This window comes from Pseudomonas sp. 1L-B-1-E-C1 (assembly GCF_057291835.1).
The window spans coordinates 111,816-167,735 of record NZ_JBXAWN010000005.1 but is presented as its reverse complement, the minus strand read 5'-3'; the positions used below and the strand labels follow the sequence as shown (position 1 = coordinate 167,735).

General features: G+C 60.4%; 56 protein-coding genes and 1 pseudogene (1 of these 57 cut by a window edge). 39 read left to right on the top strand and 18 right to left on the bottom strand.

All coding sequences use genetic code 11. The features are described from left to right. Positions 1-23: 23 nt before the first annotated feature. The 3 genes from AC0Z4S_RS10845 (at position 24) to ccoM (ending at position 880) form a co-directional block, all read left to right on the top strand. On the top strand, positions 24-365 hold the full coding sequence (locus AC0Z4S_RS10845) for a hypothetical protein (protein WP_024011931.1): 342 nt from the start codon (positions 24-26) through the stop codon (positions 363-365). Between the two features lie 95 nt (positions 366-460). Beyond that, positions 461-622, top strand: coding sequence for a hypothetical protein (locus AC0Z4S_RS10840; RefSeq protein ID WP_172828188.1), 162 nt, complete (start codon positions 461-463; stop codon positions 620-622). Between the two features lie 144 nt (positions 623-766). Further along, on the top strand, positions 767-880 hold the full coding sequence (gene ccoM, locus AC0Z4S_RS10835; protein ID WP_016771346.1) for a cytochrome c oxidase subunit CcoM: 114 nt from the start codon (positions 767-769) through the stop codon (positions 878-880). Positions 881-1,808: 928 nt separating this feature from the next. Here ccoM and AC0Z4S_RS10830 read toward each other — a convergent pair. Further along, a complete protein-coding gene (locus AC0Z4S_RS10830) occupies positions 1,809-3,284 on the bottom strand; it encodes an inorganic phosphate transporter (RefSeq protein WP_471880266.1) in 1,476 nt (491 codons plus the stop codon). A gap of 371 nt (positions 3,285-3,655) precedes the next feature. Continuing rightward, complete coding sequence (locus AC0Z4S_RS10825) at positions 3,656-3,856, bottom strand: hypothetical protein (RefSeq protein WP_485622974.1); 201 nt, start codon at positions 3,854-3,856, stop codon at positions 3,656-3,658. A gap of 631 nt (positions 3,857-4,487) precedes the next feature. Here AC0Z4S_RS10825 and pcaR point away from each other — a divergent pair. The 11 genes from pcaR (at position 4,488) to pcaC (ending at position 15,484) form a co-directional block, all read left to right on the top strand. After that, entirely contained in the window at positions 4,488-5,330 is an 843-nt protein-coding gene (pcaR, locus tag AC0Z4S_RS10820) for a pca regulon transcriptional regulator PcaR (RefSeq protein WP_016771343.1), read from the top strand. Between the two features lie 293 nt (positions 5,331-5,623). Beyond that, the gene (pcaK, locus tag AC0Z4S_RS10815; RefSeq protein ID WP_073475852.1) at positions 5,624-6,970 is read left to right on the top strand and encodes a 4-hydroxybenzoate transporter PcaK; all 1,347 of its coding nucleotides are present in this window, start codon (positions 5,624-5,626) and stop codon (positions 6,968-6,970) included. Between the two features lie 263 nt (positions 6,971-7,233). Further along, positions 7,234-8,091, top strand: coding sequence for a CoA transferase subunit A (locus AC0Z4S_RS10810; RefSeq protein ID WP_024011937.1), 858 nt, complete (start codon positions 7,234-7,236; stop codon positions 8,089-8,091). Then, positions 8,091-8,870 carry a CoA-transferase subunit beta gene (locus AC0Z4S_RS10805; RefSeq protein WP_485622972.1) on the top strand — a complete coding sequence of 260 codons (780 nt, stop codon included), beginning with the start codon at positions 8,091-8,093 and terminating at the stop codon, positions 8,868-8,870. The genes AC0Z4S_RS10810 and AC0Z4S_RS10805 overlap by 1 nt, the downstream gene beginning before the upstream one ends. Next, positions 8,867-10,072 carry a 3-oxoadipyl-CoA thiolase gene (gene pcaF / locus AC0Z4S_RS10800; protein ID WP_485622971.1) on the top strand — a complete coding sequence of 402 codons (1,206 nt, stop codon included), beginning with the start codon at positions 8,867-8,869 and terminating at the stop codon, positions 10,070-10,072. Before AC0Z4S_RS10805 ends, pcaF begins: the two co-directional genes overlap by 4 nt. A 36-nt stretch (positions 10,073-10,108) precedes the next feature. Continuing rightward, complete coding sequence (gene pcaH, locus AC0Z4S_RS10795) at positions 10,109-10,813, top strand: protocatechuate 3,4-dioxygenase subunit beta (protein WP_253499909.1); 705 nt, start codon at positions 10,109-10,111, stop codon at positions 10,811-10,813. 1 nt (position 10,814) lies between these two features. After that, positions 10,815-11,381: a protocatechuate 3,4-dioxygenase subunit alpha gene (gene pcaG, locus AC0Z4S_RS10790; RefSeq protein WP_485622969.1), complete on the top strand. Its 567-nt coding sequence runs from the start codon at positions 10,815-10,817 to the stop codon at positions 11,379-11,381. Positions 11,382-11,572: 191 nt separating this feature from the next. Next, a complete protein-coding gene (locus tag AC0Z4S_RS10785) occupies positions 11,573-12,868 on the top strand; it encodes an MFS family transporter (protein ID WP_039762664.1) in 1,296 nt (431 codons plus the stop codon). A 45-nt stretch (positions 12,869-12,913) separates the two neighbouring features. Then, complete coding sequence (locus tag AC0Z4S_RS10780; protein WP_485622968.1) at positions 12,914-14,278, top strand: 3-carboxy-cis,cis-muconate cycloisomerase; 1,365 nt, start codon at positions 12,914-12,916, stop codon at positions 14,276-14,278. A gap of 11 nt (positions 14,279-14,289) precedes the next feature. After that, positions 14,290-15,081: a 3-oxoadipate enol-lactonase gene (pcaD, locus tag AC0Z4S_RS10775; protein ID WP_485622967.1), complete on the top strand. Its 792-nt coding sequence runs from the start codon at positions 14,290-14,292 to the stop codon at positions 15,079-15,081. Between the two features lie 10 nt (positions 15,082-15,091). Continuing rightward, positions 15,092-15,484 carry a 4-carboxymuconolactone decarboxylase gene (gene pcaC / locus AC0Z4S_RS10770; protein WP_024011942.1) on the top strand — a complete coding sequence of 131 codons (393 nt, stop codon included), beginning with the start codon at positions 15,092-15,094 and terminating at the stop codon, positions 15,482-15,484. A 157-nt stretch (positions 15,485-15,641) separates the two neighbouring features. Here pcaC and AC0Z4S_RS10765 read toward each other — a convergent pair whose 3' ends face one another. Further along, positions 15,642-16,901, bottom strand: a complete 1,260-nt coding sequence (locus AC0Z4S_RS10765; RefSeq protein WP_485622966.1) for an OprD family porin — start codon at positions 16,899-16,901, stop codon at positions 15,642-15,644. Between AC0Z4S_RS10765 and AC0Z4S_RS10760 the strand changes: the two genes are divergently transcribed. Further along, positions 16,900-17,250 (top strand): hypothetical protein, encoded by a 351-nt coding sequence (locus AC0Z4S_RS10760; protein WP_485622965.1) that lies wholly within the window; start codon positions 16,900-16,902, stop codon positions 17,248-17,250. The genes AC0Z4S_RS10765 and AC0Z4S_RS10760 overlap by 2 nt on opposite strands. Before the next feature lie 27 nt (positions 17,251-17,277). On the opposite strand, the gene emhC is transcribed toward AC0Z4S_RS10760, so the two are convergent. From emhC to emhA, 3 genes are read right to left on the bottom strand one after another with little or no spacing between them, the layout of a single operon-like run. Next, the gene (gene emhC, locus AC0Z4S_RS10755; RefSeq protein ID WP_485622964.1) at positions 17,278-18,738 is read right to left on the bottom strand and encodes an efflux RND transporter outer membrane subunit EmhC; all 1,461 of its coding nucleotides are present in this window, start codon (positions 18,736-18,738) and stop codon (positions 17,278-17,280) included. Next, positions 18,735-21,899 carry an efflux RND transporter permease subunit EmhB gene (emhB, locus tag AC0Z4S_RS10750; RefSeq protein WP_024011946.1) on the bottom strand — a complete coding sequence of 1,055 codons (3,165 nt, stop codon included), beginning with the start codon at positions 21,897-21,899 and terminating at the stop codon, positions 18,735-18,737. The genes emhC and emhB overlap by 4 nt, the downstream gene beginning before the upstream one ends. A 3-nt stretch (positions 21,900-21,902) precedes the next feature. Next, positions 21,903-23,060 carry an efflux RND transporter periplasmic adaptor subunit EmhA gene (gene emhA, locus AC0Z4S_RS10745; protein WP_253499935.1) on the bottom strand — a complete coding sequence of 386 codons (1,158 nt, stop codon included), beginning with the start codon at positions 23,058-23,060 and terminating at the stop codon, positions 21,903-21,905. Positions 23,061-23,326: 266 nt separating this feature from the next. Here emhA and emhR point away from each other — a divergent pair, with 266 nt between their 5' ends. Then, positions 23,327-23,959: an efflux system transcriptional repressor EmhR gene (gene emhR, locus AC0Z4S_RS10740; protein ID WP_016771330.1), complete on the top strand. Its 633-nt coding sequence runs from the start codon at positions 23,327-23,329 to the stop codon at positions 23,957-23,959. Between the two features lie 383 nt (positions 23,960-24,342). Here the strand turns inward: emhR and AC0Z4S_RS10735 are convergent, their stop codons facing one another. The 3 genes from AC0Z4S_RS10735 to AC0Z4S_RS10725 are packed head-to-tail and all read right to left on the bottom strand — an operon-like array spanning position 24,343 to position 26,928. Continuing rightward, entirely contained in the window at positions 24,343-25,392 is a 1,050-nt protein-coding gene (locus AC0Z4S_RS10735) for an alkene reductase (protein WP_485622962.1), read from the bottom strand. 32 nt (positions 25,393-25,424) lie between these two features. Then, positions 25,425-26,591, bottom strand: coding sequence for an MFS transporter (locus AC0Z4S_RS10730; RefSeq protein ID WP_485622961.1), 1,167 nt, complete (start codon positions 26,589-26,591; stop codon positions 25,425-25,427). A 34-nt stretch (positions 26,592-26,625) separates the two neighbouring features. After that, positions 26,626-26,928 (bottom strand): ArsR/SmtB family transcription factor, encoded by a 303-nt coding sequence (locus AC0Z4S_RS10725; protein ID WP_016771327.1) that lies wholly within the window; start codon positions 26,926-26,928, stop codon positions 26,626-26,628. Positions 26,929-27,096: 168 nt separating this feature from the next. Here AC0Z4S_RS10725 and AC0Z4S_RS10720 point away from each other — a divergent pair, with 168 nt between their 5' ends. Continuing rightward, the gene (locus tag AC0Z4S_RS10720) at positions 27,097-27,681 is read left to right on the top strand and encodes an acyl carrier protein phosphodiesterase (protein ID WP_485622960.1); all 585 of its coding nucleotides are present in this window, start codon (positions 27,097-27,099) and stop codon (positions 27,679-27,681) included. 107 nt (positions 27,682-27,788) lie between these two features. On the opposite strand, the gene AC0Z4S_RS10715 is transcribed toward AC0Z4S_RS10720, so the two are convergent. Continuing rightward, positions 27,789-28,583 (bottom strand): lysophospholipid acyltransferase family protein, encoded by a 795-nt coding sequence (locus tag AC0Z4S_RS10715; protein ID WP_485622959.1) that lies wholly within the window; start codon positions 28,581-28,583, stop codon positions 27,789-27,791. After that, complete coding sequence (olsB, locus tag AC0Z4S_RS10710; protein ID WP_485622958.1) at positions 28,583-29,338, bottom strand: L-ornithine N(alpha)-acyltransferase; 756 nt, start codon at positions 29,336-29,338, stop codon at positions 28,583-28,585. Before olsB ends, AC0Z4S_RS10715 begins: the two co-directional genes overlap by 1 nt. A gap of 324 nt (positions 29,339-29,662) precedes the next feature. Here olsB and AC0Z4S_RS10705 point away from each other — a divergent pair, with 324 nt between their 5' ends. The 4 genes from AC0Z4S_RS10705 (at position 29,663) to AC0Z4S_RS10690 (ending at position 32,928) form a co-directional block, all read left to right on the top strand. Further along, entirely contained in the window at positions 29,663-30,742 is a 1,080-nt protein-coding gene (locus tag AC0Z4S_RS10705; RefSeq protein ID WP_485622957.1) for a serine hydrolase domain-containing protein, read from the top strand. Continuing rightward, positions 30,739-31,035 carry an amidase gene (locus AC0Z4S_RS10700; RefSeq protein ID WP_485622956.1) on the top strand — a complete coding sequence of 99 codons (297 nt, stop codon included), beginning with the start codon at positions 30,739-30,741 and terminating at the stop codon, positions 31,033-31,035. Before AC0Z4S_RS10705 ends, AC0Z4S_RS10700 begins: the two co-directional genes overlap by 4 nt. A 143-nt stretch (positions 31,036-31,178) precedes the next feature. Then, on the top strand, positions 31,179-31,769 hold the full coding sequence (locus AC0Z4S_RS10695; RefSeq protein ID WP_485622955.1) for a YceI family protein: 591 nt from the start codon (positions 31,179-31,181) through the stop codon (positions 31,767-31,769). Position 31,770: 1 nt separating this feature from the next. After that, a complete protein-coding gene (locus AC0Z4S_RS10690; protein ID WP_485622954.1) occupies positions 31,771-32,928 on the top strand; it encodes a phospholipase D-like domain-containing protein in 1,158 nt (385 codons plus the stop codon). 98 nt (positions 32,929-33,026) lie between these two features. Here AC0Z4S_RS10690 and bglX read toward each other — a convergent pair whose 3' ends face one another. Beyond that, positions 33,027-35,318, bottom strand: a complete 2,292-nt coding sequence (bglX, locus tag AC0Z4S_RS10685) for a beta-glucosidase BglX (protein WP_485622953.1) — start codon at positions 35,316-35,318, stop codon at positions 33,027-33,029. 256 nt (positions 35,319-35,574) lie between these two features. Between bglX and AC0Z4S_RS10680 the strand changes: the two genes are divergently transcribed. The 5 genes from AC0Z4S_RS10680 (at position 35,575) to AC0Z4S_RS10660 (ending at position 39,595) form a co-directional block, all read left to right on the top strand. After that, the gene (locus AC0Z4S_RS10680) at positions 35,575-36,183 is read left to right on the top strand and encodes a LemA family protein (RefSeq protein ID WP_253499964.1); all 609 of its coding nucleotides are present in this window, start codon (positions 35,575-35,577) and stop codon (positions 36,181-36,183) included. Between the two features lie 13 nt (positions 36,184-36,196). Next, complete coding sequence (locus tag AC0Z4S_RS10675) at positions 36,197-36,952, top strand: TPM domain-containing protein (protein WP_123418028.1); 756 nt, start codon at positions 36,197-36,199, stop codon at positions 36,950-36,952. Positions 36,953-36,985: 33 nt separating this feature from the next. Next, positions 36,986-37,603 carry a TPM domain-containing protein gene (locus AC0Z4S_RS10670; RefSeq protein ID WP_485622952.1) on the top strand — a complete coding sequence of 206 codons (618 nt, stop codon included), beginning with the start codon at positions 36,986-36,988 and terminating at the stop codon, positions 37,601-37,603. A 311-nt stretch (positions 37,604-37,914) separates the two neighbouring features. Further along, positions 37,915-39,141: a class I SAM-dependent methyltransferase gene (locus tag AC0Z4S_RS10665; RefSeq protein ID WP_485622951.1), complete on the top strand. Its 1,227-nt coding sequence runs from the start codon at positions 37,915-37,917 to the stop codon at positions 39,139-39,141. Positions 39,142-39,250: 109 nt separating this feature from the next. Next, a complete protein-coding gene (locus AC0Z4S_RS10660) occupies positions 39,251-39,595 on the top strand; it encodes a YegP family protein (protein WP_252879576.1) in 345 nt (114 codons plus the stop codon). 111 nt (positions 39,596-39,706) lie between these two features. Here the strand turns inward: AC0Z4S_RS10660 and AC0Z4S_RS10655 are convergent, their stop codons facing one another. Then, positions 39,707-40,726, bottom strand: coding sequence for a DUF4917 family protein (locus AC0Z4S_RS10655; RefSeq protein ID WP_485622950.1), 1,020 nt, complete (start codon positions 40,724-40,726; stop codon positions 39,707-39,709). 153 nt (positions 40,727-40,879) lie between these two features. Here AC0Z4S_RS10655 and yiaY point away from each other — a divergent pair, with 153 nt between their 5' ends. From yiaY to AC0Z4S_RS10605, 10 genes are all read left to right on the top strand, one after another. After that, the gene (yiaY, locus tag AC0Z4S_RS10650; RefSeq protein WP_485622949.1) at positions 40,880-42,028 is read left to right on the top strand and encodes an L-threonine dehydrogenase; all 1,149 of its coding nucleotides are present in this window, start codon (positions 40,880-40,882) and stop codon (positions 42,026-42,028) included. 67 nt (positions 42,029-42,095) lie between these two features. Next, positions 42,096-43,001: a LysR family transcriptional regulator gene (locus tag AC0Z4S_RS10645; protein WP_485622948.1), complete on the top strand. Its 906-nt coding sequence runs from the start codon at positions 42,096-42,098 to the stop codon at positions 42,999-43,001. A gap of 255 nt (positions 43,002-43,256) precedes the next feature. After that, entirely contained in the window at positions 43,257-44,450 is a 1,194-nt protein-coding gene (locus AC0Z4S_RS10640; protein WP_485622946.1) for a CaiB/BaiF CoA transferase family protein, read from the top strand. Then, positions 44,447-45,373 (top strand): hydroxymethylglutaryl-CoA lyase, encoded by a 927-nt coding sequence (locus AC0Z4S_RS10635; protein WP_485622945.1) that lies wholly within the window; start codon positions 44,447-44,449, stop codon positions 45,371-45,373. The genes AC0Z4S_RS10640 and AC0Z4S_RS10635 overlap by 4 nt, the downstream gene beginning before the upstream one ends. 204 nt (positions 45,374-45,577) lie before the next feature. Continuing rightward, on the top strand, positions 45,578-46,909 hold the full coding sequence (locus AC0Z4S_RS10630; RefSeq protein WP_253499992.1) for an MFS transporter: 1,332 nt from the start codon (positions 45,578-45,580) through the stop codon (positions 46,907-46,909). A 194-nt stretch (positions 46,910-47,103) separates the two neighbouring features. Beyond that, a complete protein-coding gene (locus AC0Z4S_RS10625) occupies positions 47,104-47,838 on the top strand; it encodes a PA3715 family protein (protein ID WP_485622944.1) in 735 nt (244 codons plus the stop codon). A 36-nt stretch (positions 47,839-47,874) separates the two neighbouring features. Then, complete coding sequence (locus AC0Z4S_RS10620) at positions 47,875-48,594, top strand: PA3715 family protein (protein WP_485622943.1); 720 nt, start codon at positions 47,875-47,877, stop codon at positions 48,592-48,594. Between the two features lie 4 nt (positions 48,595-48,598). After that, the gene (gene fos, locus AC0Z4S_RS10615) at positions 48,599-49,015 is read left to right on the top strand and encodes a fosfomycin resistance glutathione transferase (protein WP_471879109.1); all 417 of its coding nucleotides are present in this window, start codon (positions 48,599-48,601) and stop codon (positions 49,013-49,015) included. A gap of 60 nt (positions 49,016-49,075) precedes the next feature. Beyond that, the gene (locus AC0Z4S_RS10610; protein ID WP_485622942.1) at positions 49,076-49,714 is read left to right on the top strand and encodes a LysE family translocator; all 639 of its coding nucleotides are present in this window, start codon (positions 49,076-49,078) and stop codon (positions 49,712-49,714) included. 156 nt (positions 49,715-49,870) lie between these two features. Beyond that, positions 49,871-50,374, top strand: coding sequence for a DUF4142 domain-containing protein (locus AC0Z4S_RS10605; protein WP_042608160.1), 504 nt, complete (start codon positions 49,871-49,873; stop codon positions 50,372-50,374). Between the two features lie 161 nt (positions 50,375-50,535). Here the strand turns inward: AC0Z4S_RS10605 and AC0Z4S_RS10600 are convergent, their stop codons facing one another. Then, positions 50,536-50,946, bottom strand: a complete 411-nt coding sequence (locus AC0Z4S_RS10600; RefSeq protein WP_016771301.1) for a low affinity iron permease family protein — start codon at positions 50,944-50,946, stop codon at positions 50,536-50,538. Between the two features lie 219 nt (positions 50,947-51,165). Here AC0Z4S_RS10600 and AC0Z4S_RS10595 point away from each other — a divergent pair, with 219 nt between their 5' ends. From AC0Z4S_RS10595 to AC0Z4S_RS10585, 3 genes are all read left to right on the top strand, one after another. Next, entirely contained in the window at positions 51,166-52,251 is a 1,086-nt protein-coding gene (locus AC0Z4S_RS10595; RefSeq protein WP_485622941.1) for a type I restriction endonuclease, read from the top strand. Between the two features lie 109 nt (positions 52,252-52,360). Then, positions 52,361-53,131, top strand: coding sequence for a trans-aconitate 2-methyltransferase (gene tam / locus AC0Z4S_RS10590; protein ID WP_485622940.1), 771 nt, complete (start codon positions 52,361-52,363; stop codon positions 53,129-53,131). 634 nt (positions 53,132-53,765) lie between these two features. Continuing rightward, positions 53,766-54,125 carry a DUF6124 family protein gene (locus AC0Z4S_RS10585; protein WP_485622938.1) on the top strand — a complete coding sequence of 120 codons (360 nt, stop codon included), beginning with the start codon at positions 53,766-53,768 and terminating at the stop codon, positions 54,123-54,125. Between the two features lie 64 nt (positions 54,126-54,189). Here the strand turns inward: AC0Z4S_RS10585 and AC0Z4S_RS10580 are convergent. The 4 genes and pseudogenes from AC0Z4S_RS10580 to AC0Z4S_RS10565 form a co-directional block, all read right to left on the bottom strand. Continuing rightward, positions 54,190-54,546: pseudogene (locus tag AC0Z4S_RS10580) on the bottom strand (helix-turn-helix domain-containing protein). Positions 54,547-54,711: 165 nt separating this feature from the next. Then, a complete protein-coding gene (locus AC0Z4S_RS10575; RefSeq protein ID WP_485622937.1) occupies positions 54,712-55,119 on the bottom strand; it encodes a type II toxin-antitoxin system HicB family antitoxin in 408 nt (135 codons plus the stop codon). A 35-nt stretch (positions 55,120-55,154) separates the two neighbouring features. Further along, the gene (locus AC0Z4S_RS10570) at positions 55,155-55,334 is read right to left on the bottom strand and encodes a type II toxin-antitoxin system HicA family toxin (RefSeq protein ID WP_082367752.1); all 180 of its coding nucleotides are present in this window, start codon (positions 55,332-55,334) and stop codon (positions 55,155-55,157) included. Between the two features lie 239 nt (positions 55,335-55,573). After that, a protein-coding gene (locus tag AC0Z4S_RS10565; protein WP_485622936.1) for a type II toxin-antitoxin system HipA family toxin crosses the window boundary here: on the bottom strand, positions 55,574-55,920 show its 3' end. Its footprint extends 913 nt past the window's final position; the window shows 347 of its 1,260 coding nt (coding positions 914-1,260); its start codon lies off the right edge, out of view; it ends in the stop codon at positions 55,574-55,576.

The following is a 55,920-nucleotide window of genomic DNA, read 5'->3' as shown; positions in this document are numbered from 1 at the left end:
GCCTGCAGACAGGAGACCTTTATATGTTGCCACCGATGCTCCCCTTGAGCGCTGTGCCGATCACTTCCCAGCAGGATCCGATCCGCCAGCGGCCGGACATTCCGCCGGTGGTGCCGGTGCAGGAGAGCTCCAACGAAAGCACGATCGACCTGCAGAAGCGTGATCCGGAAGAGGATCGGCTGCTGGCGCGAGAAGAACAGCGCCGCCAGCAGGAACGTGATCGTCGGCGCCGCGAGGCGGATGAGGATCCTGAAGAGCATCTGGCCGTGCCGGGCACTGAACTGAACGCCGACAACACCGTGCCGGTTGTGCCGCTGATTGACGATCAGCCGCGTCAGGGCTTGTGGGTCGACATCGAGATTTGAGCTGTGACTGGTCAGCGCGTGCGCCAGGCGGCATGATTGGCGCAATCCTGCCGGTGATCGGCAGCTGTGATCTCTTTTGCGATGTGCCGAACGCCATGAGCCAAGACGACAAACTGATCGACCTCAGCACCGAACGCGCCAAGCGTGTGCATGACCTCAACGAAAAGCGCCTGAACGAAGTGCGCCAGGCTTTCGAGCAGGCGATGCCGTTGGGAAAAACCAGGAAAAAGTCGAAGAACAAACCGAAAAAGCGTTGATCTCCCGCTGCATTCGTTGATGCAGGTCAGTTATTTCCCCTCCTTTATTTTCCTTCGTTGCGGATATTGATCCTGGTCAATGTGCGCGTCTGTGTGTTTGTTAATTTGAATCCATCGCAGCAAAGCAGGGCCAGGAGGCCAGTCATGTTTTTCGATAACGTGGTGTTTGCCGGGGTTCTGACGGTGGGGCTCATGGTGCTGTTTTTTGCAGGGTTTGGATTTTTTATCTGGAAGGATGCGCATAAGCGGCGCAAGTGAGTTCTTCTGGATTGATGGGCACGCAAGGCATTTTGGGGCGACTTCGGTTGCCCCTTTTTTTTGTGTCTTGGCGGCCTTTGGGCCGACCAGGCTCTTGGGGGTTTGGGTGTATATCCGTTGCTTCGGGTGTGGCGGCTGGCGGTTTCGCCCTTACGGCGAGTCACCTTTTTCAAACGCCAAAAAGGTAACCCAAAAGGCTTGCTCCTGCGTTCGGCCCTCGCAGGCTCGGGTTCCTTCGCTGCGGGATCGATCCGGGCGCAGCGGCTCCGGTTTGCTTCGCTGCACCTCCTTCCGCTGTGTACGACTGCGTCGTACGGTCGCTGCGCTCCCACCCCCGGATGAATCCCTCCGCTCAGCCTTCCGAAGTCGCCCGTGGATCAAAAGCACTCGAGCTAACGCTCATTGTTGAGTGGGGCGGCTTCGCCGCGGGCAGCTGCGCTGCCTTGCTTTTGCTTTTGTGGGAGCGAGCCTGCTCGCGAAGGCGGCCTGTTAGCCGACCTGGTCTTGAGGTAGCACGTGATCCAACTGTAGGAGCTGCCGAAGGCTGCGATCTTTTGATCTGGCTTGTGCTTTTGCTCTTGATCTTTGGCCCCTTCGGCAGGCTTCGTTACGGGATTGATCCGGGAGTGGGAGCGCAGCGACCGTACGACGCAGTCGTACACAGCGAGTGTAGGTGCAGCGAAGCCAACCGGAGCCGCTGCGCCCGGATCGATCCCGTAACGAAGGAACCCAGAGCCCCAGCGAGCGGGCCGTACGCCGGGGCGAAGCCTTTTGGGTTACCTTTTTGGCGTCTGAAAAAGGTGACTCGCTGTAAGAGCGAAACCGCCAGCGGCAGCACCCGCAGCAACGGATATGCCCCCAATCCCAATCCCAAAACGAAAAAGGCGCGATTCCAAAGAATCGCGCCTCCTTCACAAGCAGCAATCGATCAACTACCCAAAGCCTTCGAAGCCAACCAGAACAACCCGGCCGACAGCGCCACAGTCGCCGGCAGGGTCAACACCCAGGCCAGCAGAATAGTCTTCACCGTGCCACCCTGCAGGCCGCTCTTATTGGCAACCATGGTCCCGGCGACACCCGAAGACAACACGTGAGTGGTCGACACCGGCAGGCTGAAAATGTTGGCCATGCCGATCAGACTGGCCGTGGTGATCTGTGCCGACATGCCCTGCGAATAGGTCATGCCCTGCTTGCCGATCTTCTCGCCAATGGTCAGCACCACACGCTTCCAGCCCACCATGGTGCCCAGACCCAGGGCCAGGGCGACCGCCAGAATCACCCAGAACGGTGCGTATTCGGTGGTGGTGGTCAGGTCTTTGCGCAGCTTGTCCAGGTCAGCCTTTTCACGGGCTTCCAGGCCAGGCAATTTACCGACTTTCTTCGCCGTGTCGTCCAGGCAGAGCAGGTAGCGACGCACTTCGATGCGGCTTTCCGAGGACAGCGAATGATAGTCCGCTACACCTTTAAGGGTGTGCAGCAGGGCGGTGATGGTCGGTTCGGTCTGCTGCGGGTTGCAGCGGAATTTCTCCGGCAGGTCACCTTCGACGCTCTTGCCCAGGGCGAGGAACTCACCCAGCGAATCGGCGTTGCGCTGGTAGAACTGGCTCAGGTGCAGGGTCGCGTCGCGGGTGCGTTCGATCTGGTAGGTGGTGCTGTTCAGATCGAGCACGAATTGCGCCGGGACGATACCGATCAGCACCAGCATGATCAGGCCGATACCTTTCTGGCCATCGTTGGAACCGTGCACGAAGCTCACGGCCATGGCCGATATCACCAGGACCAGGCGGTTCCAGAACGGTGGGTGCTTTTTGTCGTCGATCTTGCGGCGCTGCTCCGGCGTCTTGTGCATCTTCGACAGCGGGCGCCACCACTTCAGGCCGATCAGCACCAGCGCGGCGATGAGGAAGCCGGCCATCGGCGAGAACACCAGCGAGGCGCCGATGTCGATCGCTTTCTGCCAGTTCACGCCATCTCTCAACGGGATATCGTTGATCAATGCGTTGGCCAGGCCGACACCGAGGATCGAGCCGATCAGGGTGTGCGAGCTGGAAGCCGGGATACCGAAGTACCAGGTGCCCAGGTTCCAGGCGATTGCCGCGGCGAGCAACGAAAACACCATCGCCAGGCCATGGCCGGTGTTCACATTGATCAGCAGTTCTACCGGCAGCAGATGGACGATGGCATACGCCACACCCACGCCGCCCAGCAGCACGCCGAGGAAATTGAACACACCGGAAAAGAACACCGCCAGGTGCGGCGGCATGGCTTTGGTGTAGATAACAGTGGCTACCGCGTTAGCGGTGTCATGAAATCCATTGATGAACTCGAAGGCGAGGACAAACGTCAGGGCGAGCAAGAGGCTCACAAGCACCCAAGCATCCAGTCCGCTGAATAAATCGATCATGAAGGTTTTCTGACCCGGTCGTAAGGGGGCGCGATTATGCCAGAAAAGACAGGAAATCGATGCCCCGTCTGCTCACTGGTCTCACCCTTGTTCGATTTAATTTGTTGCAGGGCGTGAAAACCAAGTGTCACGAAGGGTTTTTTAACTGATTGATTTTTCTAGGGAAAATGGATTTTCAACATCGTTTTCCCGGCGCTTTGGCGCCTCAAACGTTTGTCTGAAATATCTCTGAAACCTGTGGGACGTTCGTTCTTGAGCCACACAATAGCGATGCAGCCGCTGCCCGCGGGTAGCGGGCGCGCGAGGTGTCGTCCTGCCACCGCGCTGATGCTCGGGTGGACGCCGACTCTGGAATGTTCAACAGCCGTGGATCATGGCTCTTCGGCTTTGAGTTGCTTCTCGATCTTTTCGATTTCCTGCTTGAAGAATTGATCCTGAACGGTAGGGCGCTTGCGCCATGCCTTGCGTTCCGGTTCTGGCTGAGCGGCGTAGGTGGTGACTTCCCCGCCGTAAACTTCCTTGTAACGTTGTTCCTGGCGCTCTAGTTCCGCGCGCAGTTCGTCTTTCGTCACGGTGCTACCTGTATGAGTTGAATTGACTATCCGGTGAAACACACTGCAACGAGTCAATTGCGCGCTCCCGCCAGTCATCCACAGCCTTTACAGGCGGGGAGACATTGCAGAGGCGATCAAGACTTCCGTGTTACAGGCGGCTACGGCACCAGATTAAAACTGACGCAGCATCAGTTTCCTGTTTCAGCGAGCGCTGGCGTTGCATGTGTAATGGGCGCCGGGCGCTGGCCGGAGCTGAGACGAAGGGCCTCGTTTCAGCAAGTCGCGGGCTTTTGATTAAAGCGTCGCGATCAGGATGCATTATAGCGGTCGATTCGGGAATGACTATCTTTGCCAAGTTAAAAACGGTTCTGAATGTGTGATGGTTTTGTGGCTGGCAAGTTTCTTCGCTAGTTAAGTGAAAAGACAGCGTTGTAGAACAGGCGTTCTGTTTTTGGCGCCATTAACTCGAACAACTAAGTTGCCCGCAGAATCGATTAAGTCGCCTCAAGGCTGACGAGTAGCGTATCGCGCTGGATTGCGATTATCGGTCGGGGGTTCGATAATCGCCCAATGTTGATGCCCCGGTGCTTGTGCATCGCGTGGCGAGCCGTTTGACTAGGCATTGATGCGTGCCGGACAAGGACAAGAAATGAACGATCAAATGCGCAACTCCTTCACGTCGGTGGCGCCGCCCATCGTCGCCTCGCCGGCCAAGCGCATTCAGGCGCTGACCGGTGATCCGGATTTCATGACTTCGCTGGCCCGTGGCCTGGCGGTGGTGCAGGCATTTCAGGAGCGCAAGCGCCACCTGACCATTGCACAGATAAGCCATCGTACGGAGATCCCCCGCGCTGCCGTACGCCGTTGCCTGCACACGCTGATCAAGCTCGGCTACGCCACCACCGACGGTCGCACCTATTCGTTGCTGCCCAAGGTGCTGACCCTCGGCCATGCCTATCTGTCCTCGACGCCACTGGCGGTTTCCGCCCAGCCCTATCTCGACCGCATGAGCGAGCAGTTGCACGAAGCCTGCAACATGGCGACGCTGGAGGGCGACGACATTCTCTATATCGCTCGTTCGGCAACCACTCAACGATTGATCTCGGTCGACCTTTCGGTCGGCGGGCGGCTGCCGGCGTATTGCACGTCGATGGGGCGGATTCTGCTGGCCGCGCTGGACGACACATCCCTGGGTGAATACCTCGACCACGCCGAGCTGGTGGCCAAGACCAGTCGCACCATTCACACCCCCGACGCTTTGCTCGAATGCTTGCAGCAGGTGCGTCAGCAGGGCTGGTGCATTGTCGATCAGGAACTGGAACAGGGCCTGCGCTCGATCGCCGTGCCGGTGTACGACGCCTCCGGGCAAGTGGTCGCAGCGCTGAATGTCAGCACCCACGCCGGGCGGGTCAGCCGTGCCGAGCTGGAGCAGCGCTTTCTGCCGGGCCTGCTCAGCGCCAGTCGCGACCTCAGTGCGCAGTTGTTCGCCTGAGGAAGCTGTTCGATAAACGCACAGTGTTGCGTTTATCGAATTGACGCTAAAACCCCCGGATCATTAATGTCGCGGCAGCGTCATCCGGCGCTGATGTGAATGAGCCCGCCGGACTGTCGACCCCATAATAATGACAAGAGGCAACTCATCATGCGCCCGATTTCCGTCTGTCTGTGTTTCACCCGTTGTTGCCGGGTCCCGCGCAACGCCTGATTACAACCTTCTATTCTTGTGACCGTGCCTTGTTCTGGCCGGCCGCCGTTCGACTGCGTTTTTTGCGTGGAATAAAAATAATGAACCAGCCTCAGTCCGCTGTGGGTAACTGCCTCGACGTGCAGACCTTCATCAATGCCCAACCAATCTCGCGCTATCAGTGGCGAGTGGTGATTTTGTGTTTCCTGATCGTATTTCTCGACGGCCTCGACACCGCCGCCATGGGCTTCATCGCCCCGGCGCTGTCGCAGGACTGGGGCATCGATCGCGCCAGCCTCGGCCCGGTGATGAGCGCCGCGCTGATCGGCATGGTCTTCGGAGCCCTCGGCTCCGGCCCTTTGGCTGACCGCTTCGGGCGCAAAGTCGTACTCGTCGGTGCGGTGATTCTGTTCGGCGGCTTCAGCCTGGCCTCGGCGTACAGCACCAACGTCGAACAACTGCTGGTGTTGCGCTTCCTGACCGGCCTCGGTCTGGGTGCGGGGATGCCCAACGCCACGACACTGCTGTCGGAATACACCCCGGAGCGCAAGAAGTCGCTGCTGGTGACGAGCATGTTCTGCGGCTTCAATCTCGGCATGGCCGGCGGTGGTTTCATCTCGGCAAAACTGATCCCGGCATTCGGCTGGCACGCCTTGCTGATGATCGGCGGGATCCTGCCGCTGATCCTGGCTGTGGTGCTGGTGTTTTGGCTGCCGGAATCGGCGCGCTATCTCGTGGTGCGCAACCGGGGCACCGACAAAGTGCGCAAGACCCTGGCGCCGATCGACCCGGTTACCGTCGCCCAGGCTGCGAGCTTCAGCGTGCCGGAACAGAAAACCGTCAAGGCGCGCAATGTCTTCGCGGTGATCTTCTCCGGCACTTACAGCACCGGCACTTTGCTGTTGTGGCTGACCTACTTCATGGGTCTGGTGATCGTGTATCTGCTGACCAGTTGGCTGCCGACGCTGATGCGCGACAGTGGCGCGAGCATGGAGCAGGCTGCGTTCATCGGTGCCTTGTTCCAGTTTGGCGGCGTGTTGAGCGCGGTCGGAGTGGGCTGGGCGATGGACCGTTTCAATCCGCACAAGGTCATCGGCATTTTCTACCTGCTCGCCGGGGTGTTTGCCTACGCGGTAGGGCAGAGCCTGGGCAACATCACCCTGCTGGCGACGCTGGTGCTGGTGGCGGGCATGTGCGTCAACGGCGCGCAATCGGCGATGCCGTCGCTGGCAGCGCGCTTTTACCCGACCCAGGGCCGCGCGACCGGGGTGTCGTGGATGCTCGGCATCGGCCGCTTTGGCGCGATTCTCGGCGCGTGGATGGGCGCGACTTTGCTCGGCCTCGGCTGGAATTTCGAGCAGGTGCTGACCGCACTGGTGATCCCGGCCGGTTTGGCCACGGCGGCGGTGCTGATCAAGGGCATGGTCAGTCACGCCGATGCCACCTGATATTTTCATTTAGAGCGAAAAGATCGCAGCCTTCGGCAGCTCCTACAGGGGAATGCATTTCGAATGTAGGAGCTGCCGAAGGCTGCGATCTTTTGCAGGCGACACGAACCGATAGGGAAGCAACAATCCGTTCGATAAACGAACACTCAGTCGATTATCGGATTGTTTGGCGATTTTCCCAGGCTTAATCTTCAGTGACTCCGGCGCTGAACCTCGCGCCTTTTTATCACTGGCGATTCCTTACAAGAACAGGAGCCCGCTCCATGGCTGAGATCCTTTCGCTGCACGACGCGGTGAAGCAATTCGTCAACGACGGCGACACCGTCGCCCTCGAAGGCTTCACTCACCTGATCCCTACGGCAGCGGGTCATGAAATCATTCGTCAGGGCAAGAAAGATCTGACGCTGGTGCGGATGACGCCTGACCTGATCTACGACCAACTGATCGGCGCCGGTTGCGCGCGCAAACTGATTTTCTCCTGGGGCGGCAACCCGGGTGTGGGCTCGCTGCACCGTCTGCGTGACGCGGTCGAGAAGCAATGGCCGCACGCGCTGGAAATCGAAGAACACAGTCATGCCGACCTCGCCAATGCCTATGTCGCTGGCGCGTCCGGCCTGCCGTTCGCGGTGCTGCGTGCCTACGCCGGTTCCGACCTGCCGAAGGTCAACCCGCTGATCAAAACCGTGACCTGTCCGTTCACCGGCGAAGTGCTGGCGGCCGTGCCATCGGTACGCCCCGATGTCACCGTGATTCATGCGCAGAAGGCCGACCGCAAGGGCAACGTGCTGCTCTGGGGCATTCTTGGCGTGCAGAAAGAAGCCGCGCTGGCGGCCAAGCGTTGCATCGTCACTGTGGAAGAAATCGTCGACGACCTCAACGCACCGATGAACGCCTGTGTACTGCCGACCTGGGCCTTGAGCGCGGTCTGCCATGTGCCAGGTGGCGCGCATCCGTCCTACGCCCACGGTTACACCGAGCGTGACAATCGTTTCTATCAGGCGTGGGACCCGATCGCTCGCGACCGTGAGACGTTTACCGCGTGGATCAACGAATACATCCATGGCTGCGCTGACTTCAGCGAATTTCAGGCCAAATTGGCCGCTGCTTCGGAGGCCAAGTAATGACTTACACCACCAATGAAATGATGACCGTCGCTGCGGCCCGTCGCCTGAAGAACGGCTCGGTATGCTTCGTCGGCATCGGCCTGCCGTCGAAAGCCGCCAACCTTGCGCGGCTGACTTCATCGCCGGACGTGGTGCTGATTTACGAATCCGGCCCGATTGGCGCCAAGCCGAGCGTGCTGCCACTGTCCATCGGTGACGGCGAGCTGGCCGAAACCGCCGACACCGTCGTGCCGACCGGTGAGATTTTTCGCTATTGGTTGCAGGGCGGGCGCATCGACGTCGGTTTCCTCGGCGCCGCTCAGGTCGACCGTTTCGGCAATATCAACACTACCGTGGTCGGCGACTATCACGCGCCGAAAGTGCGTCTGCCGGGTGCCGGTGGCGCGCCGGAGATTGCCGGTTCGGCGAAGAGCGTGCTGATCATCCTTAAACAGTCGGCGCGTTCGTTTGTCGACAAGCTCGATTTCATCACCTCGGTCGGTCACGGCGAGGGTGGCGATTCGCGCAAACGTCTGGGCCTGCCGGGCGCCGGGCCGGTGGGGATCATCACCGACCTGTGCATCATGGAACCGGAGGAGGGCACTAACGAGTTCGTGGTTACCGCGCTGCATCCGGGCGTAACCCGCGAGCAAGTGGTCGCCGCCACCGGTTGGGCGATCCGTTTTGCCGACTCCGTTGAAACCACTGCTGAGCCGACCGAGGTCGAGCTGACCGCGCTGCGTGATCTTGAAGCGCGCACCGCCGCCGCCCATGGTCAGGCACCGGGAGAAGCATGATGCGTGACGTGTATATCTGCGACGCGATTCGCACCCCCATCGGCCGTTTCGGCGGCGCACTGTCCGCCGTTCGCGCCGATGACCTGGCCGCCGTGCCGATCAAAGCCTTGATGGAGCGCAACCCATCGGTGGACTGGAATGCAGTCGACGAGGTGTTCCTCGGCTGCGCCAATCAGGCCGGCGAAGACAACCGCAACGTTGCGCGCATGGCGCTGCTGCTTGCGGGGCTGCCGGACAGCGTGCCGGGCGTGACCCTCAATCGCCTTTGCGCTTCGGGCATGGACGCCATCGGCACTGCGTTTCGTGCGATTGCCAGCGGCGAAATGGAGCTGGCAATTGCCGGCGGCGTCGAGTCGATGTCCCGCGCGCCGTTCGTGATGGGCAAGTCTGATGCAGCGTTCTCGCGCAACATGAAACTGGAAGACACCACCATCGGCTGGCGTTTCATCAACCCGCTGATGAAGGCGCAGTACGGCGTCGATGCCATGCCGCAAACCGCTGACAACGTCGCCGACGACTACAAAGTCTCGCGCGAAGATCAGGACGCCTTTGCCCTGCGCAGCCAGCAACGTACCGCCGCCGCTCAGGCCGCCGGGTACTTCGCTGAAGAAATCGTCGAAGTGCGCATCGCTCATAAAAAGGGCGAAACCGTGGTCAGCCAGGACGAACATCCGCGCGCCGACACCACGATCGAAGCGCTGGCCAAACTGAAACCGGTCAACGGCGCGGACAAAACCGTCACCGCCGGCAATGCGTCTGGGGTCAACGACGGCGCGGCGGCACTGATTCTGGCGTCAGCCGAAGCGGTAAAAAAACACGGCCTGACCGCCCGCGCGAAAGTGCTCGGCATGGCCAGCGCCGGCGTTGCACCGCGGGTGATGGGCATCGGCCCGGTGCCGGCGGTGCGCAAACTGACCGAGCGCCTCGGCGTGGCGGTCAGCGATTTCGACGTGATCGAACTCAACGAGGCGTTTGCCAGCCAGGGCCTGGCGGTGCTGCGCGAGTTGGGGCTGGCCGACGATGCGCCGCAGGTCAATCCCAATGGCGGCGCGATCGCTCTCGGTCACCCGTTGGGCATGAGCGGTGCGCGGCTGGTGCTGACCGCCCTGCATCAGTTGGAAAAGACCGGTGGCAAGAAAGGTCTGGCGACCATGTGCGTCGGTGTCGGCCAAGGTCTGGCCTTGGCCATCGAACGCGTCTGACGCGAGCCGTGACGAAAAAGAACAGAGGAAAGCGAAATGTCTGACAAGCCTGGTTACCGTCGCCCGCAGGAAGGCACTCAGCCTGAGTACCTGCACCCGACGTATCAATCCACCAACCTGCGCTCGCCGTCCAAGCCGCTGGTGTTTCTGCCGCATTCGCTGTCGGAAATCACCGGGCCGACCATCGGTGCCGAACACGTTGCCGAGAAAGACAACGACCTGACCGCGCAGCACGCTGGCGAGCCGTTGGGCGAGCGCATCATCATTCACGGCCGCGTGCTCGACGAAGACGGCCTGCCGGTGCCGGGGATTCTGGTGGAGATCTGGCAGGCCAACGCCGCTGGCCGCTACAACCATGCCCGCGACCTGCACGACGCGCCGCTGGACCCGAACTTTACCGGCACTGGCCGCACCGTCACCGATGCCGACGGCTGGTACCAGTTCCAGACCATCAAGCCCGGCGCCTATCCGTGGGGCAACCACCACAACGCGTGGCGCCCGGCGCACATCCATTTTTCCCTGTTCGGGCCGAGCATCCTCACCCGACTGGTCACGCAAATGTACTTTCCCGGCGACCCGTTGCTGGCATATGACCCGATCTACAACTGCGTGCCGGACACCTCGGCCAAGGAACGCCTGATCGCCAGCTTCGATCTGGAAAAAACCATTCCGTCCTACGCCCTCGGTTACCGCTGGGACATCGTGCTGCGCGGCCGTGAAGCCACGCCGATGGAGAAATAAGATGACGCTCTATGCGACCACGTCCCACACCGTCGGGCCGTATTACCACATCGGCCTGACCTGGCTGAACCGCGAAACCCTGGCCAACGAGCTGACCCTCGGCGAGCGCGTGGCCATCACCGGCCAGGTGGTCGACGGCAATGGTGATGTCGTCAACGACGCCATGCTGGAAGTCTGGCAGGCCAATGCCGCCGGCAAGTACGACCACCCGGAAGATCAGCAGGACAAACCGCTCGACCCGAACTTCGAAGGCTTCGGCCGGGTGCCGGTGGATGCCGAAGGGCGCTTCCGTTTCACCACGATCAAACCGGGCAGCGTGCCGGGTTTGAAGGGCTCGACCCAGGCGCCGCATCTGGTGGTGCTGGTGTTTGCCCGTGGTCTGGTCAAGCACTTGCTGACGCGGATTTATTTTGAGGGTGAGCCGGCGAACGTTGCTGATCCGTTGTTGGAGTGTGTGCCGGCAGAGCGTCGCGCAACGTTGCTGGCGAAGCAGGATGCGTCCGGTGTTTACCAGTGGAACGTGATTCTGCAAGGCACTGATGCCGAGACGGTGTTCTTCGATTATTGAAGAACACCGTCCATCCCCTGTGGGAGCGAGCCTGCTCGCGAAAGCGGTGGGTCAGCCAGCACACATGTCGTCTGGCACTCCCTCTTCGCGAGCAGGCTCGCTCCCACAGGGGAACGATCAATACCGGATGTGGAACGGGACTGTTGCAAAGTATGTCTAGACTGTGACTGTCCCTATCGAGTGAAAAAACAATGACAACGCCCACCTCCCATTACACCGGGGAAGAGCGCAGCAAGCGCATCTTCGCCATTGTCGGCGCTTCGTCCGGCAACCTCGTCGAATGGTTCGACTTCTACGTCTACGCCTTCTGCGCGATCTACTTCGCCCCGGCGTTCTTCCCCTCCGACAACCCCACCGTGCAACTGGTCAACACCGCTGGCGTGTTCGCTGCCGGGTTCCTGATGCGGCCGATTGGCGGCTGGATTTTCGGCCGCGTCGCTGACAAGCACGGGCGCAAGAATTCGATGCTTATCTCGATCCTGATGATGTGCTTCGGCTCGCTGCTGATCGCCTGTCTGCCGACCTACAAGGACATCGGCGTCTGGGCGCCGGTGCTGTTGCTGTTTGCGCGCTTGCTGCAAGGCCTGTCGGTGGGCGGCGAGTACGGCACCACCGCGACCTACATGAGTGAAGTCGCGCTCAAGGGCCAGCGCGGTTTCTTCGCCTCGTTCCAGTACGTGACGCTGATTGGCGGACAGCTGTTGGCGGTGTCGCTGGTGGTGGTGCTGCAACAATTCCTCACTGAAGAAGATTTGCGTGCCTACGGCTGGCGGATTCCGTTCGTGGTCGGTGCGGTGGCGGCGCTGATTTCGCTGTTCCTGCGTCGTTCGCTGAAAGAAACCACCAACGAAGAAACCCGCGCGCACAAGGACGCCGGCAGCATCACCGCACTGTTCCGTGACCACAAAGCGGCGTTCATCACCGTGCTTGGTTACACCGCTGGCGGCTCGCTGATTTTCTACACCTTCACCACCTACATGCAGAAATACCTGGTGAACACCGCCGGCATGCACGCCAAGACCGCCAGCTACATCATGACCGGCGCGCTGTTCCTGTACATGTGCATGCAGCCGCTGTTCGGCATGCTCGCCGACAAGATCGGCCGGCGTAATTCGATGCTCTGGTTCGGCGCCCTCGGCACGCTGTTCACCGTGCCGATTTTGCTCAGCCTGAAAAGCATCAGTAGCCCGTTTCTCGCCTTCGTGCTGATCACCCTGGCGCTGGCGATCGTCAGTTTCTACACCTCGATCAGCGGTCTGGTGAAAGCCGAGATGTTCCCGCCGGAAGTCCGCGCGCTTGGTGTCGGTCTGGCTTACGCGGTGGCCAATGCAATCTTCGGTGGTTCGGCAGAGTTTGTGGCCCTGAGCCTCAAGGCCGGCGGCATGGAAAACGCCTTCTACTGGTACGTCACGGCGATGATGGCGGTGGCCTTCCTGTTCAGCCTGCGGTTGCCCAAGCAGGCGAAGTATTTGCACCACGATCTGTAAACTCATGTGCGCGGGCTGCGAGGCCCGCGCCGGCAAGGACTGTTTATGACTCAGCGACCGGGCAATCAATTGTTCGATGCCTACTTCACCGCCCGCGATATGCGCGAGGTGTTCTGTGATCAGGGCCGGCTGCAGGCGATGCTCGATTTCGAAGCGGCGCTGGCCCGGGCCGAGGCGCGGGTCGGGTTGATTCCTTCATCTGCCGTGGCACCGATTGCCGCAGCATGCGACGCGGGCCTGTATGACTTCGCCGCGTTGGGCGAGGCGATTGCCACGGCCGGCAATTCGGCGATTCCGCTGGTCAAGGCGTTGGGCAAACAGATCGCCTCGACCGATGCCGAAGCCGAGCGCTATGTGCATCTGGGCGCGACCAGTCAGGACGTGATGGATTCCGGGCTGGTCCTGCAACTGCGCCAGGCGTTGGTGCTGATCGAAAGCGAACTGGCGCAACTGGCCGACTCGCTGGCCGCTCAGGCGCAACGTTTCGCCACCACACCATTGGCCGGGCGCACCTGGCTGCAACACGCCACGCCGGTGACTCTCGGGATGAAAATCGCTGGATGGCTGGGCGCCGTCACGCGCAGCCGTCAGCGTCTGCAAGAGCTGAAACCGCGGCTGTTGGTGCTGCAATTTGGCGGCGCGTCCGGAACCCTCGCCGCGTTAGGTGAGCAGGCGTTGCCGATTGCTCAAGCGCTGGCTGAAGAACTGCAACTGAGCCTGCCCGAGCAACCGTGGCACACCCAGCGTGATCGCATCGTCGAATTCGGCGCGGTGCTTGGCTTGATTGCCGGCAGTCTCGGCAAATTCGGTCGCGACATCAGCCTGTTGATGCAGACCGAAGCGGCGGAAGTATTCGAGCCCGCCGCACCGGGCAAGGGCGGTTCATCGACCATGCCGCACAAGCGCAACCCGGTCGGCGCGGCGGTGCTGATCGGCGCGGCAACGCGCGTGCCGGGGCTGGTGTCGACGCTGTTCAGCGCGATGCCACAGGAGCACGAACGCAGCCTCGGTCTGTGGCACGCCGAATGGGAAACCCTGCCGGAGATCTGCTGTTTGGTTTCCGGGTCGCTGCAGCAGGCGCGTTTGCTCGCCGATGGCCTGGAGGTCGACGCGGCGCGCATGGCCCGCAATCTTGAGTTGACGCAAGGCCTGGTGCTGGCCGAAGCGGTGAGTATCGTCCTCGCGCAACGAGTGGGCCGCGACACCGCGCATCATCTGCTCGAACAATGCTGCAAACGCGCGGTGGCCGAACAACGCCATTTGCGCGCCGTGCTCGCTGACGAGCCGCAGGTCACCGCCGAACTCAGCGGTGCTGAACTGGATGATCTCTTGAACCCCGCGCATTACCTCGGTCAGGCGCAAGTCTGGGTCGAGCGCGCGGTGGCGGAACACAACGCTTTGACTGTCTGAAGGAGAGGGCTGTGGCTTTCGTTCAACTCGCCGATGGCGAACTGCACTATCAAATTGAGGGCCCGGCCGATGCGCCGGTGCTGGTGCTGTCCAACTCGTTGGGCACCAACCTGCACATGTGGGACGCGCAGATGCCGGCGTTCACCGAGCATTTTCGCGTGCTGCGTTTCGACACTCGCGGCCACGGGCAATCGCTGGTCACCGAAGGGCCTTACAGCATCGAGCAACTGGGCCACGACGTGCTCGGTCTGCTCGATGCGCTGCACATCGAGCGCGCGCATTTCTGCGGGCTATCGATGGGCGGACTGATCGGCCAGTGGCTGGGTATCAACGCCGGGCATCGTTTGCACAAGCTGATCGTCTGCAACACCGCAGCGAAGATCGGTGATCCGTCGGTGTGGAATCCGCGCATCGAAACCGTATTGCGCGACGGCCCGGCGGCGATGGTTGCACTACGTGACGCTTCGATTGCGCGCTGGTTCACCCCGGATTTTTCGGCGGCCCATCCCGAGGCGGCAAAGAAGATTACCGACATGCTTGCCGCGACCAATCCACAAGGCTATGCGGCCAACTGCGCCGCCGTGCGCGATGCCGATTTCCGTGAACAACTGGCTTCGATCAATGTGCCGTTGCTGGTGATTGCCGGCAGCGAAGATGCAGTAACGCCGCCGTCCGGCGGGCATTTCATCCGCGACCATGTGCGCGGCGCCGAGTACGCCGAGTTCTATGCGGCGCATTTGTCCAACGTGCAGGCTGGCGCCGATTTCAGCGACCGAGTGCTGGCGTTTTTGCAGGCTCAGTGAGGAAGATTTTGTGGACGAGAAACAACGTTACGACGAAGGCATGCAAGTGCGCCGCGCGGTGCTCGGTGATGCGCATGTCGACCGCAGCCTGACCACGCTGACCGAGTTCAACTCGGAGTTCCAGGAGATGATCACCCGCCATGCCTGGGGCGACATCTGGACCCGCCCGGGCCTGCCCCGGCACACCCGCAGCCTGATCACCATCGCCATGCTGATCGGCATGAACCGCGAAGGCGAACTGAAACTGCACCTGCGCGCCGCGGCCAATAATGGCGTCAGCCGTGGCGAGATCAAGGAAGTGATCATGCAGAGCGCGATCTACTGCGGCATCCCTGCAGCGAATGCGACGTTTCATTTGGCCGAATCGGTTTGGGATGAATTGGGTGTTGAATCCCGGGATTGATGTTGCCTGAGCCATCGCCTTCGCGAGCAGGCTCGCTCCCACAGTTGGAATGCGTACCCTTGTAGGAGCTGCCGAAGGCTGCGATCTTTTGATTTTGATTCTTTAAAAACAAGATCAAAAGATCGCAGCCTTCGGCAGCTCCTACAAGGATCGGTGTTTATAGCAGGCTGATCGGGTAGCTGACGATCAAGCGGTTCTCGTCGAACTCGTTGTTGCTGAAGTCTCGGCGCATGGTCGAGTTGCGCCATCTGACGTTCAAATCCTTCAACGTGCCGCTCTGCACCGTGTAACCGAGTTCCGATTCGCGGCCCCATTCCTTGCCGTCGGTGATCGTCCCGGTGTGCACGTTGTCGCCGCTGATGTAGCGGTTCATCAGGGTCAGGCCGGGGATGCCCATGGCGGCGAAGTTGTAGTCGTGGCGCAGTTGCCAGGAGCGTTCCTGAGCGTTGTCATAACTGGCGTTGTAGCTGTCGTTGGCGAGGGTGCCGCCACTGGTGCCGTTGACCCGCATCCACGCGCTGTCGCCGGTGAGTTTCTGCAGGCCGACGTAGAAGGTGTTGCCGCCGTATTTGGCGGAAAACATCCCGTACCAGGTCTTGTTGTCGAGATCGCCGGCGCGGGCGCTGCCATCTTCCTTGCCGTAGAAAAACCCGAGGTTGGCGCCCAGCGTCCAGTCGCCGAGCGGCTGGCTGTGCAGCACGTTGAGGTACTGCTGGCTGTAGATGTCCTTGAGCTGCGCGTTCCATAAGCCGATCTGCGTGCGCTTGTCGTTGAACAGGTATTCACCGCCCTGGAAGTTGAAACGATCGGACGTGAACGCGGTTTTGCCGGTCATCGACATGTCGCTCATGCTGCTGTCGTCGCGCGGGCTGTTGGCGCGGAACTGGCCGCCATAGAGGGTCAGGCCAGCGATTTCCTTGGAGGTGATCTGGCCGCCACGGAAGGTTTGCGGCAGTGAGCGACCGTCGTCCGAACGCAGAATCGGCAATACCGGCATCCACTCGCCGACCTTGACTTCGGTCTGCGAGAGTCTGGCCTTGAACGCGACGTTGGTGCGACCGAAGTTGTCCGCCGGGCGACCGTCATGGTCCAGCGGCAACAACTGCGTACCGCCCGTGCCCTTACCGCCATCGAGCTTGATCGAATACAGCCCGAGTACGTCCATGCCAAAGCCGACGGTGCCTTGGGTGAAGCCGGATTTGGCGTCGAGAATGAAACTCTGCGTCCACTCTTCAGCCTTGCCCTGGGCCTTGGTCGGGTTGGTGAAGTTGCGGTTGATGTAGAAGTTGCGCAGGTTGAGGTTGACCTTGGCGCCTTCGATGAAGCCGCTTTCTTCGGCGCTGGCTGGCAGGGCCAGACCGGCGCCGGCCAGGGCGATCACAACGGGCAATGCGTAGGGCACAGGGAAAACTGTCATGGACTTGGGTCTCTCTTGTTTTTTTAGGGCGAACGGCTGCGCTGTCGCGGCGAGTGCGGCGCAGGCAACGTGTGATGCAGGTCTGAGATGCAGCGGTGGCGGTCAGCCAGGCGGGGCAGGGCGCTGGAGCATGGTGTCGAACCTTGTTGTTATTGGTTTTCTGGGTCGAATGGTGAAGGGCCTGTGTGTTCGGATTCAATTGCTGAAAGCGGGTTTTGGGCGGTTATCGAACAGCAAAAAGCAAAGATCGCAGCCTTCGGCAGCTCCTACATTTGGAATGCATTTCCCTGTAGGAGCTGCCGAAGGCTGCGATCTTTTGATCTTCAAAAAACAAAAAGCCCACCAATAAGGTGGGCTTGATGTAGTCAGCCGAGGATCAGAACAGCTTCATCTTCGGCGCTTCTTCTTTCAGCGGTTCGTTCTGCGCGGTCTGCGCATTCCAGCCGCCACCCAGGGCCTTGTACAGGTTGACCGCACTGGTCAGCTGCGCGAGGCGGTCGGTGATCAACGCCTGTTGCGCGCTGAACAACTGACGCTGGGCATCGAGGAAGGTCAGGTTGCTGTCGACGCCGATGCGGTAGCGACGTTCGGCCAGGCGGTAGTAATCCTGGTTGGCCTGAACGAAGTCACGCTGCGCTTGCAGCTGCTCGGTGTAGGTCTGGCGGGCGGCGAGGCCGTCGGCGACTTCCTGGAAGGCCGTCTGAATGGACTTCTCGTAGTTCGCCACGCCAATGTCCTTCTGGATCTTGGCGTAGTCGAGGCTGGCGCGCAGGCTGCCGGCGTTGAAGATCGGCAGGTTGATCTGCGGCTGGAACAGCCACGTCCCCGAACCACCCTTGAACAGACCCGACAGGTCCGGGCTCAGGCTGCCCGCGTTGGCGGTCAGGCTGATGCTCGGGAAGAACGCTGCACGGGCCGCGCCGATGTTGGCATTGGCCGCCTTCAGGTTGTATTCCGCTTGCAGGATGTCCGGACGACGCTGCAGCAGATCCGAAGGCAGACCGGCCGGCACGTCGCTGAGCAGGTCGTCGGCCAGCGGTTTGGCCGCTTGCAGATTGGCCGGAATACCGGTGCCGAGCAGCAGGGTCAGGCTGTTTTCGTCCTGTGCAACCTGGCGGGTGTAACGCGCCAATTGTGCCCGGGCGTTTTCCACGGAAGTGCGCGACTGCGCCAGATCCAGGGCCGAAGCCACACCGACTTCGTTGCTGCGGCTGGTCAGCTTGAAGCTTTCTTCGAAGGCACCGAGGGTGTCCTGCGTCAGCTTGAGCAGTTCCTTGTCCGCTTGCCAGGTCAGATAGGCATTGGCGACGTTGGCCACCAGACTGATCTGCGTGCTGCGGCGTGCTTCTTCGGTGGCGAAGTATTGTTGCAGCGCTTGTTCGCTCAGGCTGCGCACCCGGCCGAACAGGTCGAGTTCGTAAGCGCTGACGCCGACAGTGGCCGAGTACTGACTGCTGATCATCGAGTCACCGGTCTGCGAGGCACGGGCCGGCAGACGCTGGCGGCTGCCGGCAGCATTGGCCGACACCGCCGGGAACAGGTCGGCGCGCTGGATGCGGTACTGCGCCGCGTAAGCGTCGATGTTCAGCGCCGCGACACGCAGGTCGCGGTTGTTTTCCAGAGCGACCTGGATCAGCTGTTGCAGGGCAGGGTCATGGAAAAACTGCTTCCAGCCCTGTTCGGCCGCGGCTTGCGCCGGAGCCTGGGCCGGCGAATACGCCGGCCCCTGCGGGTACTGGCCTGCGACCGGAGCCTCAGGCTGCTGATAGTCAGGTATCAGCGAGCAACCGCTCAGCACGAAGGCGGCGACTGCGATGGAGAGTAGCGACTTGCTCATTGGCCAGCCTCTTTAGGAGTTTCAGTAGTCTCATCCGCGTCGGTCTTTTTGCGCTGACCGATCGACGACACAGTAACGAAGAACAGTGGGACCCAGAAAATCGCCAGGATCGTGGCCGTGAGCATACCGCCAATCACGCCGGTACCGATCGCATGTTGGCTGCCTGAACCGGCGCCGGTGGAAATCGCCAGCGGTACCACACCGAGAACGAAGGCCAGCGAGGTCATGATGATCGGGCGCAGACGCATACGGCAGGCTTCGATTGCCGCTTCACGCAGGCTGCGTCCCTGTTCATGCAGTTCCTTGGCGAATTCGACGATCAGAATCGCGTTTTTAGCCGCCAGACCGATGGTCGTCAACAACCCCACCTGGAAGTACACGTCATTGGACAGACCGCGCAGGCTGGTGGCCATCAGTGCACCGATGATCCCCAGCGGTACCACGAGCATGACCGCGATCGGAATCGACCAGCTTTCATACAGCGCCGCCAGACACAGGAACACCATCAGCAACGACAGGGCGTACAGCGCTGGCGCTTGCGAGCCGGACAGACGTTCCTCGTAGGACAGACCGGTCCAGGAAATACCGACACCGGACGGCAGCTTCTTGGCAATCGCTTCGACTTCAGCCATCGCTTCACCGGTGGAGTAGCCCGGTGCCGGAGCCCCGAGGACTTCGACCGCTTCCACACCGTTGTAGCGCGCCAGTTTCGGCGAACCGTAGACCCACTCGCCCTTGGCGAATGCCGAGAACGGAACCATGGTGCCTTCGGCGTTACGCACGTACCACTTCTTCAGGTCTTCCGGGCTCATGCGCGAGTCCGGTTGGCCCTGCACGTAGACTTTCTTCACCCGACCACGGTCGATGAAGTCGTTGACATAGCTACTGCCCAGCGCGATCGACAGGGTGTTGTTGATGTCGCTGATGGTGATGCCGAGGGCACTGGCTTTCTCGTCATCGATCTCCAGCTGGAACTGCGGCTCATCGTTCAGGCCGTTCGGACGCACCTGGGTCAGCACCTTGCTTTGCGCCGCCATGCCGAGGAACTGGTTACGCGCTTCCATCAGTTTTTCGTGACCGATACCGGCGCGGTCCTGCAGGAACACGTCGAAACCGGTGGCGTTACCCAATTCCAGAACCGCTGGTGGGGCGAAGGCGAACACCATCGCGTCACGGAAGCTGAAGAAGTGTTGCTGGGCACGCGCAGCGAGATTGAACACGCTGTTATCGGCGTTACGTTCGCCCCACGGTTTGAGCATGATGAACGCCATACCCGAGCTCTGCCCACGGCCAGCGAAGTTGAAGCCGGTCACGGTGAACACCGAAGCCACCGCGTCCGCTTCACCGCCGTCCTTGTTGGGACGCAGCAGGTACTCACGCATTTCATCCACCACCACTTGCGTGCGCTGGGCACTGGAACCGGCCGGGGTCTGCACCTGAGCGAACAGTACGCCCTGGTCTTCTTCCGGCAGGAACGCGGTCGGAATGCGGGTGAACAGCCAGATCATGCCCACGACGATCAGCAGGTACGCCAGCAGGTACGGAGCCTTGCGGGTCAGCATGTTGCCGACGCCGCGCTCGTAGCTGCGCACGCCACGGTCGAAGTTGCGGTTGAACCAGCCGAAGAAACCTTTCTTCGGGGTACCGTGCTCGCCTTTCGGAATCGGCTTGAGCATGGTCGCGCACAGCGCCGGGGTGAAGATCAGGGCAACCAGTACCGACAGGGCCATGGCCGACACGATGGTGATCGAGAACTGCTTGTAGATCACACCGGTGGAGCCGCTGAAGAATGCCATCGGCAGCAGTACCGCCGAGAGCACGAGGGCGATACCGACCAGTGCGCCCTGGATCTGGCCCATGGATTTCTTCGTCGCTTCCTTCGGTGACAAGCCTTCTTCGCTCATCACCCGCTCGACGTTTTCCACCACCACGATGGCGTCGTCCACCAGCAGACCGATGGCCAGCACCATGCCGAACATGGTCAGGGTGTTGATGCTGAAACCGGCGGCGGCGAGGATGCCGAACGTACCGAGCAGTACCACTGGCACAGTCATCGTGGTGATGACGGTGGCGCGGAAGTTCTGCAGGAACAGGAACATCACCAGGAACACCAGCGCGATCGCTTCGACCAGCGTGTGCACCACGCCTTTGATCGACTCGGTCACCACTGGGGTGGTGTCGTACGGGAACACCACTTCCATGCCTTGCGGGAAGAACGGCTTGAGGCTGTCGATGGTGTTGCGCAGTGCTTTGGCGGTGTCGAGGGCGTTGGCGCCGTTGGCCAGTTTCACCGCCAGACCGGACGCCGGGCTGCCGTTGAACTGGGCGCTGATCGCGTAGTTCTCACCGCCGAGGCCGACTTCAGCCACGTCCTTGAGGCGAACCTGCGAGCCGTCCTTGTTGACCTTGAGCAGGATTTCCTTGAACTGCTCGGCAGTCTGCAGACGGGTCTTGCCGATGATCGTCGCGTTCAGTTGCTGGCCCTGCACGGCAGGCAAGCCACCGAGCTGACCGGATGAAACCTGGACGTTCTGCGCAGCAATGGCGTTTTTCACGTCGACCGGGGTCAGGTTGAAGTTGTTCAGCTTGGCCGGGTCGAGCCAGATACGCATCGCGTACTGCGCACCGAAGACCTGGAAGTCACCGACACCGGCGGTCCGCGAGATCGGGTCCTGCATGTTCGACACGATGTAGTTGGACAGGTCGTCCTTGGTCATGCTGCCGTCACGCGACACCACGCCGATCACCAGCAGGAAGTTCTTCACTGCCTTGGTCACGCGGATACCCTGTTGCTGCACTTCCTGCGGCAGCAGCGGGGTGGCCAGGTTCAGCTTGTTCTGGACCTGGACCTGCGCGGTGTCGGAGTTGGTGCCTTGCTCGAAGGTCGCGGTGATGGTCATGCTGCCGTCGGAGTTACTTTCCGACGACACATAACGCAGGTTGTCGATACCGTTGAGCTGTTGCTCGATGACCTGGACCACGGTGTCCTGCACGGTTTGTGCGGATGCGCCCGGGTAGGTCACCTGGATCGCGATGGCCGGCGGCGCAATGCTCGGGTATTGGTTGATCGGCAATTTCAGGATCGAAAGTGCCCCGACCAGCATGATCACCAGGGCAATTACCCAGGCGAAAATCGGACGGTCGATGAAGAATTTTGACATGGGTTACTCCCCTTTGCCGCCGGCGGCTTTGTCAGCTGCCTGTGCGGGGGCCGGGTTCTTGGTGCCGACGTTAGTCGCCTCGGTCGCTTTGACCTCGACGCCCGGTTTGACGTACTGCAGGCCTTCGGTGATCAGACGATCGCCGGCTTTCAGGCCGTCTTCGATCAGCCACTGGCTGCCGACGGTGCGGCTGGCCTTGAGCTGACGCAGCTCGACCTTGTTGTCGGCGCCGACGACCAGTGCGGTCGGGGTGCCTTTGAGGTCGCGGGTCACGCCTTGCTGCGGCGCGAGAATCGCTGCGCTGTTGACGCCGGCCTGCAACTGGGCGTGAACGAACATGCCTGGCAGCAGAGTGTGATCCGGGTTCGGGAACACCGCGCGCAGGGTCACCGAGCCAGTGGTCTGGTCAACCGAGACTTCGGAGAATTCCAGCTTGCCGTCGAGCTTGTACTGGCTGCCGTCTTCCAGGGTCAGCTTGACTGCCGCGGCGTTGTCGCCGGCCTTCTGCAGACGGCCGCTTTCCAGTTCTCGGCGCAGCTCCAGCAGTTCGACCGAAGACTGAGTCACGTCGACGTAGATCGGATCGAGCTGCTGAATCACCGCCATCGCATCGGCCTGACCATTGCTGACCAGAGCGCCTTCGGTGACCGAAGAACGGCCAATGCGGCCGGAGATCGGCGCATAGACCTTGGTATAACGCACGTTGATCTGCGCGCTCTGCAACTCCGCTTCCGATTGCAGACGGTTGGACAGGGCCGTGTCGTATTCCTGCCGGCTGACGGCCTGCTCATCGACCAGTTGCTTGTAGCGATCGGATATCGACTTGGTCGAACGCAGGCTGGCTTCGGCGCTTTTCAGCGTCGCTTCATAGACCGATGGATCGATCTGATACAGCTGCTGGCCGGCCTTGACGTCGGCGCCTTCCTTGAACAGACGCTTGAGGATGATGCCGTTGACCTGCGGGCGAACTTCAGCGATGCGGAACGCACTGGTGCGGCCCGGCAGCTCGGAGGTGAGGGTAAAGGCTTGTGGTTGCAGGGTGACGACGCCGACCTGAGGGGGCGGAGCGGCAGGGGCCGCTTCTTCCTTTTTACATCCGCTGAGCAGCGATGCCAGGGCGACGGCAGTGACCAGAGCGGTAACAGCTGGCTTGAATTGCATGAAGATCCTCGGGTCAGGCGCGCAAGGAGCGCACAAGAAGTGTGAAAGAGTAAAAATCGGGCACCGGGTGGATAAGTAGCTTGCTAAGTAATATACTTACGTTCATGGTTGTTTGTAAACACCTGTGCCGCGTACCCACCCTGTTATCAAAAGTGGCGCGAGGTTTGAAATTGTAGGCCGGGGAGCCGATTCGCGAGAGATCGCCCCCTCTTTATTCAGCGGATATTCAGCCATCCCTGAAACATCCTGTTTGAGGTTTTACTGCCATGGTCCGTCGTACCAAAGAGGAAGCTCAGGAAACCCGCAGCCAGATCCTGGAAGCGGCCGAGAAAGCCTTCTATGAAAGGGGGGTTGCCCGCACCACCCTGGCGGACATCGCGACCCTCGCCGGCGTGACGCGTGGCGCGATTTACTGGCATTTCAGCAACAAGGCCGATCTGGTCCAGGCCATGCTCGACAGCCTGCACGAACCGCTGGACGAACTGGCCAAGGCCAGCGAAAGCGAGGACGAACCGGACCCGCTGGGCTGCATGCGGCAGTTGCTGATTCATTTGTTTCATCAAGTTGCACTGGACCCGAAAACCCGGCGCATCAACGAAATTCTGTTTCATAAGTGCGAGTTCACCGATGAAATGTGCGATCTGCGCCAGCAGCGCCGGACGGCCAGTCTCGATTGCAACTTGCGCATCGGGCTGACCCTGCGTAATGCGGTGAATCGCGGCCAGTTGCCGGAAGACCTCGACACTGCCCGCGCGGCCATCAGCATTCATGCCTATATCGACGGCCTGCTGTACGGCTGGCTGCTGGCCCCGGACAGCTTCGAATTGCACGCCGAGGCTGAACGCTGGGTCGACACCGGGCTGGACATGCTGCGCCTGAGCCCGAGCCTGCGCAAATGAAACAAAATGCGCAATTGCCCGGGGAGATGTCAATCAGCCGCCATGGCTGATGATCGCGGCGGGGAGTTTAAACCTAGCGAGCCATGCATTTTGTAGGGAAATTGTGTAGCTCTTGTGAAACCGTGTTTCGCCGCTTTCCCCTCACCCTGGCCCTCTCCCAGAGGGAGAGGGGACCGACCGAGCTGATCTTTCGAGTGACGCCGACCTGAAATATCCCGCCGAACTCAGGTTCTGAAAGCTCTGCAAATCGGCTCCCTCTCCCTCGGGAGAGGGCTGGGGTGAGGGGCTACGTCGGGTGCCACGCAACAAATCTGAAGCCGAACAACGAAAAGCCCCGGACTCTCACAAGTCCGGGGCTTTTACATTTCTGCGCTACAGCGTGCTTACAACGTCGGATAGTCGATATAACCCACCGGACCTTTACCGTAGAAAGTCTCCGGATGCGGCTCGTTCAACGGCGCATCGGCCTGCAAACGGGCCGGCAGATCCGGGTTGGCAATGAACGGCACGCCGAACGCGACCGCGTCTGCCTTACCACTGGCCAGCCACTCGTTGGCGCTTTCCTTCGTGAATTTTTCGTTGGCGATGTACGGGCCACCGAAGGCTTCTTTCAGTTGTGGGCCGAGGCTGTCGGCGCCATCTTTTTCCCGCGAGCAGATGAACGCGATGCCGCGCTTGCCCAGTTCACGGGCGACATAGGTGAAGGTCTCGGCGAGATTGTCATCGCCCATGTCGTGGGAATCGGCACGCGGTGCCAGGTGCACACCAACGCGACCCGCGCCCCAGACTTCGATCGCCGCGTCGGTGACTTCCAGCAGCAGGCGCGCACGGTTTTCCAGCGAGCCGCCGTACTGGTCAGTGCGCTGGTTGGTGCTGCTTTGCAGGAACTGGTCGAGCAGGTAACCGTTGGCGCCGTGGATTTCCACGCCGTCGAAACCTGCGGCCTTGGCGTTCTCGGCGCCGGTGCGGTAGGCGTCGACGATGTCGGCGATTTCAGCGGTTTCCAGGGCGCGCGGGGTTGGATAGTCGGCCAGTGGGCGAACCAGGCTGACGTGACCCTTTGGCTGGATGGCGCTTGGCGCCACCGGTGCTTCACCGTTCAGGTACGAAGGGTGGGAAATGCGGCCAACGTGCCACAGTTGCAGGAAAATCTTGCCGCCGGCGCCGTGAATCGCCTTGGTCACGTTGGCCCAGCCACGCACTTGATCGTTGGACCAGATGCCCGGGGTATCCGGGTAGCCCACGCCCATCGGCGTAACCGACGTGGCTTCGCTGAGGATCAGGCCGGCCGAGGCGCGCTGCACGTAGTATTCGGCCATCAGCGCGTTCGGCACACGACCTTCGTCGGCGCGGCAGCGGGTCAGCGGGGCCATGATGATGCGGTTGTTCAGCTCGATGTCGCCAAGTTTGATCGGGTCGAAAATAGTCGCCATGTCTAAAAGCCTCTCGTTAATAAGGAAGTTGATCAGTGGGAAGCAGCGGCCAGCTCGGCATTGCCGTTCTGGCGGAAAGTAATCAGGGTCACCAGCAGGGCCAGTACGGCGAGTGCGGCGGCGGCCAATGGCACGCTGGTCAGGCCGTAGCCCTGGGCGATAACGCTGCCGCCGACCCAGGCGCCGAGGGCGTTGCCGACGTTGAAGGCGCCGATGTTCAGGGTCGAGACCAGATTTGGCGCAGCCTTGCCGAAGGTCACCACGTTGACCTGCAGCGCCGGCACAGCGGCGAAACACGCGGTGGCCCAGAGGAACAGGGTGATCTCGGTCGGGATCAGCGCAACGCTGGTCCAGCTCAGCAGCGTGGACACCACGGCCATGGCGATGAACACGCCGATCAGCGTGGCGGCCATGCCTTTATCGGCGAGTTTGCCGCCGATGATGTTGCCGACAGTCAGACCCAGACCGATGAGCATCAGCGTCCAGGTCACGCCACGCGGCGACACGCCGGTGACTTCGCCAAGCAGTGGGGCGACATAGGTGAACAAGGTGAAAACCGAGGCGGCGAACAGCGCGGTCATGCTCAGCGACAGCCAGATGCCGGCGCCTTTGAGGGCGGCGAGTTCAGCGCGCATGTCGAGTTTCTCTTCGTCACGCTTGGCCGGCAGAAAGCGGATCAGGCCGATCAGGGCGATCACCCCGATGACGGTCACCGCCCAGAAGGTCGAACGCCAGCCGGCTTCCTGACCCAATGCGGTGCCCAGCGGCACGCCCAACACATTGGCCAGCGTCAGACCGGTGAACATCAAGGCCACCGCCGAGGCACGTTTGTTCGGCGCCACCAGACCGGCCGCCACCACTGAACCGATGCCGAAGAACGCACCGTGACACAGCGCCGTGACCACCCGGGCAAACATCAGCACGTTGTAGTCGCTGGCGATGGCGCAGAGCAGGTTGCCGACAATAAAGATGCCCATCAACGCCACCAGCGCGGCTTTGCGCGGCAGCTTCGCGGTGGCCAGCGCCATGAACGGTGCACCGATGGCCACGCCCAGGGCGTAACCGGTGACCAGCCAGCCGGCGCCGGGAATCGACACACCGAGATCCGCCGCCACGTCGGGCAGCAGGCCCATGATGACGAACTCGGTGGTGCCGATGGCGAAGGCGCTCAGGGCCAGAATGAGGAGCGAAAGGGGCATGCAGGTTTCCTTGTCGGCTGGCTGACGTTAAGGGTCAGAGCTCTTTACTGAGGGTGCTGAGAAACGCCTGGATGACGTCCTCGTTACGTTTGAAAAAATGCCACTGCCCGGCCTTCTGGCTGCTGATCAGCCCGGCCCGCTGCAGGGTCGCCAGGTGTGCCGACACGGTCGACTGCGACAGGCCGCAACGCTGATCGATCTGCCCGGCGCATATACCGTATTCGTGGTTGTGCAACTGCTCGGGGAATTCGCCTTTCGGGTCTTTCAGCCAGTTGAGGATGTCTCGCCGTACTGGGTGCGCCAGGGCTTTTATTATTTCGTCGAGGTCGAGGTTCATGGCGTGGGCTCGTGGTGGCAGTGGCGATATATCGCGATGAAGCGAACTTTAAATCGTTGGATCGCGATATACCAATATGAAAATGGTCTGAGGATCTTGTAAATCGCTATATCGGGTTATAACGATACAAGCGTGCTGAATGTTCGAACCCAGTGCTAAGCTGCGCCCATGAACTATCTCGCGCATTTGCATCTCGGCGGCCAGCGCCCCGGTCAGTTACTCGGCAGCCTGTATGGCGACTTCGTCAAAGGTCGGCTGCAGGGCGAGTTCGACCCGGAGGTGGAAGCGGCGATTGCGCTGCATCGGCGGATCGACGTGTTCACTGATCGCCATCCGCTGGTGGACATTGCCCTGGGGCGGTTTACCGAAACGCGGCGGCGCTACGCCGGGATCGTCCTCGATGTGTTTTTCGATCACTGCCTGGCGCGGGACTGGCGTTTGTATGCCGATCAACCGCTGGAACAGTTCACCGCAGACGTCTATCGGGTGCTGTCCCGCGAGCGGCAATTGCCGGAACGGCTGGCGAAGATCGCGCCGCACATGGTTGCCAATGACTGGCTGGGTTCGTATCGCGAATTTGCCGTGCTGGAGCAGGTCCTGCGCGGGATCTCGCGGCGGTTGACGAGGCCTGAAGAGTTGGCCGGGGCGATGGCGGAGTTGCGACGGTTGTATGAGCCGTTGAGCGAAGACTTCAGTTTGTTCTACCCGCAGCTGCAGGATTTCGCCCAGAACTCTGATCCACTGAAGATCTGAATGTGGGAGCGAGCCTGCTCGCGAAGGCGGCGTGTCATTCAGCATCTACATTGGCTGAGACACCGCTTTCGCGAGCAGGCTCGCTCCCACAGGGGAGAGGTGTGTTTTCAGGCGGCAATCAGGTCGCCTGTGCGACGCGGTTCTGCAGGTTTTGCGACCTCGCCAAACAACACCTTCTGCACCGCCTGCTGCGCTTCGAACGCCAGCGCCGCGCGCTCGCGGCCCTGACAGGAAATCGGTTTGAGCAGATGCACTTCGACATCGCCGCAGTCATGGCTGAACAGGCGCATCAAATGCGAGAGCAAATCATCGTCACCAATGAACGGCGCCAGCGCATCGATCTCACCATTACGCAGGTAACGGATTGCCACCGGTTGCAGCATCACCTCCGAATCGATCGCCGCCGACAGCAGGCGACCGTGAAAGGTGCGCAGCGAGCGGCCGTCGGTGGTGGTGCCTTCCGGGAACATCAGCAGTGCATGTTCGGTTTGCAAGTGGCGAGTCATCTGCTTGCGGATCAACTGGCTGTCGCCCGATCCACGGCGGATGAACAGGCTGCCGGCCTTGGCTGCGAGCCAGCCGGCCACCGGCCAGGTGCGCACTTCGGCCTTGGACAGAAACGACAGCGGCGTGAGCATGCCCAGCAGCGGAATGTCGGTCCACGACACGTGATTGCTCACCCACAGCATCGGCTGTTTCGGCAGCTCGCCATGGACGCTCACGCGAAAGGGCAGGGCGTTGCTCAGCCGTGCCATGAAGAAACGCGACCAGCGCTGGCGACGCTCCATCGAGTGCGCCAGACCGATGCGTTCGAACACGCCGAAGACGCTGGCCATGGTCAGCCCCAGCGTCACCACCAGCAGCACTCGCGCGATTCGCGCGTACACCCGCAACCGGCTCATCACACCGCCGCCTTGAAGTGCCTGGCGTAGCGCGGGCAGAGTTCGTCGCGCTTGAGCAGGATGAACACGTCGGCGACCTGGAAGTCTTCGTCCCAGCACGGCTCGCCGCAGATCTTCGCACCGAGGCGCATGTAGGCCTTGAGCAGCGGCGGCATTTCGGCAATGACGTTGGACGGAATATCCAGCGTCGGCAGCGGATTTTTCGGCTCGGCGCGCAGGTGTTCAGTGCACAGATAACGTTCGCGCAGCCGCTGCATGATCGCGTGGGCCTGGATGCCGCCGTCCTGCATGGGGATGCTCGCGCAACCCATCAGGTAGCTGTAGCCGCCCTGATTGAGCACTTCGGCCAATTCACCCCAGAGCACGGCGATGGTGCCACCGTTGCGATACGCCGGATCGACGCAGGTGCGGCCGATTTCGAGGATCGGGCCTTGCAGATGGGCGAGGCCGTGCAGGCTGAATTCTTCTTCGCTGTAGAACTTGCCGAGGCTGCTGGCGGCAGTGTGATCGAGCAGACGCGTGGTCGCCACCAGGCGCCCGGTGTTCAGATCACGCACGCCGATGTGGCTGCAGTGAACATCATAATCATCCATGTCCAGACCCAGTTCCGCGCCTTTCAATTTGGCGTTGAACTCGCCACTGAAGACGGCGAAGCGCAGGGCCTGGGCTTGCTGCAACGCTTGGGCGCCGACCAGGCGTTCGGCTTGCAGGCGGCGTTCATTGCCGGTGTCGCTGATGCGGGCGATTTGCGTCATGTGAATCTCCGTACGGGCCTTGAACCCGTCGTGGGTTGCAGCCGATCGACTTTCTTTATGCAGCCGTGTTGTGCAAAGTCAGGCTATGTAGCCCCGGTGTCATCGCCATGAACGTTCGGTGATGCTTATATGACAGACCTGGCGCTGCTGGCCGGGTACGCCGAGGCCAGTCGGCAAGCGCCGAACAATCCGGCCGGACGTTTGTTCAGTTGGTGTGCGATCAACTGTAGGAGTGAGTCTGCTCGCGATAGCCATTCAAGAAGCGCCACACACCTGTCATGAACCCAGACTAGGCTCAGCAGGTTGATTCCCAGAGCCCCCACCATGTTCAAAGGCCTGTCCCTGCTCCTCTTGCTGTTCAGCCTCACCGCCCGGGCCGAACAATGGCCCGCCGAACAGTGGCCAACCGCCGCGCAGATCACCGGCCCCGCCGTCGAGGCGCTGGAAAACTACGCCTTCCCGCCCCGCAACGACGCCACCCGCAAAGGCATCCGCACCGACGCCTTGTTGATCATCCACGACGGCCAGATCATCTACGAACGCTACGCCGGGCCAACCACCGAACAGACCCCACATCTGACCTGGTCGATCAGCAAAAGCCTGATGGCCACGGTCCTCGGTGTGGCCTACGGCGAAGGCCGGTTCAAACTCGACGACCCGGCCCTGAAGTTCTACCCGGCGCTGGAAAAACACCCGGCGATCACCCTCGGCCATCTACTGAACTGGGCCTCTGGTCTGGACTGGCAGGAAGACTACGAATACGCCCCGCTGAAATCTTCCGTGGTAGCGATGCTCTACACCCGGGGCCATCGCGACATGGCCGCGTTCACTGCGTACCACGACGCTTACGCGGCACCGGGTCAGGCGTTCCGTTACTCCAGCGGCGACAGCAACCTGCTCGCCGCCGCGCTGAAAAGCATGGTCGGCGCGCAGCGTTATGCCGATTATCCGTGGACAGCATTGTTCGAGCCGTTGGGCATTCGCCACGCCGTGTGGGAAAGCGATGCCCGCGCTACTTTTGTCGCCTCGTCCTATGCTTATCTCACTGCACGGGATCTGGCGCGGGTCGGTCTGTTGATGGCGCGCGGCGGGCGCTGGAACGATCGGCAGTTGCTGCCCGAAGATTGGGTAACGTTCAACCTCACACCTTTTGCCGGCTACAAGGCGCAGCAGGACGAAGCCGTGCCGGGCGGCCATTGGTGGCTCAATCGTCCTGTCGACGGCGCCACATCACCATGGCCCGACGCCCCACCCGACACCTTCGCCGCCCTCGGCCACTGGGGCCAGGCGCTGTACGTGATGCCCAGCCAGAAGCTGGTGATCGTGCGTTACGCCGATGATCGCGACGGCAGCTATCAGCACAATGAACTGCTCAAACGCGTGTTGCAGGCGGTACGGCCATGAAGCGCTTTCTATTGTTGCTGCTGGTGGTGCTGCTCGGCTGGGGTTGGTATGAACGGGAAAATCTCTGGGCGTTCCCGGACATCATCAGCGCCTACACCGCCAAGGAATATTGCTCGTGCCGTTATGTGATGAACAACGATGCCGGGTATTGCCGCGGCTATGTGAAGCAGTGGCTGCCAACAAATACCTTCATCGATGAGCCCTCCAGCAAAACCGTCACCGTTAGCGGCATGGGCCGCAGCAACAGCGCGCATTGGCTGAGCGAACGCCAGGGCTGCCGCTTACAGCCTTGAAAGATCGCAGCCTTCGGCAGCTCCTACAGAGCGTGCACAATCCTGTAGGAGCTGCCGAAGGCTGCGATCTTTTGATCTTGATGTTGCAATAAACCCATGGGCGGTTAAGGTTCGTGCAGGTTTATCGCCCCCACGAGTGTTCAATGTTCAACCGCTCCCTCTATACAGTCTTCGCCATTCTGCTGTTGACCGCCGCGGCACTGCCGGCCCAGGCCAATTGGTATCTGGACGGAGAATCGTCGCGGCTGTCGTTCGTCAGCACCAAAAATGCCAGCGTGTCGGAAGTGCAGCGCTTTCTGGTGCTGCACGGCAAGGTCGATCCCAACGGTCGCGCCGAAGTCGAAGTCGAGCTCGAATCGATCAACAGTGGCATTCCCTTGCGTGATGAACGCATGCGCAAGGAGCTGTTCCAGATTGCGCAGTTTCCCGAAGCGACCATCACCACGCAGCTCGACCTGCGCCCGATCAACGATCTGGCCCCCGGCGCGCAGCTGGAATTACGCCTGCCGCTGACCGTCAGCCTGCACGGCAAGCAGCACGAGTACCCGGCCGAGTTGCTCGCCACCCGTCTCGATGATCGGCGTTTTCAAGTGGTGACGCTGGAGCCGCTGGTGATCAACGCCGAGGATTTCGATCTGGCGCCGGGCCTGGAAAGCCTGCGCAAACTCGCCGACCTGTCGGCGATCAGTCTGTCGGTGCCGGTGGGTGCGGTGCTGATCTTCACGGCGCGCTGACATGCGCGGTGCGGTGTTTCCCTGGCGTGACGGCAACCGTTTCGAGTTGTTGATCGACGGCCCGCAATTCTTTCCGCGGATGCTCGAGCACATTGCCGGGGCCAGGGAGCAGATCGAACTGGAGCTGTACTTGGTCGAGGCCGGTGCCTGCGCCGAAGCCATCGTCCAGGCGCTGGTCGCGGCGGCCGAGCGCGGAGTGCGCGTCCGGTGCCTGTTCGATGATTACGGCAGTCTCGCTTTCACACTGACGTTGCGTCAGCGCCTGACCCAGGCCGGCGTCGAGCTGCGTTTCTACAATCGCCTGAGCTGGCGGCGCTGGGTCGGCAACTTCTACAGAGATCATCGTAAATTGCTGCTGGTCGATCAATGCCTCGCGGTGGTCGGCGGCACGGGCGTGACCGATGAATTCTGGACGCCGGGTCATGATGTCAGCGAATGGCATGAGGTGATGGTGGAGATCAGCGGCCCGTTGGTGCTCGACTGGCAATTGCTGTTTGATCGCCAGTGGATCGCCAACCGTTACCGCCGCGCCTGGCGCCCGGCCGCGCATTTCGGTTTGCCGCGCCTGCCGCGTGTGCCGGACAAGGGCGAGGGCATGGGCCGCGTCGCTTATGCCGACGCCCGTCAGCACCGCGACATTCTGCAGTCGCTGTTCCGCGCCTTGAACAGCGGCCAGCAACGCATCTGGATGGCCACGCCGTACTTTCTGCCAACCTGGCAGATTCGTCGCTCGCTGCGCAAAGCCGCTGCGCGCGGTGTCGATGTGCGTCTGTTGCTGACCGGGCCGCGCACTGATCACCCTTCGGTGCGCTACGCCGGGCATCGCTACTACCCGCGCCTGCTCAAGGCCGGGGTGCAGATCTTCGAATACCAGCCGTGCTTTCTGCACCTGAAAATGGTGCTGGTGGACGATTGGGTGAGCATTGGCTCATGCAACTTCGATCACTGGAATTTGCGCTTCAATCTGGAGGCGAATCTGGAGGCGCTCGATCCAGCCCTTACGGCAGCGGTGGAGACGAGTTTCGTCAAGGACTTCGGACTGAGTCAGTTGGTCAGCCTGGAAGAATGGCAGCGCCGACCGTTGTGGCGGCGGGTGAAGCAGCGGGTGTGGGGCTGGGTGGATCGGTTGGTGGTGAATATTCTCGATAGACGCGGTTGAAGCAAGATCAAAAGATCGCAGCCTTCGGCAGCTCCTACAATGGCAGGGTGTACACCCTGTAGGAGCTGCCGAAGGCTGCGATCTTTTGCTTTCATGGGTTACAGCAGTTCAAAGCTCTGCTGCGTCACCGCCTGCGAATCCAGGCCGATCTGCACGTTGAACTTGCCAGGCTCGGCTGCGTATTTGAGCTGGGCGTTGTAGAACTTCAGGTCGTCCTCGGTGATGGTGAAGTGCACGACTTTCTGTTCGCCGGCCTTGAGCATGATCTTCTGGAAGTTCTTCAGTTCTTTCACCGGGCGGATCATCGAGCCGGTGACGTCCTGGATGTACAACTGCACCACGGTTTCGCCGTCACGCTTGCCGGTGTTCTTGACCATGACGCTGGCGTCGAGCTTGCCCGTGGCGTTCAGCGTGGTCGACGACAGCGCCATGTCGCTCAGAGCAAACGTGGTGTAGCTCAGGCCGTAACCGAACGGAAACAGCGGGCCGGTGGTGTCATCGAAATACTGCGAGGTGTAGTTGCCCGGTTTGCCCGGCGTGAACGGTCGACCAATGCTCAGGTGGTTGTAGTAGGTCGGGATCTGGCCCACGGAGCGCGGGAAAGTGACCGGCAGTTTGCCCGACGGGTTGTAGTCGCCGAACAGCACGTCGGCGATGGCGTTGCCGCCCTCGGTGCCGCTGAACCAGGTTTCCAGAATCGCGTCGGCCGACTGGTTCTCTTCGAGAATCGTCAACGGGCGGCCGTTCATCAACACCAGCACCAGCGGTTTGCCAGTGGCTTTCAGCGCGCGGATCAATTCGCGCTGTGTTTCCGGGATGTTGAGGTCAGTACGGCTTGAGGATTCGTGAGACATGCCACGGGATTCGCCGACTGCGGCGACGATCACGTCAGCGTCTTTCGCGGCTTTGACTGCTTCGTCGATCAGCACGTTGGCCGGGCGCGGGTCATCGACCACTTCCGGGGCGTCGAAGTTGAGGAAGTTCAGGTAGTCGAGGACCTTCTTGTCGCCCGTGATGTTGGCGCCACGGGCGTAGATCAGGTTGGCCTTGTCGCCGATCACCGCACTCATGCCATCGAACAAGGTGACCGATTGCGCCGGACGCCCGGCGGCGGCCCAGCTGCCCATCATGTCGATCGGGGCTTTCGCCAATGGACCGACCAGCGCGATTTTCGCGTCTTTCTTCAGCGGCAGGGTTTCGTTCTGATTCTTCAGCAGCACCAGACTGCGCCGCGCCACCTCACGGGCCTCGGCGCGGTGCAGGCGGCTGTCGGCGTAGGTGTCGGCCGGGTCATCTTCAGCCTTGCCGATGCGCAGGTACGGGTCCTTGAACAGGCCCATGTCGTATTTGGCCGCGAGCACTTCGCGCACAGCGTTATCGATGTCTTTCTGTTCGATTTCGCCGGACTTGAGCAACCCCGGCAGCTCTTTCCCGTAGAGCGTGTCGTTCATGCTCATGTCGATGCCGGCCTTGATCGCCAGCTTCGCCGCTTCGCGACCGTCGCGAGCAACGCCGTGCTTGATCAGTTCGAAGATCGCACCGTGGTCGCTGACCGCCAGGCCCTTGAAGCCCCAGTCCTTGCGCAGCAGGTCGTTCATCAGCCAGGTGTTGGCGGTGGCCGGAATACCGTTGATCGAGTTCAACGCCACCATCACACCACCGGCGCCTGCATCGATCGCGGCACGGTACGGCGGCAGGTAATCCTGGTACATCTTCACCGGGCTCATGTCGACGGTGTTGTAGTCGCGACCGCCCTCGACCGCGCCGTACAGGGCGAAGTGCTTGACGCTGGCCATGATGCTGTCGGCGGCGCTCGGGGTCTCGCCCTGATAGGCCTTGACCATGACTTTGGCGATGCGCGAGGTCAGGTAAGTGTCTTCACCGAAACCTTCGGAGCTGCGGCCCCAGCGCGGATCGCGGGAGATATCGACCATCGGCGCGAAGGTGATGTCGAGGCTGTCGGCGGCGGCTTCTTTCGCAGCAACACGTCCGGACTGGCCGATGGCGTCCATGTCCCAGCTCGACGCTAGGGCCAGCGGAATCGGGAAAATCGTACGATGACCGTGGATGACGTCGTACGCGAAAAACATCGGAATCTTCAGGCGGCTGCGCATCGCAGCGTCCTGCATCGGACGGTTTTCCGCGCGGGTGATCGAGTTGAACGTGCCACCGATGTTGCCGCCGGCGATCTCCTTGCGGATCAGCTCGCGGGGCATTTCCGGGCCGATGCTGATCAGGCGCAACTGGCCGATCTTCTCGTCGAGGGTCATTTGTTTCATCAGATTGCTGATGAAAGCGTCCTTGTTCTCCAGAGGTACCGGGGTCGTGGCGGCCAGTACCTGATGACTGGCCAGGCTGACGAACAGACCCAGCAAACACAGCTTCTTCATGAATTTTTTCTCAAGGGCCCAAACGGTGAGGCAACACCGGCCAGCCAAAATGTAGGGAGCGACTATTGTTGTTCGGGTGCCAGCTCAAAACCTGAGCCGGAAAACCGCGCCGACAGCGGCAACGTGAACGCGAAGGGCACTTTTTAGCCGATTAACCCGTCGCATGCCAGTGGCGGCGCCGATTATGCCCCAACCGCTGGCCGGGAATGCCCAGCGCTCGGTTTTTAAATCAAATGTGTCATGGAGCATCACTGCAATGAATATCAGCCCAACCTATCGTTCACGGCTACAGGTCGCCACGTTGCTGGTGTTCGCCACGCTGTTGACTGCGTGCGGCATCAACAATATCCCGACCCTCGACGAACAGGCGAAAGCCGCATGGGGCCAGGTGCAGAACCAGTACCAGCGCCGCGCGGACCTGATTCCCAATCTGGTGGAAACCGTGAAGGGCTACGCGGCCCACGAACAGGAAACCCTGACCGCAGTGATCGAGGCGCGGGCCAAGGCGACGTCGATTCAGGTCGATGCCAGCACCCTCGACAATCCCGAGAAGCTCAAGCAGTTCCAGCAGGCGCAGGATCAACTGACCGGCGCGTTGAGCCGTTTGATGGTGGTCTCGGAGCGCTACCCGGATCTGAAGGCCAACCAGAACTTCCTCGCCCTGCAGTCGCAACTCGAAGGCACGGAAAATCGTATTGCCGTCGCCCGTCGCGATTTCATTCTGGCGGTGCAGAAATACAACACCGAGATCCGCACCTTCCCCGGGCGCCTGTGGCACAGCGTGATGTACAGCGATCTGCCGATGCGCGAAACCTTCGAAGCCACCACGCCCGGCGCGGAAAAGGCCCCGGAAGTGAAATTCTGATTCGAGGTTGCCCATGCGTGTGTTGAAACTGGGCCTGGTGCTGATGCTGTGGCTGTTCGCCGTCAGCGCCCGGGCCGAATTGACGTTTCCGCCGCTGAGCGGACGCGTGGTCGATCAGGCACAAATGCTCGAGCCAACGGTGCGCGCGCAGTTGAGCCAGCAATTGCAGGCGCACGAACAGGCCACCGGCGAGCAATTGGTGGTGGTCACGCTGCCGGATCTGCAGGGCACCACCATCGAGGACTTCGGCGTTCAGCTCGGCCGGCACTGGGGCATCGGCCAGAAGGACAAGAACAACGGCGCCTTGCTGATCGTCGCCCGTGACGAGCGCAAACTGCGCATCGAGGTCGGCTATGGCCTGGAAGATCGCCTGACCGATGCGCAGTCGTCGGTGATCATTCATCAGGTCATCACCCCGGCGTTCAAAGCCGGCAACTTCAGCAAAGGCATCAGCGACGGCGTTGCGGCGATGCTGGTGGTGCTCGGTGGCAATCCGCTCGATGAGCCGTCCACCGTGTACGAATCCAGCGGCGACCCGGCGGATGATTTCATCTCGCGGCATCCGGCGCTGTTCATGTTTCTGGTGATGTTGTTCATCCTGACGGTGTTTGTCTGCCAGATGCTCGGTATCCTGCCTGCCGGTCGGGGCGGCTCCGGAGGAGGGGGCGGTTTCGGCGGTGGCGGCGGATTTGGTGGCGGCGGTGGAGGCGGTGGCTTCAGCGGTGGCGGGGGCAGTTTCGGCGGCGGCGGCTCGTCCGGCGGCTGGTGAGATCAAAAGAATAATGAGCAGGCACTTTTCGACATGGCATTACTGACTGAACACGAACAACGCAAAGTCGCCGAGGCCATTGCCCGGGTCGAACGTGACACCGACGCCGAACTGGTCACGGTGCTGGCTGCCCGCGCCGATGACTATGCGTACATCCCGCTGCTCTGGGCCAGCTTGCTGGCGCTGGTGTTGCCGGGCATCGTCCACTACCTCACGGGCTGGCTGACCCTGCGCAGTCTGTTGCTGGTGCAATGGGGCATGTTCATCGTCCTCTGCCTGCTGTTCCGTCTGCCGAAGATCACCACCCATCTGGTGCCGCGCCGCGTGCGCCACTGGCGCGCCTCCAACCTGGCGCGGCGGCAGTTTCTTGAGCAGAACCTGCACCACACCGTGGGCAGCACCGGCATGCTGATTTTCGTCTGCGAGGCTGAGCGCTATGTGGAGATTCTGGTGGACGAGGGGATTTCCAAACGACTGGATAACAGCAACTGGGATGCGATCGTCGCGGCGTTTACCGAGCAAGTGCGGCAGGGGCGCACGCTGGAAGGGTTTGTGACGTGCGTAGAGGCCTGTGGCGAGTTGTTGAAGGTGCATGTGCCGGTGACGCAGTTGAGGAACGAGTTGCCGAATCGGTTGGTGGTGTTGGGCTGATATGGCTTTTCACTTGAGCCCCAGACCCTCACCCCAGCCCTCTCCCGGAGGGAGAGGGAGCCGACCGAGGTGTCTTTTGCTCGACACCGACCTGAACGTCCGAGTCGACTATGGATTGAGAACCTGAGTTCGACTCGGCATTTCAGGTCGGCGTAACTCGACAGAACACCTCGGTCGGCCCCCTCTCCCTCCGGGAGAGGGCTGGGGTGAGGGGCTTCTGAACCGTTGGGTAAATAAGAGGGTGTCCCCAGCCCCCATCCCCCCTAAAATACCCGCCATTCCCGATTCCGCCCGTCCGAGGCCGTTTGTCCATGTCCGTTTCCGCTTCTTCCGCGCCGTCCGCCAAACCGGCCGCCGATCACCACGCCCAGTTTATCGAGCTGCTGCAAACCAGCCTCGACGACAATGGCTTCATCAAGCTGGTGCTGGCCAAGTACGTCGGTGAAGAGGCGGATCTGCAGCGGGTCATTGTCAAACCGGTGATGGTCAAGGCGCAGCCGTGTCTGTCTTTCGTTTATCGCTACAAGACCCGCGACATCACCAAGAACCTGCCGCTGAGCGAGGGCGTGGCGCTGATTGCCGGGCTGTTGCCGAGCTCGTTCAAGAATGCGCACTTGCTGGCATTGACCGACGAAGCGCAGCTGGAATACAGCAAAAAGGGCAAGCCTTCGCTGTTCAAGAGCAAGCCTCAGCAATTGCGCGAAGCGCCGTCCGCCGAGCACAACCGCGAGAAAAACCGCTTCCTCGAACTGAGCCGACCGTTCCTCAAGGACCTGGGCGTGACCAACGCTCAGCATGAACTGATCCCGGCGATGTCGCGCAAGTGGAAGCAGATCAACAAGTTCATCGAAGTGTTCAGTCACGCCTTGACCTCGTCGCCGCTGGCGCTGGACAAACCGGTGCGGGTCGCCGATTTCGGTTCGGGCAAGGGTTACCTGACGTTCGCCATTCACGACTACCTGCGCAACACCCTGAAGGCCGAGGGCGAAGTCACCGGCGTCGAGCTGCGCGAAGAAATGGTCAGCCTGTGCAATGCCGCAGCGGCGAAGCTCGAGCATCCGGGGCTGGTGTTCAAATGTGGTGACGTGCGCACGGTGGCGCCGAGCGAGCTGGACGTGATGATCGCCCTGCATGCCTGCGACATCGCTACCGATTATGCGATCCACACCGGCATCCGCTCGGGCGCGTCAATCATCATGTGCTCGCCGTGCTGCCACAAACAGATCCGCCTGCAGATCCAGAGCCCGGCGCTGCTCAAGCCGATGCTGCAATACGGTTTGCACCTCGGCCAGCAGGCGGAAATGGTCACCGACAGCTTGCGTGCGTTGTTCCTCGAAGCCTGCGGTTACGAGACCAAGGTGTTCGAATTTATCTCGCTGGAACACACCAACAAGAACAAGATGATTCTCGCGGTGAAACGCGCCGAGCCGGTCGATCCGTCGCAGCTGTTGGCGAAGATCGCAGAGCTGAAAGCCTTCTACCACATCAGCGAACATTGCCTGGAAACCCTGCTGCGCGCCGACGGCTATATGCCTTGAGAGGCAGCTTGCAGCTTGCTGCTTGCAGTCGGCGCAGGCGACAGACCGCGAGAGCTGGTCTTTACTCTGAAGCGCGAGATCTTTCAATCGCCCCCACGGAGGAACAGGCATGTCCGGATGGTACGAAGTGAGCAAAAGCAGTAATGGCCAATTCAGGTTCGTATTGAAAGCGGCGAACGCCGAAACGATTCTGACCAGCGAGCTCTACAGCACCCGCGCCGGTGCCGACGGCGGCATCGCCTCGGTGCAGGCCAACAGCCCGCTGGATGAGCGCTACGAGAAAAAGTCGACCAGGGATGGCCATCCGTATTTCAACCTCAAAGCGGCCAATCATCAGGTCATCGGCAGCAGCGAGTCGTATTCATCGGACGGCGCTTGTGACAAGGGCATTGCCAGCGTGAAGGCCAACGGCCCGACCAAAGTCATCAAGGACAAGACCCTGCCTGTCCTCTGAGCTCAGAGCATGAGCCTTTGAAATCAAAAGATCGCAGCCTTCGGCAGCTCCTACAGTTGGAACGCATTCTCATGTAGGAGCTGCCGCAGGCTGCGATCTTTTGATCTTGATTCAAACCTCAACCGGTACCGACAATTTCGGATCACCGAGGGCATGGCTCTTGGCATCAAAGAACCGCAACTCAACCCCGGTACCCTCAAACACCTTGGCGTAGTGACGCTTCTGATGCTGGATGAACGCCGCGCTGCGCGGGTAAATCGAGATCGCCACGCGCTTCGGGTTAGCCAACCGCAGCGCGCGCACCAGATGCGCATCCTGCTCGCCCAAGGCATGGCCGAAGATGCACAGGCTGTCGCCATGGGCCAGTAATTGCTCATAGCAGAACGACAGATAATCCGAGCTACGGATGGTCTTGAGCTTGTCGGCGCTCGGCCCTTCGGTGACGAACAGCGGCACGTCATCCAGCGTCTTGATCGTATTGTTGATGGCGAAACTGCCGAGCAGGGTGCCCTCGGTCGAGGTCAGTTTGCGTGCGGCGCCGTCCTGATTGCGCACCAGATGCAGACCACCGTGCAGGTACAGCAGGCGCGGTTTGTCCGTGGCACTCTGGCTCAGGTCGAAACTCGCGTCCGGGCCGTTGAACAGATCGTCGATGGCTTCGCCCGGGTGCTGTAGCGCCCAATAGTTGAGCAGGTCATAGTTGCTCGTGAACACGGTGCGATAGCGCGCCAGTTCAGCATTGAGCACCGCCAAAGTCGAAGGCTGCACCAGCCGCCACGGAATGTGCACCGCGTGCACAGTGTTGATCAGCGCTTCCTTGATCGCGTAATAGCGATTGCGCGGTGCCGCCGAGCTGACTGCCAGCGCCTTGTTCACTCGGCTGGTGGTTTTCAGTGCGCCGAGCACTTGCTCGAAGCTGCGGGTTTGCAGCGCATCGAAAACCGCCAGTTCCGAAGGGCTCAGCGGTTTCTCTTCGACCGTACGGGCGTTTTCGAACAGCGAGTCGTAGCCGAAGTCATCCCACACCGCGCGGCTGGCGCCGTTGCCCACCAGCAAACCGCTGAAATCGGTCGCGGCGCGCAGGGCGTTCCAGTCTTCGAGGGTGGCGTCGACATTCAGAAAATCGGTCATTGCGTGGGCGGTCTCAAAACAAGGGGCAGATGGACGGTGACTTTATCACGAGCGGACATTGAGCCAGATCAACATTGGCGGTGACCGATCGGTCGATCCTGTGGGTATCCGCCGAATCGAGGCGGTCGATCCGGCCCAGTCAGGAGACACACGATGAGCAGCACCTTTTTCATTCCGGCGGTCAACATCATGGGCAGCGGCTGCCTCGACGAAGCGATGCTCGCGATTCGCAATTATGGTTTTCGCAAGGCGCTGATTGTCACCGACGCCGGGCTGGCCAAGGCTGGCGTGGCCGCGATGATTGCCGAGAAACTGGCGATGCAGGACATCGATGCGGTGGTCTTCGACGGCGCCAGGCCGAACCCGAGCACGGCCAATGTCGAATCGGGGCTGGGGCTGTTGAAGGAGAGCCACTGCGATTTCGTCGTGTCACTGGGCGGCGGCTCGCCACACGATTGCGCCAAGGGCATCGCCCTGTGCGCAACGAATGGCGGGCAGATCGGCGATTACGAAGGCGTCGACCGCTCGAGCAAGCCGCAATTGCCGCTGATCGCCATCAATACCACCGCCGGCACTGCCAGCGAAATGACCCGCTTCTGCATCATCACCGACGAATCGCGCCACGTGAAAATGGCCATCGTCGACCGCAACGTCACGCCGCTGCTGTCCGTCAATGACCCGCAACTGATGGTCGCGATGCCCAAAAGCCTGACCGCCGCCACCGGCATGGACGCATTGACCCACGCCATCGAAGCCTACGTTTCCACGGCGGCCAATCCGATCACCGATGCCTGCGCCCTGAAGGCCATGAGCCTGATCAGCAGCAACCTGCGCCTGGCCGTGCGCGACGGCAGTGACCTCGCGGCGCGGGAGAACATGGCTTACGCGCAGTTTCTTGCCGGCATGGCGTTCAACAATGCCTCGCTCGGTTTTGTCCACGCCATGGCGCACCAATTGGGCGGTTACTACGACTTGCCCCACGGCGTATGCAACGCCGTACTGTTGCCACACGTGCAGAGTTTCAATGCGCTGGTCTGCGCTGACCGACTCAGGGACGTCGCCCACGCCATGGGCGCGGATATTCGCGGTTTCAGCGCAGAGGAAGGCGCACAGGCGGCGATCCATGCCATTCGCAGCCTGGCCAGAGACGTCGAGATTCCCGGCGGATTGCGTGAGCTGGGCGCCAAACTCAGCGACATCCCGGTGCTCGCCGCCAACGCCTTGAAGGACGCCTGCGGACTGACCAATCCACGAGCAGCGGACCAGCGCCAGATCGAGGAGATTTTCCGCAACGCGTTTTGAGAAGGGCACAGCGGTGACGAACGGCGTTATCCTCGCCGTTCGTTCGCGCCACACCGCCGAGTCTCCCATGCTGCAAAAAAGCCTGATCCGCCGCCTCGACCTGATCACCCTGCAACTGTTCGTCGCCGTCCACGAAGAGGGCACGCTGACCCGTGCGGCTGCGCGCGAAGCCATCGCCGTGTCGGCCGCGAGCAAGCGCTTGATGGAATTGGAGGAGGCGCTGGGCATTGCACTGTTCGTGCGCCAAGCCAAAGGCATGGTCCTCACCCCGGCCGGTGAAACCCTGTTACACCATGCGCGACAGATGCTTTTCAACGTGGAGAAAATGGGCCTGGAACTGGGCGAGCACAGCCACGGTGTGCGCGGATACGTGCGTATGCTGGCCAATCTGTCGGCGATCATTCAGTTCCTGCCCGAAGACTTGCGTGACTTCTCTGCGCAGCATGCGCAGGTCAAGACCGACCTAGAAGAACGGCCCAGCGCCGGGGTGATTCAGGGCGTCCTCGATGGCGTCGCGGACCTCGGTATCTGCTCCGATGACAGCGATACCAAAGGTCTGCACAGCGTGTTGTATCGGCAGGACAAACTGGTGGTGGTGATGCTGCCGGAGCATCCGTTGGCCAAGCGCGAATCGGTGGCCTTCGATGAAACTCTGGACAGCGACTACGTCGGGTTGCACGCGGCCAGTTCGATCAACATGCGTACCCACGCGGCGGCGCGGCAGGCCGGCAAAGTTCTGCGTATCCGCATTCATGTGCCAGGGTTCGATGCGGTCTGCCGCATGGTCCAGGCGAACATGGGCATCGGCATTCTGCCGCAGCGTGCCTATGAGCTGTTTGGTCAGGCGCTGGGCTTGCGGGCGGTGCCGCTGACTGATCAGTGGTCGAATCGCACATTGATCGTGGTGGTGCGCGATGAAGCGGGGTTGTCGCCGGTGAGCCGGATGTTGTTTGAGCATTTGCGTGGGCGGTAGATCTTCATTGCGGTTGATGGCCTCTTCGCGAGCAGGCTCGCTCCCACATTGAGCTTGTGTGAACTCCGAACTTGTAGCCACCACAGAATACTCTGTGGGAGCGAGCCTGCTCGCGAAGGCGGCCATGAAATCACCACTGGATCACGCTGGAGCATTCGCATTTCGCGAACGCTCATTGCCGAGAGACGGCTGGATTGTCCAAACATCGTTCCTCTAGCCTTGGCCACCTATTCCAAGAACAAGAGGTACCCCGCGATGACTGCCCCTTTGAGTGCGATCAAAGTGATCGAGATCGGCACGCTGATCGCCGCGCCGTTTGCCGCGCGCATGCTCGCCGAGTTCGGCGCCGAGGTGATCAAGATCGAAGCCATGGGCCAGGGCGACCCGCTGCGCAAGTGGCGCAAGCTGCACGAAGGCACATCGCTGTGGTGGTACCTGCAATCGCGCAACAAGAAATCCCTGGCGCTCAATCTCAAATCCGCTGAAGGCATCGAACTGGTCAGGCAACTGGCCGGCGACGCCGACGTGATCATCGAAAACTTGCGCCCCGGTGCGCTGGAAAAGCTTGGTCTGGGCTGGGACGTGTTGCACGCCCTGAATCCGAACCTGACCCTGGTGCGTATTTCCGGCTACGGCCAGACCGGCCCTTACCGCGACCGTCCCGGTTTCGGTGCGATTGGCGAGGCCATGGGCGGCATTCGCTACACCACCGGCAATCCCGATTCGCCACCGGCGCGGGTCGGTGTCAGCCTCGGCGATTCGCTGGCCTCGTTGCACGCGGTGATCGGCGCGCTGATGTCGCTGCTGCGGGTCAAGACCGGGCAGGGTGGTGGACAGATCGTCGATGTGTCGCTGGCGGAAAGCGTGTTCAACGTCATGGAAAGTCTGGTGCCGGAATACGACATGCTTGGCCATGTCCGCGAACGCAGCGGCGGCGCCTTGCCGGGTATCGCGCCCTCCAATACTTACCTCACTGCCGACGGTGCCTACGTGGTGATCGCCGGCAACAGCGACCCGATCTACAAGCGCCTGATGCACACCATCGGCCGCGCTGATCTGGCCGACGCAGAAGAATTCGCCCACAACGACGGCCGCGCCGCCAAGAGCGGATTGCTCGATGCCGCCATCACCCATTGGACCAGCAGCCTGCCGATCGATCAGGTACTGGCCGCCCTCGAAGCCGCTGAAGTGCCGGCCGGGCGCATTTACTCGGTGGCCGACATCGTCGCCGATCCGCACTATCAGGCGCGGGAGATGCTGCTCAATGCCGAGTTGCCCGGCGGCGCAACGGTAAAAATGCCCGGCATCGTCCCCAAGCTTTCGGAGACCCCCGGCGGGGTGAATTGGTCCGGGCCGAAACTGGGCCAGCACACTGACGATATTCTGGCCGGGCTGGGCCTGACTGAACTCGACATCGAACGCCTGAAAAGCCAAGGGGTGGTGCAATGATCTCTGACTATTCGCAAACCCTCATCGTCCAGGAAGTCTCACCGCGCGACGGCTTGCAGATCGAGCCGACCTGGGTGGAAACCGCTGACAAGATCGCCCTGATCAATCAATTGTCACAGGCCGGATTCAGCCGCATCGAAGCCGGCTCGTTCGTCTCGCCCAATGCCATTCCGGCCCTGCGTGACGGCGAGCAGGTGTTCAACGGCATCGAGCGTCAGCCGGGGGTGATTTACGTGGCGTTGATTCCCAACCTCAAAGGTGCGCAACGGGCACTGGCGGCGAAGGCCGATGAGTTGAATCTGGTGATGTCCGCCAGCCAGACCCATAACCTCGCCAATATGCGCATGCGTTGCGAGGATTCGCTGGCCGCGTTCGCTGACATCGTCGCGTATGTCAGCGGCTCGGGTGTGCGCCTTAACGGCAGCATCGCCACCACGTTCGGTTGCCCGTTCGAAGGCAGGATCGATGAGGATCGTGTGCTGCAGATCGTCGACGCTTATCAGGAGCTCGGCATTCAGGGCATCAGCCTCGCCGATACCACCGGCATGGCCAATCCGCGTCAGGTGGATCGTTTGGTACGGCGTGTTTTGCAGCGGGTTTCGCCCTCTGACCTGACCCTGCATTTCCACAACACCCGTGGCCTTGGTCTGTGCAATGTACTCGCGGCTTACGAGGCCGGTGCGCGGCGCTTCGATGCGGCGCTCGGTGGCCTCGGTGGCTGTCCGTTTGCGCCGGGTGCGTCGGGCAATATCTGCACCGAAGACCTGGTGAACCTGTGCGAGGAAGTCGGCATTGCCACCGGGATAGATTTGCCCCTATTGCTGAAACTTTCGCGCGGCTTGCCGGCACTGTTAGGCCACGAAGTCCCCGGCCAACTGGCCAAGGCCGGACGCAACTGTGACCTGCACCCGATCCCCACCTGAATACCCAAAACCCTTGTGGGAGATACAAACCCTTGTGGGAGCGAGCCTGCTCGCGAATGCGTCGGATCAGTCGATATCAACGCTGAATGACACACCGCTTTCGCGAGCAGGCTCGCTCCCACACAAAAGCGCTCCACCGTGAGCGTCATCACCAGACAACAAAAACAATCGGACGCCCATCGGCAGTCCGCCTGGAGAAAAACCATGAGCCTCAATGTAATGGAGGCGGGCGTCAGCCCGTCCGTCGATCACGACGCCGAAAAAGCCCTGGTCAGCAAAGTCGCCTGGCGCCTGATGCCACTGATCATGGTCTGCTACCTGTTCGCCTTCTTCGATCGCATCAACATCAGCTTTGCCAAATTCCAGTTGCAGACCGACCTGAGCCTGAGCGACACCGCATACGGCCTCGGCGCCGGGCTGTTCGTGGTCGGTTACGTGCTGTTCGAAGTGCCGAGCAACATGATGCTCTATAAGGTCGGCGCGCGGCGCTGGATTGCGCGGATCATGATGTCGTGGGGCGTGGCGACGGCGGCGATGGTCTTCGTCAACAGCGAATGGCAGTTCTACGCGCTGCGCTTTGTCATCGGCGCGATGGAAGCCGGGTTCGCCCCGGGCGTGCTGTATTACTTGACCCTGTGGTTTCCGCAGCACTTCCGTGGCCGCATCACGTCGATGCTGTTTCTCGCCTCGGCGTTCGCCGGACTGGTCGGCGCGCCGTTCTCCGGGCTGGTGCTGCAACACCTCGACGGCGTATTGCAGATGCGTGGTTGGCACTGGTTGTTTTTGCTCGGTGGCGTGCCGTGCATCGCCCTCGGTTTTCTCGTGCTGACCCAGCTCAAGGACCGCATCGAGGACGCGCACTGGCTGACCGCCGACGAGAAGAAACTGCTTTCCAGCCGCATCGCCCATCACGAGCCGCACAAGACCGGCGGCTCATTGCTCGCGGCACTGAAAATTCCCGGTTTCCTGACGTTGGGTTTGATCTACTTCCTGATCCAGGTCGCGTCCTACGGCCTGAACTTCTGGGCGCCGCAATTGATCCGCAGCGCCGGCACCGAAAGCCCGGTGATGATCGGCCTGTTGACCGCCATTCCCTACATTTGCGGAGCGATCAGCATGGTCGTGATCGGGCGCTTGTCAGACGCCACGGGTGAGCGGCGCAAGTTCGTTGCCGGGCTGGTGATCGTCGGCGCGATCGGCTTCTTCAGCGCGGGGATCTTCGCCAGCCACACGACATTTCTGATCGTCGCGCTCGGTTTGCTCGGCGCGGGCATCATCGCTTCGATTCCGAGCTTCTGGACCCTGCCACCGAAGTTGCTCGCAGGCGCCGGTGCCGGGGCGGCAGGCGGGATCGCGGTGATCAACACCCTGGGGCAGTTCGGCGGTATCGTCAGCCCGGTCATGGTCGGGCGCATCAAGGACCTCACCGGCAGCACCACCCCGGCGCTGTACGTCATCGGCGTCGCGGCGCTGATTGCGGCCGCTTTGCTGCTGTGGGGCTTGCCGCAGAAGTTGCGCACGCTGGACAAGTATTGAGATTGGCGGCGTCTGTGATGACGCCTTCGCGAGCAGGCTCGCTCCCACATTTGGAATGCGGCTTTCCTGTGGGAGCGAGCCTGCTCGCGAATTCCGACTTCAGACGCATGAGAAGATTGGCTGGCCTGATATGTTGAATCCTCCGATGCAGAAAGGGATAGTGCTCGCCTGGAAATAGCTTCAAGGAGCAGGAATTGACAATGAAGTCCACGTGGATCAGCGCAGCAGCGCTTTGCGGGTGGTTGATGGCTGGGCAGGCGTGGGCGGATTGCACGCCGCCTGCGGTCAGCACAGAAGTGGATTTTTCCCTGTGCAAGGACTGGCCGGCTTACCCGCAACTGACGATCACCGCGCTGTCGACGTTTGTGCCCGATCCGGTCTACGGCCACGGTGACAGAGTGGGCTCATATGATCTGAGTCTGGCCGTCATCACAGCTGGCGGCCCCAAGCCGCTGGCGACCTATCATCAGCCGTCGGCATTTCTCTCCGATGCCATCGCGCTCGACAATCTGGAACTGGATACCGCGCGCTATAAACTCACGCCTGATCTCCGGGCATTCGGCGTACGCGCCCACTTCAAAGGCTCCTCACGCGTCAATCCGCTGGATGAATCGTTGCTGTCGCTCTATGTGAAAGAGGGCGACAAGTTGCGCCCGGTGCTGGATCGCTTGGTCGTCTACAGCTTCAGCGGTGAATGGGATGGCAACTGCGCGGGCGAGCGCTCGGAGACGATGCGCACGCTCGAGATGGGCAAAACCGGTTCCCATGGTTATGCCGATATCATTGTCCGCTCAGTCACCACGGGCCTGGCCGGTGAGGGACCACCTGACAGCTGCGAATCGAAGACCACCCACGAAAAGCCAGTGCTGACCACGTTGCGCTATGACGGGAAAACCTACGTTTTGCCGCAAGGTTTCAAAGGCATGTGACTGGCGTCACTGATACGAATTTTTCAAGGAAGAATCATGAATCTGCCTCTCCGACTTTTTGCCGTTCTCAGCGTTTTGGCTTTGAGCGTTGAAGCCCACGCGGCTTGCGAAAACAAAGCCTTCGATGGCAAGTCCCTGTCGCGCTGCAAGGTCTGGCCTGCCGTGCAGAATCAGGCGATTGCCGTCAAATCCACGTACCTCGCGGACTCGGATGATGAAGACATCGGGGCGTTCGATCTTGACCTTGCAATCGTCAATGCCAGCAACGCCAGACCCATTGCCACTTATCGCAAACCTGGTGCTTACAACTCCGATGCGATCAGCTTCGATGACCTGATCATCGATACGGCGCGTTACCGCTTGGCGGCGGATGTCCGTGCATTCGGGCTGCGGTCCCGATTCATGAGCCACGGTTCCAGAGCGAATCCGTACTCGAAGACCGACCTGGCTTTGTATGTTCGCGAAGGCAGTCGCTTACGCCCAGTGCTGGAAGGCCTGGTGGTGCGCAAGGATTTCGGTGAAGGGACCGGGGAGTGCGATACGCGAGACACACGCATTCGCAGGACTATCGAGGTCGGCTCATCCCGCCACAACGGGTTTGCTGATCTGATCGTCAGTTCCAGCGGTTGGTTGATGGAGTCTTTCACGTCAGGCAAACAATGCGTTTCTAAAACCACCAATCTGAAGCACACCCAAGTCACCCTGATCTACGATGGTCAGCAATACGTTGTTCCTGAAGACTTCAGAGGTTACTGATTCGATGCTGACCGGCCTTAACCACCTGACCCTCGCCGTCCGCGATCTGCAGCGGAGCCTGGCGTTCTATCGCGATGTGCTGCAATTGCGCGTCGAAGCGACGTGGGATAGAGGTGCCTATTTGTCATTGCCCGGATTGTGGTTGTGTCTGTCAGAAGATCCGCAGCGCAAGGGTGAGCCGGGCGTGGACTATACCCATTACGCTTTCAGCGTGAGCGCGGCAGACTTCACTTTGCTGGTTGAAACGCTGAAATTGGCTAAGGTGGCGGAGTGGCGAGACAACCGCAGCGAGGGCGCGTCGTTCTACTTTCTCGATCCCGACGGGCACAAGCTGGAAGTCCATGTCGGCGATTTGCAATCGCGGCTGGCGGCGTGTCGGCAGAAACCGTACCCCGGCATGCGTTTTTACGACGCGCAGTGATCGGGCGTGATCCGCTGAGATAGACTGGCCGCCACGTATTCCGGCGCTTGCAGGTTTTCCATGACTCCATCATTGCTGTTGGCCGTTCTGGCTTCGGGTTTCATTTACGGGATCACGCCCGGACCGGGTGTGCTGGCGGTGTTCGGCATTGGCGCGGCCCACGGGCGGCGGGCCGGGGCGGGGTTTCTCTGCGGGCATCTGCTCGGCGATGTGATCTGGTGCAGCACGGCGCTGGTGGCGATCGTCGGCGCGCGGGAAATCGGCAGCACCGCGTTCGATGTGCTCGGCGTGCTCAGCGCGGTGTACCTGTTCTGGCTCGGCTGGCGTGCGGTGCGTGCCCAGCGGCGCAATGGCGACGAGGCGCAAGGCGCGGCGCGCCAGCCGTTCTGGCACGGCATCGTCTTCGGCCTGACCAATCCCAAGGCTTATCCGGTAGCGGTGGCGACGTTTACCGCGCTGCTGTCGAGTCGTGCCGAGTTGCTCAACTGGTCGATGCTGCCGGCGCTGATCGCCCTGAGTTTCATCGGCGGGGCGATGGCCTACGCCATTCTCATCGGTGTGGTTGGCGCGCAACGAGTGCGTACGGTGTATCAGCGTCACGAACTGCTGATCACCCGTTTGTGCGGCGTGATGTTTATCGGTTTTGCCATCAATGCGCTGGTGCACGCGCTACCGGGGTTGATGCCGAACAAGGGCTGATGCTGAGGAAGCACCGTTCGTCGCGCGTAGGGCAGTTTTTCTAAACCTTTGACCGTCAAAGCATTCCTAACTGAGGCAGTCGCTTGTCTGCCGCGATTATTTTGAGCAGCGGGTAAACACTGCCCGCTTGAATTTTCAACGAAGGAGGGCGCGACCATGAGCCGGATGGCCACCCGTTTACGTAACGTCAGTTTTGCAACCCTGCTGGGCCTGTGCGCCAGCACTGCGTTCGCCCAGTCGCCTGCCGAATTCATCAACGATGCCTCCGCCAAAGGCATGGCCGACATCGAAGCCAGCCGTCTGGCCCACGGCAAGACCGAATCCAAAGAGGTCAAGGATTACACCATCGTCGTCATCAACGACCGCACCACGGCCAACCAGCATCTGGCGAAAATCGCCAAGAAACTCGACCTGCCTGTCGCACCCCGCGAAGAACTCGCCGACAAGGCCAAAGAGTTGATGCCGGAAGTGAAGGACGGTGCGACCTTCGATCAGGCCTACGCCGCGAGTCAGGTGAAAGCCACGGAAGAGGCGATTACCCAGATCGAACAACAGGCACAGACCACCGACGTCCCGGAAATCAAAGCGTTTGCCGATGAGACTTTGCCGAAACTGCAAAGCCATCTGGAGAAGGCCCGCGCGTTGCAGGCCAGTCGCTAACCTCGCTGTGTTGTTGCAGCGCGAACGAAGCCTTCAGTTGAAATGCATGTTTCCTTTGTGGGAGCGAGCCTGCTCGCGAAAGCGGAGGGTCAGTCAATGATGTTTTGACTGACCCTCCGTCTTCGCGAGCAGGCTCGCTCCCCCAGGGTGTGTTTACTTGCTCAGCACTCGTTCAAATCCTGCTTCGGCTTGCTCTTGTCACCCAAACCCTCAAGATCAAATACCTGATTCTCGCCGAGTGCACGGTAATGCCGGCGCAACGCTTCAAGCTGCTTCAAGTCCAGCGCCTCCAGCCCGAGCATCGCGTTCTGCGCCTCCTTGTTCACCCGCAGCAGCTCATCGAGTTTCAAATGCAGAATGTCGGTATCGCGGTTCTGCGTGTTCTGAATCAGGAACACCATCAGGAACGTGATGATCGTCGTCGATGTATTGATGATCAGCTGCCAGGTGTCGTTGTAGCCAAAAATCGGCCCGCTCAACCCCCACAACCCGATCAGAATCAACGCCCCCATGAACGTCTTCGGGCTACCGGCCCACAGGGCAAGTTTCTGGGCAATCTTGGCGAATTTCATGATGGAAGTCCTTGTTTTGGGAGCTTGAAATTCAGACATCGGCGTTGTGCTGAAAATTCTGTTTACAACTTCCTCATTCACTCAATACCTCGGGCAGGACTCGCCAATCCAAGGCTTCTATATGGACACCTTTCATTGTGGAGGTTTGGGTCTAGTATCAAGTGGCAGTCAAACTGCCATCAGCTCATTCCACGGATAGAAACCCGTACGAGGCGCCTCATGGAATTCTTCGAAAAGTTAGCCAGCCTAGCCGCAAAAGTCCGCTTGCAGAGCGCTGCGATCCAGACTGAGGAAGCAACGAAAAATGCATTCGTCATGCCTTTTATCAGTACGGTTCTGGGTTACGACGTTTTTGACCCGACCGAGGTGACCCCCGAGTTCGTCTGCGATATCGGCACAAAGAAAGGCGAGAAGATCGACTACGCGATCATGAAAGAGGGGGAGGTGCAGATTTTGATTGAATGCAAAAAGATCGGAGAATCGTTGCACATCAACCATGCCTCGCAGTTGTTTCGCTACTTCCATGTCACCAGCGCTCGGATCTCCATTCTCACCAACGGCCAGGTCTATAAATTTTTTACCGATCTGGATGCGCCGAACAAAATGGACGAGAAGCCCTTCCTTGAATTGGATCTGCTGGACATCGATGAATATTCCGTCCCTGAGTTGGTGAAGTTGACCAAGTCAGCTTTTGATGTTGATTCCATCATCAACGCAGCGGGGGAGTTGAAATATGTCAGCCAAATCAAGAAGGTCCTCGCCGCGCAGGTCACCAAGCCGGACGATGACTTTGTAAAGGTTTTTGCTTCTCGGGTTTATGACGGCGTGATCACACAGAAAGTGCGCGACCAGTTTCACGAGCTAACCAGAAAAGCTGTCGGGCAATTTTTGAATGACCAGATCAATGATCGGCTCAAATCGGCCATGAGCGGCGCTATCCAGCCAGCGCTGGCCTCCCTGCCGTCAGTTCCTGCCGGAACTGATCCGGTAGATCCGCGTGACGAATCAGATGACAAGGTTTTAACAACGCTGGAAGAGCTGGAGGGCTATCACATCGTTCGGGCGTTGGTTCGATCTGTCGTTGATGCCAAGCGCATTGTTCAGCGCGATACGCAGAGCTATTTCGGTATCTTGCTGGACGACAACAATCGCAAACCGATCTGCCGTTTGCATTTCAATCGATCACAAAAGTATCTCGGCATCTTCGATGAAGAAAAAAACGAGACCCGTCATGCGATCAATTCGGTGGATGACATCTATGAGTTCTCGGATCATCTGAAAAAAACCGTCGGCTATTACGATTGATGGAGAGTCGACCATTCACTCAGACACCTCTTGCAGCGTTCGCACTGGAATTGCTTTTCTTGCTGCCTGTATCGTGAACAGCAATTGAACGCCCCGACAGGAGAACGCAATGAGTTGGTCTGCCAAGCAATACGTCGCTTTCGAAGATGAACGCACCCGCCCGGCCCGTGATCTGTTGGTGGCAATACCCACAACGCAGGCGCGGGCGGTGGTGGACATTGGTTGCGGGCCGGGCAATTCCACCGAGTTGCTGGTGCAGCGGTTTCCTGAGGCAAGGGTCAGTGGCCTCGACAGTTCGCCGGACATGATCGCCGCCGCGCGCGAGCGCTTGCCAGATTTGCAGTTTCAGGTGGCCGAGATCGACAAATGGGCTGACCAAGGTCCGTTCGATGTGATCTTCGCCAACGCGGTGTTGCAGTGGGTGCCTGATCACCATTCGTTGCTCCCAGCCTTGGCGAGCAAGCTTTCAGAAGGTGGCAGCCTGGCGATTCAGATGCCGGACAATCTCAGTGAACCGTCCCACCGCTTGATGCGCGAAGTCGCTGCGGATGGACCGTGGGCGAGCAAGCTGGCAGACGCTGCGGGGCAACGTACCGACATGGCCAGTGCCAGCGAGTATTTCTCGATGCTGCGGCCGCACTGCACGCGGGTCGATGTGTGGCGCACGACTTATCATCATCCACTGGCGGACGGAGCGGCGGGGGTGGTTGAGTGGTTCAAGGGTAGCGGGTTGATTCCGTTCCTGAGCCCGTTGACCGAGGATGAGCGGGCGCAGTATCTGCAGCAGTATCTGGCGGAAATTGCAAAGGCTTATCCAGCATTGGCTGACGGCTCGGTGCTGTTGCCGTTTCCACGCTTGTTTATTGTTGCGACCCGCTGAAACGCTCCCTCAGCGGTCTCGCTTTTATATCCTGAGTTCGACGCATTCTTTCAGGTCGGCGCAACTCGCAAGAACAACCCGATCGGTCCCCTCTCCCTCGGGAGAGGGCTAGGGTGAGGGGCCTCTTGAAGCACGAAACCCGATCATCGCTACCGCCACCATCATCGTCCTTTGGCGATCTTGGATCAGCCCGGTTACTGCATGGTCCCGGAATCCTTTCAACTCGTTCATGCTGAACTCGTCGGAAAGGTCTCGCGGTTTTCAGGGCTTTTACACGGGTGCGCCATGGCTGTTTAAAGTCGAATCACGTTACGTCCCGATGCCTACAAATCCTTGCGCCGCTGCCTACCGGTACGCCAGAATCCGCCGGCTTGTGCGCATGGAGGGCGGTCGGTAACTTGGTTCGCGTCACTGATTTCCAGTGATCGGGTTTAGTAGCCCGGGAATGTCCTCCTCGTAACGGTTGCACGAGTTCCGTTGAATCAGGCGCGTGCCTGTATTTTATGGTGGCTGTGCGCATGGCGCCTTCGGGTGCGCCGGATGGGGGATGGGTCCGGTCTACTAACTTGCGTACAGCCGCCACCCTCCCGTTTAGTAGCGTGGTGGATGCGGCTCAAATGAAAGGTACCGCCCCGTGTTCAAAGTAACGCCAAATCCACCGGAAACCGATCCGGCCTCTCCGTACGAATCCCTCGATTCGAAAAAACTCCACGAAGCCGCCGAACGCGCCCTCGACCACTATCTCATCTCGCCGAAAACCAGTTCACCGCCGTACCAGACCAGCAGCATGTTCATGGTTAATCCAGGCACCGACACCGAGTCGCTATTGGTCAACGCCAGCGAATCCCTCGGCTCGGCCAGCGTCATGCTCGGCGACTTCGCCGCCTTGCTCGACGGCAGCCAGCGCAAAACCCTGCTCGGCATCGCCCAGGTCGTCATGCTGGGCGAGCTGGCGGTGAATCAGGTGCTGGATAATGTGGTGCCGGTGGGTTAGCCAGCGCTGATTTTCGGGCAAAAAAAACCGGTCGTAGCGACCGGTTTTTCGTGCGATATATTTTTCAGACACTGGCGAGCAGGCATTCATAAGGAATACGCAAGCCATCGTGCAGACGTTTGATCATCGCCAGACTCAGCTAGCGCTTACGGTTCAACACTTCCGAAACACGGCCACTGGTGCCGATAAAGGGCTAAAGATCCCGCGGCGTCAAGCCTTGCTGATCCATACGAAATTTGATGGCTTCAATGGGATCAGAAGGCTGCATCGGAAAATGCTGCTCCTCATACTTTTCAATCAGCAGCGCGAGAATTTCCAACTCATCGCCATCCGGCGAGTCGATTTCTGCACCCCACAGCTGTTCCATGCGCAGCAATGCTGCGCTCAGGTCTTCCGGACTACGAATGGGTTTGATGTTCATTAAACGGTCTCCGCGTTGATCTGGTCGTTTTGAGCGTGAGCCCAACGAAGGGCAATCTTGAATGCGCATTGCGGACGGGCGTTCAACATTGAATTGCAAGACATGTGCTGGCGCAAACTTCACACGCAAAAAACCGGCTACAGAGAGCCGGTTGGTAAGCATGGTTTAACCTTGCTGCAAAACCTTCAACGCCGCCGAAGCCAGAAACCCTGAGCGGCTCTTCTCCTCCGGATGATGCAAGACGTACTCATCGATGCGATTGAGCAAGTGCCCCGGCAGAGTGATGTTGAGCTTCTGTGCTTTGCCCAGGTATTTGACCACGTCGATATCCACTACCGCCCACGCACATCCGGCGTACTTCGGATTAGCGACATGCAGGCCCAATTTGCTGGCAGGTGGAATCGGCGCACCGTCGTCTGCCAGAATTTCGAAATGACCTTCGATCGCCTCGCGCGCCATGGCGACGGCGTCATCAAGGTCTTCGCCGGCAGAAAAACAACCGGGAAGGTCCGGCACCTCAACTCCCCAGGCGTGTTCCTCGTCACCTATTGAAATCGCAATCGGGTATAGCATGTTCGTGATCCTCCATGGCAATGCTGAGAACGGATTCAGAGCATGGCCTGTTGCAAAATACTGACGGCCGTTTTTTTGAGCAGATCCTTTTTCGGATGCGGCACCGTTACCAGTCCAGGTTTGGTTGGATGCTTGAAGTGATGATGGCTGCCCCGGATGCGCACCAGAAACCACCCGTCTGCCACGAGTTGTCCGATTAAAAAACGGCTATTCACAACACCTCCTTGTGGTGTGCTTGGTGGTTACTATACCTACTGAACTCCGTAGATCAATAGACTTTCCACCGTGCAGCCATTGCTGCAGTCCGGCCAGGCGGTCAATCCAGTCCAGGTCGTGCATATTTCTAGGAGAGATGGTTGTGTTGCAGTGTTTTGCCATGAGGTTTAACGCGGCAAAACGGCAGCGCATCGCTCAACCAGTCATTGCGACTGGATGAGCGAACGTGGCCGCCGCTTCAACGAAGGAGGGCGACGTTGATATCGATCCTGCCCTGGATGATTTGCAAAGTCTCTGGGGTTATCTCGTTCGGAAGCAGCTCGGCAGCAATCGTCGAAAACCGACTGGCAACAGCGCAAATTCGATCAATCAGGTCCTCCGCTTTATCTCTCGAGACTTCCGCTTCCTGCGCAAGCTTCAGCACCTCTTTACGGCCGATTTCCAAAGCTTCACCCATGACATCCATTTGATGATAACCGCCGGGCCCTTCGCAGAAGGTCACGTCGAAGGCAGGCGACAACTTCCACTCGCCGGCAGACGACATGAGATAGGCAAAATTCTTCGGATGATCATCCCGGTTGTTGA

Coding starts and splice junctions, on each gene's coding strand:
- AC0Z4S_RS10845 (WP_024011931.1), top strand. CDS start 24: ATGTTGCCACCGATGCTCCCCTTGAGCGCTGTGCCGATCACTTCCCAG.
- AC0Z4S_RS10840 (WP_172828188.1), top strand. CDS start 461: ATGAGCCAAGACGACAAACTGATCGACCTCAGCACCGAACGCGCCAAG.
- ccoM (WP_016771346.1), top strand. CDS start 767: ATGTTTTTCGATAACGTGGTGTTTGCCGGGGTTCTGACGGTGGGGCTC.
- AC0Z4S_RS10830 (WP_471880266.1), bottom strand. CDS start 3,284: ATGATCGATTTATTCAGCGGACTGGATGCTTGGGTGCTTGTGAGCCTC.
- pcaR (WP_016771343.1), top strand. CDS start 4,488: ATGAACGATCAAATGCGCAACTCCTTCACGTCGGTGGCGCCGCCCATC.
- pcaK (WP_073475852.1), top strand. CDS start 5,624: ATGAACCAGCCTCAGTCCGCTGTGGGTAACTGCCTCGACGTGCAGACC.
- AC0Z4S_RS10810 (WP_024011937.1), top strand. CDS start 7,234: ATGGCTGAGATCCTTTCGCTGCACGACGCGGTGAAGCAATTCGTCAAC.
- AC0Z4S_RS10805 (WP_485622972.1), top strand. CDS start 8,091: ATGACTTACACCACCAATGAAATGATGACCGTCGCTGCGGCCCGTCGC.
- pcaF (WP_485622971.1), top strand. CDS start 8,867: ATGATGCGTGACGTGTATATCTGCGACGCGATTCGCACCCCCATCGGC.
- pcaH (WP_253499909.1), top strand. CDS start 10,109: ATGTCTGACAAGCCTGGTTACCGTCGCCCGCAGGAAGGCACTCAGCCT.
- pcaG (WP_485622969.1), top strand. CDS start 10,815: ATGACGCTCTATGCGACCACGTCCCACACCGTCGGGCCGTATTACCAC.
- AC0Z4S_RS10785 (WP_039762664.1), top strand. CDS start 11,573: ATGACAACGCCCACCTCCCATTACACCGGGGAAGAGCGCAGCAAGCGC.
- AC0Z4S_RS10780 (WP_485622968.1), top strand. CDS start 12,914: ATGACTCAGCGACCGGGCAATCAATTGTTCGATGCCTACTTCACCGCC.
- AC0Z4S_RS10760 (WP_485622965.1), top strand. CDS start 16,900: ATGGACTTGGGTCTCTCTTGTTTTTTTAGGGCGAACGGCTGCGCTGTC.
- AC0Z4S_RS10765 (WP_485622966.1), bottom strand. CDS start 16,901: ATGACAGTTTTCCCTGTGCCCTACGCATTGCCCGTTGTGATCGCCCTG.
- emhC (WP_485622964.1), bottom strand. CDS start 18,738: ATGAGCAAGTCGCTACTCTCCATCGCAGTCGCCGCCTTCGTGCTGAGC.
- emhB (WP_024011946.1), bottom strand. CDS start 21,899: ATGTCAAAATTCTTCATCGACCGTCCGATTTTCGCCTGGGTAATTGCC.
- emhA (WP_253499935.1), bottom strand. CDS start 23,060: ATGCAATTCAAGCCAGCTGTTACCGCTCTGGTCACTGCCGTCGCCCTG.
- emhR (WP_016771330.1), top strand. CDS start 23,327: ATGGTCCGTCGTACCAAAGAGGAAGCTCAGGAAACCCGCAGCCAGATC.
- AC0Z4S_RS10735 (WP_485622962.1), bottom strand. CDS start 25,392: ATGGCGACTATTTTCGACCCGATCAAACTTGGCGACATCGAGCTGAAC.
- AC0Z4S_RS10730 (WP_485622961.1), bottom strand. CDS start 26,591: ATGCCCCTTTCGCTCCTCATTCTGGCCCTGAGCGCCTTCGCCATCGGC.
- AC0Z4S_RS10725 (WP_016771327.1), bottom strand. CDS start 26,928: ATGAACCTCGACCTCGACGAAATAATAAAAGCCCTGGCGCACCCAGTA.
- AC0Z4S_RS10720 (WP_485622960.1), top strand. CDS start 27,097: ATGAACTATCTCGCGCATTTGCATCTCGGCGGCCAGCGCCCCGGTCAG.
- AC0Z4S_RS10715 (WP_485622959.1), bottom strand. CDS start 28,583: ATGAGCCGGTTGCGGGTGTACGCGCGAATCGCGCGAGTGCTGCTGGTG.
- olsB (WP_485622958.1), bottom strand. CDS start 29,338: ATGACGCAAATCGCCCGCATCAGCGACACCGGCAATGAACGCCGCCTG.
- AC0Z4S_RS10705 (WP_485622957.1), top strand. CDS start 29,663: ATGTTCAAAGGCCTGTCCCTGCTCCTCTTGCTGTTCAGCCTCACCGCC.
- AC0Z4S_RS10700 (WP_485622956.1), top strand. CDS start 30,739: ATGAAGCGCTTTCTATTGTTGCTGCTGGTGGTGCTGCTCGGCTGGGGT.
- AC0Z4S_RS10695 (WP_485622955.1), top strand. CDS start 31,179: ATGTTCAACCGCTCCCTCTATACAGTCTTCGCCATTCTGCTGTTGACC.
- AC0Z4S_RS10690 (WP_485622954.1), top strand. CDS start 31,771: ATGCGCGGTGCGGTGTTTCCCTGGCGTGACGGCAACCGTTTCGAGTTG.
- bglX (WP_485622953.1), bottom strand. CDS start 35,318: ATGAAGAAGCTGTGTTTGCTGGGTCTGTTCGTCAGCCTGGCCAGTCAT.
- AC0Z4S_RS10680 (WP_253499964.1), top strand. CDS start 35,575: ATGAATATCAGCCCAACCTATCGTTCACGGCTACAGGTCGCCACGTTG.
- AC0Z4S_RS10675 (WP_123418028.1), top strand. CDS start 36,197: ATGCGTGTGTTGAAACTGGGCCTGGTGCTGATGCTGTGGCTGTTCGCC.
- AC0Z4S_RS10670 (WP_485622952.1), top strand. CDS start 36,986: ATGGCATTACTGACTGAACACGAACAACGCAAAGTCGCCGAGGCCATT.
- AC0Z4S_RS10665 (WP_485622951.1), top strand. CDS start 37,915: ATGTCCGTTTCCGCTTCTTCCGCGCCGTCCGCCAAACCGGCCGCCGAT.
- AC0Z4S_RS10660 (WP_252879576.1), top strand. CDS start 39,251: ATGTCCGGATGGTACGAAGTGAGCAAAAGCAGTAATGGCCAATTCAGG.
- AC0Z4S_RS10655 (WP_485622950.1), bottom strand. CDS start 40,726: ATGACCGATTTTCTGAATGTCGACGCCACCCTCGAAGACTGGAACGCC.
- yiaY (WP_485622949.1), top strand. CDS start 40,880: ATGAGCAGCACCTTTTTCATTCCGGCGGTCAACATCATGGGCAGCGGC.
- AC0Z4S_RS10645 (WP_485622948.1), top strand. CDS start 42,096: ATGCTGCAAAAAAGCCTGATCCGCCGCCTCGACCTGATCACCCTGCAA.
- AC0Z4S_RS10640 (WP_485622946.1), top strand. CDS start 43,257: ATGACTGCCCCTTTGAGTGCGATCAAAGTGATCGAGATCGGCACGCTG.
- AC0Z4S_RS10635 (WP_485622945.1), top strand. CDS start 44,447: ATGATCTCTGACTATTCGCAAACCCTCATCGTCCAGGAAGTCTCACCG.
- AC0Z4S_RS10630 (WP_253499992.1), top strand. CDS start 45,578: ATGAGCCTCAATGTAATGGAGGCGGGCGTCAGCCCGTCCGTCGATCAC.
- AC0Z4S_RS10620 (WP_485622943.1), top strand. CDS start 47,875: ATGAATCTGCCTCTCCGACTTTTTGCCGTTCTCAGCGTTTTGGCTTTG.
- fos (WP_471879109.1), top strand. CDS start 48,599: ATGCTGACCGGCCTTAACCACCTGACCCTCGCCGTCCGCGATCTGCAG.
- AC0Z4S_RS10610 (WP_485622942.1), top strand. CDS start 49,076: ATGACTCCATCATTGCTGTTGGCCGTTCTGGCTTCGGGTTTCATTTAC.
- AC0Z4S_RS10605 (WP_042608160.1), top strand. CDS start 49,871: ATGAGCCGGATGGCCACCCGTTTACGTAACGTCAGTTTTGCAACCCTG.
- AC0Z4S_RS10600 (WP_016771301.1), bottom strand. CDS start 50,946: ATGAAATTCGCCAAGATTGCCCAGAAACTTGCCCTGTGGGCCGGTAGC.
- AC0Z4S_RS10595 (WP_485622941.1), top strand. CDS start 51,166: ATGGAATTCTTCGAAAAGTTAGCCAGCCTAGCCGCAAAAGTCCGCTTG.
- tam (WP_485622940.1), top strand. CDS start 52,361: ATGAGTTGGTCTGCCAAGCAATACGTCGCTTTCGAAGATGAACGCACC.
- AC0Z4S_RS10575 (WP_485622937.1), bottom strand. CDS start 55,119: ATGCTATACCCGATTGCGATTTCAATAGGTGACGAGGAACACGCCTGG.